Source organism: Bacillus thermotolerans (assembly GCF_000812025.2).
Classification (GTDB): Bacteria; Bacillota; Bacilli; order Bacillales; family Domibacillaceae; genus Quasibacillus; species Quasibacillus thermotolerans.
Window position 1 is genome coordinate 1 of record NZ_JWJE02000010.1, and the last position, 57,671, is coordinate 57,671.

46 protein-coding genes and 1 pseudogene (1 of these 47 running past the window's edge) are annotated in these 57,671 nt (G+C 43.8%); 18 read left to right on the plus strand and 29 right to left on the minus strand.

Annotation, left to right across the window (positions count from 1 at the left end; genetic code table 11):
• Positions 1 to 167 precede the first annotated feature (167 nt).
• Positions 168 to 470 (plus strand): metallophosphoesterase family protein, encoded by a 303-nt coding sequence (locus QY97_RS06060; protein WP_039238113.1) that lies wholly within the window; start codon positions 168 to 170, stop codon positions 468 to 470.
• Between the two features lie 160 nt (positions 471 to 630).
• Complete coding sequence (locus QY97_RS06065; protein ID WP_099098539.1) at positions 631 to 1,638, plus strand: LLM class flavin-dependent oxidoreductase; 1,008 nt, start codon at positions 631 to 633, stop codon at positions 1,636 to 1,638.
• A gap of 58 nt (positions 1,639 to 1,696) precedes the next feature.
• On the opposite strand, the gene QY97_RS06070 is transcribed toward QY97_RS06065, so the two are convergent.
• Positions 1,697 to 3,406 (minus strand): sigma-54 interaction domain-containing protein, encoded by a 1,710-nt coding sequence (locus tag QY97_RS06070; protein ID WP_157761884.1) that lies wholly within the window; start codon positions 3,404 to 3,406, stop codon positions 1,697 to 1,699.
• Positions 3,407 to 3,671: 265 nt separating this feature from the next.
• On the opposite strand from QY97_RS06070, the gene QY97_RS06075 reads away from it, so the two are divergent.
• Together QY97_RS06075 and QY97_RS06080 are read left to right on the plus strand one after the other, a co-directional pair.
• The gene (locus QY97_RS06075; RefSeq protein WP_039238117.1) at positions 3,672 to 4,868 is read left to right on the plus strand and encodes an iron-containing alcohol dehydrogenase; all 1,197 of its coding nucleotides are present in this window, start codon (positions 3,672 to 3,674) and stop codon (positions 4,866 to 4,868) included.
• 100 nt (positions 4,869 to 4,968) lie between these two features.
• Positions 4,969 to 6,351 carry a solute carrier family 23 protein gene (locus QY97_RS06080; RefSeq protein WP_039238120.1) on the plus strand — a complete coding sequence of 461 codons (1,383 nt, stop codon included), beginning with the start codon at positions 4,969 to 4,971 and terminating at the stop codon, positions 6,349 to 6,351.
• 78 nt (positions 6,352 to 6,429) lie between these two features.
• Here the strand turns inward: QY97_RS06080 and QY97_RS06085 are convergent, their stop codons facing one another.
• The 12 genes from QY97_RS06085 to QY97_RS06140 all read right to left on the minus strand — a co-directional run bounded on the left by QY97_RS06085 (position 6,430) and on the right by QY97_RS06140 (position 21,898).
• Positions 6,430 to 7,986, minus strand: a complete 1,557-nt coding sequence (locus QY97_RS06085) for a BCCT family transporter (protein WP_099098540.1) — start codon at positions 7,984 to 7,986, stop codon at positions 6,430 to 6,432.
• 312 nt (positions 7,987 to 8,298) lie between these two features.
• On the minus strand, positions 8,299 to 8,526 hold the full coding sequence (locus QY97_RS06090; protein ID WP_039238121.1) for a hypothetical protein: 228 nt from the start codon (positions 8,524 to 8,526) through the stop codon (positions 8,299 to 8,301).
• 153 nt (positions 8,527 to 8,679) lie between these two features.
• Positions 8,680 to 9,399, minus strand: a complete 720-nt coding sequence (locus tag QY97_RS06095; RefSeq protein ID WP_039238123.1) for a YebC/PmpR family DNA-binding transcriptional regulator — start codon at positions 9,397 to 9,399, stop codon at positions 8,680 to 8,682.
• Between the two features lie 189 nt (positions 9,400 to 9,588).
• Positions 9,589 to 10,092 carry a cupin domain-containing protein gene (locus tag QY97_RS06100; RefSeq protein ID WP_039238126.1) on the minus strand — a complete coding sequence of 168 codons (504 nt, stop codon included), beginning with the start codon at positions 10,090 to 10,092 and terminating at the stop codon, positions 9,589 to 9,591.
• A 24-nt stretch (positions 10,093 to 10,116) separates the two neighbouring features.
• On the minus strand, positions 10,117 to 10,962 hold the full coding sequence (gene ypfJ / locus QY97_RS06105; protein WP_039238129.1) for a KPN_02809 family neutral zinc metallopeptidase: 846 nt from the start codon (positions 10,960 to 10,962) through the stop codon (positions 10,117 to 10,119).
• 193 nt (positions 10,963 to 11,155) lie between these two features.
• Positions 11,156 to 13,117: a hydantoinase B/oxoprolinase family protein gene (locus tag QY97_RS06110; protein WP_039238573.1), complete on the minus strand. Its 1,962-nt coding sequence runs from the start codon at positions 13,115 to 13,117 to the stop codon at positions 11,156 to 11,158.
• Between the two features lie 14 nt (positions 13,118 to 13,131).
• The gene (locus QY97_RS06115; protein WP_046128682.1) at positions 13,132 to 15,222 is read right to left on the minus strand and encodes a hydantoinase/oxoprolinase family protein; all 2,091 of its coding nucleotides are present in this window, start codon (positions 15,220 to 15,222) and stop codon (positions 13,132 to 13,134) included.
• 146 nt (positions 15,223 to 15,368) lie between these two features.
• Positions 15,369 to 16,349, minus strand: a complete 981-nt coding sequence (locus QY97_RS06120; protein WP_039238575.1) for a 5-oxoprolinase subunit C family protein — start codon at positions 16,347 to 16,349, stop codon at positions 15,369 to 15,371.
• A gap of 2 nt (positions 16,350 to 16,351) precedes the next feature.
• Positions 16,352 to 17,236 carry a 5-oxoprolinase subunit B family protein gene (locus QY97_RS06125; RefSeq protein ID WP_039238577.1) on the minus strand — a complete coding sequence of 295 codons (885 nt, stop codon included), beginning with the start codon at positions 17,234 to 17,236 and terminating at the stop codon, positions 16,352 to 16,354.
• A gap of 13 nt (positions 17,237 to 17,249) precedes the next feature.
• Positions 17,250 to 19,280, minus strand: a complete 2,031-nt coding sequence (locus tag QY97_RS06130; RefSeq protein ID WP_083965801.1) for a sigma 54-interacting transcriptional regulator — start codon at positions 19,278 to 19,280, stop codon at positions 17,250 to 17,252.
• A 349-nt stretch (positions 19,281 to 19,629) separates the two neighbouring features.
• Positions 19,630 to 20,757 (minus strand): NAD(P)/FAD-dependent oxidoreductase, encoded by a 1,128-nt coding sequence (locus QY97_RS06135; protein WP_039238692.1) that lies wholly within the window; start codon positions 20,755 to 20,757, stop codon positions 19,630 to 19,632.
• Positions 20,758 to 20,836: 79 nt separating this feature from the next.
• Positions 20,837 to 21,898: an NAD(P)/FAD-dependent oxidoreductase gene (locus QY97_RS06140; RefSeq protein WP_039238579.1), complete on the minus strand. Its 1,062-nt coding sequence runs from the start codon at positions 21,896 to 21,898 to the stop codon at positions 20,837 to 20,839.
• Positions 21,899 to 22,087: 189 nt separating this feature from the next.
• On the opposite strand from QY97_RS06140, the gene QY97_RS06145 reads away from it, so the two are divergent.
• From QY97_RS06145 to QY97_RS06160, 4 genes are all read left to right on the plus strand, one after another.
• Positions 22,088 to 22,933 carry an ABC transporter ATP-binding protein gene (locus QY97_RS06145; RefSeq protein WP_039238581.1) on the plus strand — a complete coding sequence of 282 codons (846 nt, stop codon included), beginning with the start codon at positions 22,088 to 22,090 and terminating at the stop codon, positions 22,931 to 22,933.
• Complete coding sequence (locus QY97_RS06150) at positions 22,884 to 23,813, plus strand: iron-hydroxamate ABC transporter substrate-binding protein (protein WP_039238583.1); 930 nt, start codon at positions 22,884 to 22,886, stop codon at positions 23,811 to 23,813. The genes QY97_RS06145 and QY97_RS06150 overlap by 50 nt, the downstream gene beginning before the upstream one ends.
• Positions 23,814 to 23,886: 73 nt before the next feature.
• A complete protein-coding gene (locus QY97_RS06155; RefSeq protein WP_039238585.1) occupies positions 23,887 to 24,897 on the plus strand; it encodes a FecCD family ABC transporter permease in 1,011 nt (336 codons plus the stop codon).
• A complete protein-coding gene (locus QY97_RS06160) occupies positions 24,894 to 25,904 on the plus strand; it encodes a FecCD family ABC transporter permease (protein ID WP_039238587.1) in 1,011 nt (336 codons plus the stop codon). Before QY97_RS06155 ends, QY97_RS06160 begins: the two co-directional genes overlap by 4 nt.
• Before the next feature lie 49 nt (positions 25,905 to 25,953).
• Here the strand turns inward: QY97_RS06160 and QY97_RS06165 are convergent, their stop codons facing one another.
• From QY97_RS06165 to QY97_RS06180, 4 genes are all read right to left on the minus strand, one after another.
• Positions 25,954 to 26,562: a class I SAM-dependent methyltransferase gene (locus QY97_RS06165; RefSeq protein ID WP_039238588.1), complete on the minus strand. Its 609-nt coding sequence runs from the start codon at positions 26,560 to 26,562 to the stop codon at positions 25,954 to 25,956.
• A gap of 111 nt (positions 26,563 to 26,673) precedes the next feature.
• Entirely contained in the window at positions 26,674 to 27,639 is a 966-nt protein-coding gene (gene msrB, locus QY97_RS06170; RefSeq protein ID WP_039238589.1) for a peptide-methionine (R)-S-oxide reductase MsrB, read from the minus strand.
• 37 nt (positions 27,640 to 27,676) lie between these two features.
• Positions 27,677 to 29,203: an aldehyde dehydrogenase family protein gene (locus QY97_RS06175; protein WP_039238590.1), complete on the minus strand. Its 1,527-nt coding sequence runs from the start codon at positions 29,201 to 29,203 to the stop codon at positions 27,677 to 27,679.
• A gap of 228 nt (positions 29,204 to 29,431) precedes the next feature.
• Positions 29,432 to 29,737, minus strand: a complete 306-nt coding sequence (locus QY97_RS06180) for a VOC family protein (protein WP_046128428.1) — start codon at positions 29,735 to 29,737, stop codon at positions 29,432 to 29,434.
• 219 nt (positions 29,738 to 29,956) lie between these two features.
• On the opposite strand from QY97_RS06180, the gene QY97_RS06185 reads away from it, so the two are divergent.
• Together QY97_RS06185 and QY97_RS06190 are read left to right on the plus strand one after the other, a co-directional pair.
• The gene (locus QY97_RS06185) at positions 29,957 to 31,474 is read left to right on the plus strand and encodes a Ppx/GppA family phosphatase (protein ID WP_052728934.1); all 1,518 of its coding nucleotides are present in this window, start codon (positions 29,957 to 29,959) and stop codon (positions 31,472 to 31,474) included.
• A 146-nt stretch (positions 31,475 to 31,620) separates the two neighbouring features.
• Positions 31,621 to 33,846 carry an RNA degradosome polyphosphate kinase gene (locus tag QY97_RS06190; protein ID WP_083965803.1) on the plus strand — a complete coding sequence of 742 codons (2,226 nt, stop codon included), beginning with the start codon at positions 31,621 to 31,623 and terminating at the stop codon, positions 33,844 to 33,846.
• A 42-nt stretch (positions 33,847 to 33,888) separates the two neighbouring features.
• Here the strand turns inward: QY97_RS06190 and hprK are convergent, their stop codons facing one another.
• A complete protein-coding gene (gene hprK, locus QY97_RS06195) occupies positions 33,889 to 34,815 on the minus strand; it encodes an HPr(Ser) kinase/phosphatase (protein WP_039238592.1) in 927 nt (308 codons plus the stop codon).
• A gap of 436 nt (positions 34,816 to 35,251) precedes the next feature.
• Here hprK and QY97_RS06200 point away from each other — a divergent pair, with 436 nt between their 5' ends.
• Together QY97_RS06200 and QY97_RS06205 are read left to right on the plus strand one after the other, a co-directional pair.
• Positions 35,252 to 36,337 (plus strand): DUF1611 domain-containing protein, encoded by a 1,086-nt coding sequence (locus QY97_RS06200; protein WP_039238593.1) that lies wholly within the window; start codon positions 35,252 to 35,254, stop codon positions 36,335 to 36,337.
• Positions 36,334 to 37,446, plus strand: coding sequence for an alanine/ornithine racemase family PLP-dependent enzyme (locus QY97_RS06205; RefSeq protein ID WP_039238594.1), 1,113 nt, complete (start codon positions 36,334 to 36,336; stop codon positions 37,444 to 37,446). Before QY97_RS06200 ends, QY97_RS06205 begins: the two co-directional genes overlap by 4 nt.
• 121 nt (positions 37,447 to 37,567) lie before the next feature.
• On the opposite strand, the gene QY97_RS06210 is transcribed toward QY97_RS06205, so the two are convergent.
• Positions 37,568 to 38,164 carry a hypothetical protein gene (locus QY97_RS06210; RefSeq protein WP_039238596.1) on the minus strand — a complete coding sequence of 199 codons (597 nt, stop codon included), beginning with the start codon at positions 38,162 to 38,164 and terminating at the stop codon, positions 37,568 to 37,570.
• A gap of 237 nt (positions 38,165 to 38,401) precedes the next feature.
• Complete coding sequence (locus QY97_RS06215; RefSeq protein WP_039238599.1) at positions 38,402 to 38,899, minus strand: hypothetical protein; 498 nt, start codon at positions 38,897 to 38,899, stop codon at positions 38,402 to 38,404.
• A 231-nt stretch (positions 38,900 to 39,130) separates the two neighbouring features.
• Here QY97_RS06215 and QY97_RS06220 point away from each other — a divergent pair, with 231 nt between their 5' ends.
• On the plus strand, positions 39,131 to 40,639 hold the full coding sequence (locus QY97_RS06220; RefSeq protein ID WP_039238601.1) for a BCCT family transporter: 1,509 nt from the start codon (positions 39,131 to 39,133) through the stop codon (positions 40,637 to 40,639).
• 88 nt (positions 40,640 to 40,727) lie between these two features.
• Here QY97_RS06220 and QY97_RS06225 read toward each other — a convergent pair whose 3' ends face one another.
• Entirely contained in the window at positions 40,728 to 41,084 is a 357-nt protein-coding gene (locus QY97_RS06225) for a nucleotide excision repair endonuclease (protein ID WP_039238603.1), read from the minus strand.
• Positions 41,085 to 41,302: 218 nt separating this feature from the next.
• Here QY97_RS06225 and QY97_RS06230 point away from each other — a divergent pair.
• Positions 41,303 to 42,008 (plus strand): annotated as a pseudogene (locus QY97_RS06230) (DUF421 domain-containing protein).
• Between the two features lie 64 nt (positions 42,009 to 42,072).
• Here the strand turns inward: QY97_RS06230 and QY97_RS06235 are convergent.
• Positions 42,073 to 42,636, minus strand: coding sequence for a GNAT family N-acetyltransferase (locus tag QY97_RS06235; RefSeq protein ID WP_039238605.1), 564 nt, complete (start codon positions 42,634 to 42,636; stop codon positions 42,073 to 42,075).
• A 334-nt stretch (positions 42,637 to 42,970) separates the two neighbouring features.
• On the opposite strand from QY97_RS06235, the gene QY97_RS06240 reads away from it, so the two are divergent.
• The 3 genes from QY97_RS06240 (at position 42,971) to QY97_RS06250 (ending at position 48,501) form a co-directional block, all read left to right on the plus strand.
• Positions 42,971 to 44,191 (plus strand): ATP-grasp domain-containing protein, encoded by a 1,221-nt coding sequence (locus QY97_RS06240; protein ID WP_039238607.1) that lies wholly within the window; start codon positions 42,971 to 42,973, stop codon positions 44,189 to 44,191.
• A gap of 15 nt (positions 44,192 to 44,206) precedes the next feature.
• Complete coding sequence (locus tag QY97_RS06245) at positions 44,207 to 46,195, plus strand: hypothetical protein (RefSeq protein WP_232506251.1); 1,989 nt, start codon at positions 44,207 to 44,209, stop codon at positions 46,193 to 46,195.
• A gap of 485 nt (positions 46,196 to 46,680) precedes the next feature.
• A complete protein-coding gene (locus tag QY97_RS06250; protein WP_052728935.1) occupies positions 46,681 to 48,501 on the plus strand; it encodes a hypothetical protein in 1,821 nt (606 codons plus the stop codon).
• 90 nt (positions 48,502 to 48,591) lie between these two features.
• Here QY97_RS06250 and QY97_RS20610 read toward each other — a convergent pair whose 3' ends face one another.
• From QY97_RS20610 to QY97_RS06285, 7 genes are all read right to left on the minus strand, one after another.
• A complete protein-coding gene (locus QY97_RS20610; protein ID WP_166701677.1) occupies positions 48,592 to 48,744 on the minus strand; it encodes a hypothetical protein in 153 nt (50 codons plus the stop codon).
• Between the two features lie 75 nt (positions 48,745 to 48,819).
• Entirely contained in the window at positions 48,820 to 50,517 is a 1,698-nt protein-coding gene (locus QY97_RS06260; RefSeq protein ID WP_408606243.1) for an ABC transporter ATP-binding protein, read from the minus strand.
• A gap of 122 nt (positions 50,518 to 50,639) precedes the next feature.
• Positions 50,640 to 52,379 (minus strand): ABC transporter ATP-binding protein, encoded by a 1,740-nt coding sequence (locus tag QY97_RS06265; RefSeq protein ID WP_039238609.1) that lies wholly within the window; start codon positions 52,377 to 52,379, stop codon positions 50,640 to 50,642.
• Between the two features lie 11 nt (positions 52,380 to 52,390).
• Positions 52,391 to 52,855 (minus strand): PadR family transcriptional regulator, encoded by a 465-nt coding sequence (locus tag QY97_RS06270; protein ID WP_052728936.1) that lies wholly within the window; start codon positions 52,853 to 52,855, stop codon positions 52,391 to 52,393.
• Between the two features lie 143 nt (positions 52,856 to 52,998).
• Entirely contained in the window at positions 52,999 to 53,637 is a 639-nt protein-coding gene (locus QY97_RS06275; RefSeq protein ID WP_039238701.1) for a nitroreductase family protein, read from the minus strand.
• Between the two features lie 225 nt (positions 53,638 to 53,862).
• Positions 53,863 to 55,365 carry a malate:quinone oxidoreductase gene (locus QY97_RS06280; protein ID WP_039238703.1) on the minus strand — a complete coding sequence of 501 codons (1,503 nt, stop codon included), beginning with the start codon at positions 55,363 to 55,365 and terminating at the stop codon, positions 53,863 to 53,865.
• Between the two features lie 327 nt (positions 55,366 to 55,692).
• Positions 55,693 to 56,418, minus strand: coding sequence for a sulfite exporter TauE/SafE family protein (locus tag QY97_RS06285; RefSeq protein WP_039238611.1), 726 nt, complete (start codon positions 56,416 to 56,418; stop codon positions 55,693 to 55,695).
• A gap of 897 nt (positions 56,419 to 57,315) precedes the next feature.
• Between QY97_RS06285 and QY97_RS06290 the strand changes: the two genes are divergently transcribed.
• Positions 57,316 to 57,671 carry the 5' portion of a DUF485 domain-containing protein gene (locus tag QY97_RS06290; protein ID WP_052717096.1) on the plus strand. Its footprint extends 4 nt past the window's final position, so the window shows 356 of its 360 coding nt (coding positions 1–356); its start codon is at positions 57,316 to 57,318; its stop codon lies off the right edge, out of view.

Sequence of the window (57,671 nt, forward strand, 5' to 3'; positions counted from 1 at the left end):
AAAAAATGATGAATGGTACCATCCATCATTTTTTATAGAGGCCACCAAGCGTAGCGCGGTAGCCTAAAACCCCAACATTTGATTTAGAACCTAAAAAACATGCTATTACCGGAGAGAGAAATGAAGATGAATGTCCAGGACCCGTCAACAGCGGCTTGTTCTCTGCTATGCTTGAGCGCGGGGATGTGAAAGGCGTATTCTGCGGGCATGACCATATTAATACGTACTGCGGAAACTACTATGGCATTTTGCTTGGATACGGCGGCAGTGCAGGCTTTGGTACCTACGGCTTATCCGGCGATGAGAAAAACCGCCTGCGCGGCGCACGTGTATTCCATCTGGATGAGAAGGCAGAAAATGTGCTAGTGGATACACACATGGTATTTGCAAAGGATTATGGCATTGACTTAACGCCAAATGATCAAAGCATTGATCCGCTTCCATTAGAGAGAAAGCACCCCGTTAAATAATTAAACAAAGCAGGGGCGCGAGCTGACCAATGAGCTCGCGCCCCTGCTTTGTTTATCATTGTTCCAACCCTATGGGGACTCCTGGATAAGCAGTTTATTGGACGAAAAGTCCTAAACGCCTTATTCTTTTCTATACAGGATCCTAGAAGGAGTGAACACAATGAACACCAAACGATTTCAAGGTACTCCGTTATCTGTTTTGGATTTAGCACCCATTAATGAAGGAAGCACAGCTGCTGAATCCTTTAAAAATAGTGTCGATTTAGCCCAGCATGTAGAAAATTGGGGCTTTCATCGTTATTGGCTGGCCGAGCACCATAATATGCCGGGCATTGCCAGTTCAGCAACATCTGTCATCATCGGCCATATCGCCGGTGCAACAAATCACATACGTGTAGGCTCAGGCGGCATCATGCTGCCAAACCACGCAACACTTGTCATTGCCGAGCAATTTGGTACATTAGAATCACTGTACCCTGGACGCATTGACCTTGGTATTGGCCGCGCGCCAGGAAGTGACCAGGCGACGGCATTCGCTCTTCGCCGCACGCTCCATAGCCGTGTTGAAGACTTCCCTCTTCAGCTGGATGAGCTTCAGGCTTATTTTGAAGTAAACCCGTCAGCCCGTGTACGCTCTTTCCCAGGAGAAGGATTAAACATCCCTATTTGGCTCCTTGGTTCAAGCGATTACAGTGCTCGCCTCGCTGCCGCTAAAGGATTGCCATTCTCCTTTGCCAGCCACTTTGCGCCAGAGCACACACTGGCAGCCTTAAAGCTTTACCGCGATAACTTCCAGCCATCTGATGTACTGGACAAGCCGTACGCGATGGTCGGCGTGAATATTTTTGCTGCAGATACAGAAGAACGAGCCCAATGGCTGGCTACCTCCCAGCAGCAGCAATTCTTAAGCCTGCGCAGAGGCGAACCAACTCAGCTGAAGCCACCTATTGATAACATCGATGAAGTGTGGAGCCCTTTTGAAAAGGCAGCCATCGAAAGATCGCTTGATTCCCGTTCTACTATTATCGGCACGCCGGACATGGTGAAAGAGAAGCTGAAGAGCTTTATAGATGAAACACAAGCAGATGAAGTCATTGTTAATTCACAGGTTTTCCATCATGAAGACCGCCTGCGCTCCTATGAGATTGTAGCCGATATGATGGAATAAAAAGCATCTTTTTAATAAAGGGAACATATAAAAGCTAATCCTTGTATTCATACAGGGATTAGTCTTTATTTGTCTTTTTTAGAAGGATGCCTAATTTTTCAGCCTTTCGTAAAAGTGTCGTACGGTGAAGGCCAAGCTTCTCTGACACCTCGTATATATCTTGATGCTCCTCCCATAATTCTTCTATATATCTCTTCTCAAAATCATTCACCAATTCCTTTAGCGGTTTCCTCCCTTCATCATAGTATGCCGGCCGCGAAGACAACAGTTGTTGAAATGATTCCGGCAGGTCTGTCTCTTTCACGACCGGTCCGTCATTTAAAACAACTAGCTGTTCAACTATATGTTCTAATTCTCGGATGTTACCCGGCCATGAATAAAATTCAAAAGTAAAGTACACTTCTTTAGCAAGCTTCAGCTGCTTTTGATGCTTTCGGTTAAACTTATCAAGAAAGTGCTTAGTCAATAGATATATATCTTCCTTCCGATCCCTCAATGGGGGAAGATCAATCGTGACAACCGATAACCGATAATATAAATCTTCTCTTAGCTTTTGCTTCTCGATCAACACTTTAGGTTCTTTGTTTGTGGCTGCTATAATGCGAATATCTACATCACGATCTTTCACATCTCCCACTCTGCGAACCTTCTTATTTTGCAGCACCGTTAAAAGCTTTACTTGAAGAGCCAGCGGCATCTCACCAATCTCATCTAAAAATAAAGTCCCTCCTTCTGCCGACTCAATTATTCCTTGCTTTCCTTCATTTGCAGCTCCCGTAAAAGCACCTTTTCTATAGCCGAATAACTCTGATTCAAAGAGCGACTCGGGGATCGCACCACAGTTCACTTCGATAAATGGCCCATTCTTTCGGTCGCTGAGAGAATGGATTTTTTCAGCAATAACATTTTTTCCTGTCCCAGTTTCTCCTAGTATAAGCACAGAGGTGTCAACCTTTGATAATCGATTGATGCGGTCAACTGTTACATCCATCACTCGACTTTGAGCAATGAATCCTGGAATTTCACTTGCTTTTGATCTCAGTTTCTCTATTTCCCTCTCTTGTTCTTTAAGTGATAATGCCTGCTTTTTCAGCCTCTCCTGCAGTTCATTCAACTTCGTCATGTCATAAAGTGTATTGATCACTAAAATAAGATTATTATATTTATCGAAGACCGGTGTACCGCTGACAAGCCAGATATTCCTTTCATTATTGATCTTCTGCATAACGGATACTTTTTGTCTGTATTTAATTACTTTAGCAGTAACAGAACTATCAAAGTATCCGCGCATGATCAGTTCCGACACATGCTTCCCTTCCACATCCTGCTTCGCAATACCAGTAATCGTTGAATAGGTATCGTTAATCTTTAATGTGTAGCCTTCCCCATCGGTAATATAAATTCCTTCCTGGGCTGAATCCATGACGCAGCCAACAATATTGTTTAAAACAGGTACTTCTCTTTTCGTGTTTTCTTTTTCTATATAAACAAAATAAAATTGGTGTAATACTAAATCTATTTTCCTTGCTATACAAACAAAACACTTATTATCCTGAATAACTTTCTGCCGTAGCATTCCCTTCTCGCTCTTCCATTGTTGAAACGATAAGGCTTTAATAAATTCAGCAGTTAAAAGGGCGGCTGCTAGCTTATTTGCTTTTATAAGCTTTCCTTCTAAAGTGAAGACAGCAGAAGGTCTATCAATTGACTGAACAAACTCGTTTAACTGTGACTCTTGCAAACTATCTTCATAACGTTTTTTCCTCATGACAGATTCTCTTGGAGCTCCCAAGTATTTTTCCACTCCTTCACTCACCCTATGTTTTGTGTGCTTGTGCACTAGGTGTGCAAAAATGCTCAAGCGATATGTAACATTTAGTTAAAATATTAGCAATATTGCACCGATTCGGCAAATTATTCTTATTTTAGAGAGCAAATATTTCTTTTTCATGCGGTGTTTACCCCTCTTCGTGCAAATATGGTTGGCATGAACATTGCTATAGAAATAACAGAACTAAAAAGGAGGCAATTTTATGCATTCAATCACATCATTTCAATTTAACTTGAACCCTGATCTATTCTTTGGTGAGGGGGCCCTTTCCAACATTCCTGAGGTCATTACAAAGAATCATTTTAACCGGGTAATGATTATTTGCGATGAAGGAATTGAAAAAGCAAAGATTTTGGAGCTCGTTTTGCAGCAAGTAAAGAAAACGAATGTAGAGTGCAGTGTTTTCTCCAACGTCGAAGCAAACCCAACAACGGAAACAGTAGAGGCAGGCATGCACTTATTAGAAAGGTTTAAACCTGACCTTTTAATAGGTGTCGGTGGAGGAAGTCCCATTGATGTAGCAAAAGCAATCAGTATGCTGGCTACAAATGGAGGGGGTATTACAGATTATGAAGGTATCGATCAGTTCTCAAATACACCTCTTCCTCTTTTAGCGATTCCAACGACAGCTGGCACAGGAAGCGAGGTTACTGTGTTTACCGTTATTACTGATACAAGCACGGAATACAAACTGACAGTAGGCGGCAAAAGTCTTGCGCCAAATTGGGCGATCTTAGACCCTTCTCTTACTCTGACACTGCCGCCTGCATTAACAGCTGCTACCGGTGTAGATGCACTTGTACATGCTATTGAGTCTTACACATCGACAATGGCAAACGTCTTGACAGAAACACTGGCACTAGAAGCCATTCGCACGATTGCATCTAACCTGAGGCAAGCTGTCTTTAATGGAGAAAACAGCTCAGCCAGAGGGGCTATGCTTTACGGAAGCCTTTTAGCCGGCATCGCATTCAATAATACGCGTCTAGGCAACGTTCATGCTATGAGCCACCCTTTGAGTGCTATTTATAATGTTCCTCACGGCGTAGCCAATTCGGTATTGCTTCCGCATGTAATGAGGTTCAATTTACCGGCCGCTCCCGAAAAGTTTGCCAATATCGCCAGAGCAATGGGCGAATATATCGATCCCAATCAACCGATTATGGACAACGCTTATAAGGCCGTTATAGCTGTCGAACGCTTATCTCAAGACATTCACATTCCAAAAGATTTTGCAGAATACAACATTCGTGAATCTGATCTTGTATCAATGGCAGAAGATGCAATGAAAAGTGGAAACATCCTGGTCAATCCACGAAAAACTAAAATAGAAGACATCCTTTCTCTTTATAAGCAGGCGATTGGTCAAACGTTAGCCGACACTGCATCTATTCATTAAGCTAATGCGGCAAAGTGAAAGCGATTCCACCCAGCTACAGGCAAGTCAAAACCTTAGACTTGCCTTCTATTAAAAATCATTTATCAAAGGAGTGTGCGAGATGAGTTCTTTCTACAAAAGAAAAGAAGGCAAAGAACAGCCTTACTGGCCAGCAGGTCCTTTTAAAATTCGTCTTCCTTTTGTCCATTACAGATTTGAAACAGCAGAATGTATTCAAGCCATCGTCTTATCTGTTGTTACCATTAGTATGATTCCTCTCCTCCAACAGCATCTTGGGGTGCCTTATGATGTTGCTATGGCCTTTATTATTGTCTGTGGAATCGGCAATATGATGGGAGCCTTATTAGGTACTCCTTTCATACCTGGCTGGATCACCCCTGCCATTCCTTTAGTTGTTCTTTTCCTTGGGGATTTCGAGCCCGGACCTGAAGCCATTCAAGCCATGTTCGCTTTGCAATTCCTTGTCTTTCTGATTTTTTTCCTCTTGGGAATCACGGGACTCGGCAGTAAAATGGTTGATATTGTGCCAAACTCCTTAAAAGCCGGGATTGTCATCGGCGCTGGGTTAGCTGCTTTAATCGGAGAAATTCAACCGGGCGGCCGTCTGATGGAAACGCCTGTGTCTATTATTATTGGTACACTCGTTGCTTTTTACGTTATGTTCTCTGACCCTTTCAAAAAAATTCGCCAGAATAATAGAGTGGCAAGAGTAATTTCCAATTATGGAATGGTACCCGGTATTCTTATAGCTATATTTATCGGATTAGCTGTCTCCGAATATCCAATGCCAAATATCGAATGGGGAATTATCTCACCAGCTTTCGGTGAAATGTGGGCTTACTTGCCATTTAGCGTAGGGATGCCGGGCTTCGATGTGTTTGTACTAGCTATTCCTACTGCATTGATTGCTTATATTATCGCTTACGGAGACATCATTGTTGGCGACACATTAATTGAAAGAACGGATCAAATGCGGAAAGATGAAACCATTGATAACAACTTGAATCGTGTCCATTTGATTACAGGGCTTCGCAATTTGCTTCATGCTCTTTTCGCGCCATATCCAGGTTTGGCTGGCCCGATTTGGACAGCGGCAACTGCCACAGTCATTGAAAGATATACATTTGGACGCAAAGCAATGGATTCTATTTTTAGCGGGACAGGAACTTTCCATATCGCAAATTTCCTTGCACTCTTTCTCTTGCCGCTTGCATCCTTTTTTCAGCCCGTTCTTCCAATTGCGTTGTCACTCTCCCTGCTTGTCACAGGGTATGTTTGTGTACAAGTCGGAATGGAGCAAATCCGCACACCCGCAGAGCAAGGTGTAGCAGGCGTAACCGCTGTTGTCCTAGCCATCCACGGGGCAGCATACGGATTAGTTGCAGGAATTGTTATGTATCTCCTAATTGAAAAAGTATTTACACGCAAACAACAAAGAAAAAATACACCTTATAAAGAAGAGTCTCATCAAAAAGCACTCTAAGATTTATATTAGGCAAACTAAAAAACCGAGCATCGGAGTTACACTTCCCCGTGCTCGGCTTTTTGGTTTCAGAAAAGATTATTTTTTCTTTTGATCCTCATTTGCTGCTTTCTCTAAACGACGGAAGCGTCTAAGGTCCGCTTTGCGAATTGGCAGCGGCTCTTTTCTCACCAGCTTGGCAATAGCTATCATCAGCAGCAGGAGCAAAACGGTGAATGGCAGGGCTGATATGAGGGAGGCTGTTTGAAGCGCCTCTAATCCGCCTGCATAAAGCAGTACAGCTGCAATAGCGGCCATCAGCACGCCCCATACTACCTTCGCCACTAACGGAGGCTCCAGGCTTCCATTGGACGTCATGCTTGCCAAAATATAAGTGGCGGAGTCAGCTGATGTCACAAGGAATGTAATAATGAGCAAGATTGCCAGAACAGACATTATGCCAGACATCGGCAATTGGTCAAATGTTAAGAAAAGAGCAGATGTCAAGTCAGCATTTACTGCGGCAGCGATTCCTGCTCCTTCATTTAAATCGTGCCAAAGGGCGGTTCCACCAAAAGCAGCAATCCATAGACAAGCAATCGCTGGCGGGATCACCATCACTCCTAGAATAAACTCACGGATCGTTCGCCCTCTTGATACACGGGCTACGAACGCTCCAACAAACGGTGACCAGGCAATCGCCCATGCCCAATAAAAGATGGTCCAGTCACGGACCCACGTTCCTCCTACATACGGCTGCATGCGCAGGCTGTATTGAATAAAATTCGTAAAATAGTCACCAATGGCCAGTGTGAACGTTTCCATGATGAAAACCGTTGGCCCGGTAAATAGAACAAATACGAGCAGTACTAAAGCAAGTCCCAGGTTCAAGTTACTTAAGTAACGAATCCCTTTATTAAGGCCTGTAGTAGATGACAGCATATAAGCAACGAACATAACCAGGATAATCAACAGCTGAAGGCCGATCGAGTTTTCTGTACCCATAACAGCATTAAGACCGCCGTTAATTTGCAGAACGCCTAAGCCAACAGAAGTCGCAATTCCCATCACCGTAGCGATGACCGCCAGTGAATCAATGGTATGCTTGACACCTGGTTTTCTGCCGGTAACCGGCTCTAATGCGGTAGACACGAGACCGTCTTTCTTCTTGCGGAATTGGAGAAACCCAATCACAAGACCAACAATTGCAAACACAGACCATTGGCTGATTCCCCAGTGGAAAAAAGAATAGCCCATCGCGATTCTTGCCGCCTCTTCTGTTTGCGCCTCGGTTCCCTCAAATGGCGAAGTGAAAAAGTGGCTCATCGGCTCGGCTACACCCCAGAATACAAGACCTGCTCCAAAGCCTGCGGAGAACAACATGCCAATCCACGTGAAGAACGGAAACTCTGGTCGTTCCTCCTCTCCTCCTAATCGAATCGCTCCATATTTACTAACCGCTAGAACAATCAAGAACAGTATGATAACAAATACTGCAAGCAAATAAAACCAACCAAAATTCATCGTCGTAAAATTAAACAATCGGCCAGATACATCACCAAACGCTGTTGGTGCCATCGCCCCTAATAGTACTAGAAGCATGATCACGGCAGCTGACACAATAAATACTGGATTCTTCCAACTCTCCCTATCCATGTAGGCCCCCTTAATTGCTTTTTTCTTATTTATTAGTATTCCACTATATAAATGGAAAATCAACGGATGGTAAGGAATCACTTTCTATATTTACCTTACTGCTCCTAAAAGCCTTCCTTTGAATGATTTTTTCCTGAAGCCCTTTAAAAACTGTAAAGAAATATGTAGAATGCCTGGGTGTACGATAGCTGTGCCATCTCTCCTAAGACCATTTACCCTTGTCTTAGACCAATCCTATTTTACCCTGATGTTTTCCACCTCAAACCTTCTAACAATGAGATTAAAAATAAAAGCTGATGGTTTGCTTTGTCGTCATCCCATCAGCTTTTTTAATTTTTCATTTCGGTCTTTCTGCTCCTCCAAAGAAGCAAGGTCATACTTCTTCAGCAAGTGAAACAGTTCATTCAGAGTTTCTTGTGTTTGTGGTGCTTCCGTAAAACGCTTCGCTTCTTCATACAAGCTCGAAGGAAGAAACGTCCTTTGGCTCTCCAGCTTTTGAATCACATCTTGCTGTGAGTGGTCGATCGTGCAGTGCCCCATGTTCGTCCCTCCTTTCCATTCAATGACGAGAATTTTCGTCGGATTTGATTCTTCTTAAGTATAACGAAACCTGCAATAAATGACAAATCAGCCCGCAGCACAAACAAAAAGCGGCTGTTCCACATTGGGGACCAGCCGCTTTTTTTGCGTCCATTATTCACCTAAGTCGACATTATGATACACTTGCTGAACATCTTCTAAGTCTTCGAGCGCATCAATCATTTTCTCAAATTGCTCTTGATCCTCTGAAGATAAAGTCACGTCGCTCTGTGCAAGCATGGTTAATTCCGCAACTGTAAAATCGGTCACTCCTGCATTTCTGAATGCTTCCTGCACCGCGTGGAATTGATCAGGCTCCGCGTATACAATCACCGCCTCATCCTCTGCTATCACATCACGAGCATCTACATCTGCTTCCATCAAAATTTCCAATGCTTCTTCTTCTGTTTTTCCTTCTACACCAATAACAGCAGTCGCATCAAACATATAAGCAACAGAGCCGCTTACCCCCATGTTGCCGCCATTTTTGCCAAAAGCAGCCCGCACTTCCGAAGCGGTACGGTTTACATTGTTTGTTAAAGCGTCTACGATCACCATAGAACCGCTTGGCCCGAAACCCTCGTACCGAAGCTCATCATAGTTCTCTTCAGAGCCGCCCTTCGCTTTTTCAATCGCACGGTCAATAATATGCTTTGGTACATTGTAGGTTTTTGCCCGTTCTAATACAAACTTCAGCGCCTGATTCGAGTCTGGATCCGGCTCCCCTTGCTTTGCCGCTACATAAATTTCTCTTCCGAACTTCGCATAAATGCGGCTCGTGTTCTTGTCTTTCGCCGCTTTCTTTTCTTTAATGTTGTTCCATTTCCGTCCCATTTTGCACACTCTCTTTCTATAGTTAACTCTTTCTATAACTTGTATCTATGAAAACTTTCTCGTGCTACCGGTTGATATGCCATGTATATTATAACTCAATTCTGGCGTAATTTAAAAGATTGCTTCCTGAAAAAGCCATTTAATGGATAAAAAAAGCAGAAGCAAACTATCATTCATTTGCTGCTCTTCTTATGAGTACCATACTTCTAAAAGAGGTCCGCTGTCTCCATAGACAGGGTCCGTTCCTGGAAGAGGAACAGCTGGAATCTCCTGCTCCGCTTGCTTATAGTCCTCCGGGCTGCTCTTCCTCATATTAAAAGAGCTTCCATTTGGGTATGCACCGATCACTTGAAAGTCCTCACTCGCCGCTTCGTTCTTATGGCCTGTGCCTGCTGGAAGCACGAGCACATCTCCTGCGCGGATGCTCAGCTTCTGCCCTTCTTCTCCTCCAATCAAGATATCAGCTTTTCCACTCTTAACTCCAAGCACCTCATGAGTATTGCTGTGATAATGATGATAGCTGAGTACCCCGCCTGTCCAGCTATTCGACCATTGATGGCGCTGAAATGTTCTTTCTATTTCTTCTGTCTGACCAGCAAATACTCCGTCATAGACAAGAACAGGGAGCACTTCATTATTAGGAATGAGGCCGCTTCTCTTCAATTGGAGCGTTTGAGCTTTTAATTTCGCCATGTAACCCCCTCCCTTTTTCACTGTTTACAAATCGGCAGCGTTAAAGGTGTCGCCTCCCTCTATCGTACCGTTTTCAAACCCTTTATAGAACCAGCGTTTCCGCTGCTCGGACGTTCCGTGTGTAAAACTTTCAGGGACTACATATCCTCTCGCCTGTTTTTGCAGCGTATCATCACCAATTGCATTGGCCGCATTTAGTGCTTCCTCAATATCGCCTTCCTCTAGATACCCCATGCCCTGTGCATGATGAGCCCATACGCCTGCGTAATAATCCGCTTGAAGTTCAAAGCGGACAAGGTACTTATTGAACTGCGCTTCACTCATTTGCTGGCGGAGCGGCATGACCTGCTGGGTAGTCCCTAGCAAGGTCTGCACGTGATGGCCGACCTCATGGGCTACAACGTAGGCCATCGCAAAGTCACCGGGAGCCTGGAAACGCTGCTGTAATTCATTATAAAAGCTTAAATCAATATACAGCTTCTGATCACCCGGGCAATAAAAGGGACCGACAGACGCGCTCGACACCCCGCAGGCCGACTGTACGCTCCCCGTGAATAGCACAAGTGTAGGCTCTTCATAGGTCATGCCTCGTTGGCGAAAGATTTCTGACCACACCTCTTCCGTATCAGCAAGCACAACAGAGACAAAATCAGCCAGTTCCTCTTCCTGCTCTGATCCCTGATAGGAGACAGACGAATTGTCGTTCACAGGCTGAGAAGTTTCATTCATGAGAATGGATGGATCGCCTCCGAGGAAGGTAAAAAGCAGTATGAGAATCAAGCCGCCAATTCCCCCGCCAACAACCGTCTTCCCTCCCATTCCCCGCCGGTCTTCTACGTTCGAACTCCTTCTTCTACCTTGCCATTTCATTGCCACGCCTCCTCTGAACTACATTCCGAAAAAAATTCATTATTACTGTTATACCCAAGAAACCAACCGACAATCAGCCCGGCGGGTTGCTTTCGTGCTTTAAAGGGGCGGGGGTCTGACCCCCGCCCCTTTAAAGCACGAAAGCCGCTTCAAGCCAGGAATAACTGGCTTTGAAGCGGCTTTCGGTCAATTGTTACGTCCAGTAAGCAAGGGATCGTTTCTTCATCATTTCACGGTTCTGTTCTGTTGTCTTTGGCAAGCCAGTGTTCGTAACCTGATCGATAATAACGCCGTATCGGCGGATCAGGTCGAGCTGGTCAATTTCACCGTTCCGGTATCTTTCAACCACATTGTGAATATCCTCTTCCAGCCAGCCGATGCGCGCCTGGCGAATGAATTGCCGCTCGGCCTTTGTTGCTTCTTCATCGATTTCAAACAAATCAATTTCTCTATCAATCTCGCGAATCACCACGCCGTAGTCCTTCTTTGCTCGCTCAATGGAGACATACTCATCAATGACATCCTCAAGCACAGCCTGCGGGTCACGATCCAAAGGATCACCCAGCCCGCCGCCGCCTGCCGACGGCCGTGTAAAGGTGTCGCCTTTCTTTACCTTTACATTAGAGAAAATCGTACCTAAAAATTGTCCGTCTTCTTTATCTTTATTGAGCCAAGCCCCGTGCGGCGTAGATGGAAGCCCGCCGAAAATGCCCCAGGTTACCGAGCGGGAACGGTCGCAGCAATAAGACATCACCGTATCATTGGAATCTGTTAATATACCGCCCTTTTCTACCCCGCAACCGCCGCGGAATTGTCCCGGACCTGCAGAGTCTGTTACAATTTCATGCTTCGTTGTAATAACCGGAGATAACCTCTCCTGGCCCTCACAAGGCTGAATGCTGAGGCCTACGCCAAATACTGGAGATAAAGCATTCGCACCGTCACGCTCATGACGCCCGCCATGCCCGCCAGCCATCCAATCGTACCACATAAAGTAATTATTGTAGCCGGAACGCTGATCCCAGCCGCCAATCAACAAATACTCCAGGTTAAAGGAACAAGCTAACGCACGTTCAGGCATAATGTGTGACCATAATTCAAAGCAAGCATTCATGATTTTTTCATAAGCCCCCGAACAGAATCCAGTGACGGCTACAGGCCAAGGGGCATTAACGACTGAATCCTCAGGCAGCTCGACATGCACAGCTCGATAGAAGCCCGAATTCAATGGAATATCCGGGAAAAAAGTCTTTGTTCCTGCGTATGCAGCAGACATGGAAGAGCCAAAGGCTGAGTTTAAGAAACATCCGATGTACTTGTGCGAGCCTGACAAATCATAAAAGATTTCCTCTCCCTTGATCGTCATTTTCACCTTAATCGGAATCAGGCCATCGCCTTCCTCCGGATCCATATCAATATAATCCGTTGTTTCCCACTCTCCATCCGGAAGAGCCGCTACCTTTGCTCTTGTCAGCCTCTCTACATAATCCTGTACTTCTGCGAAGGCAGTTAAAATCGTATCAAGACCATACTTTTCGATTAACGCAATCAGCTGTGTCTCCCCTGTTTTCGTTGCTTCTGCCTGAGATCGCAGGTCACCAAGCCGCTCTTCCGGTACACGCATATTAGCGACAAGAACATTAGCGACATCCTTCAAGTACTCCCCTTTGCTCCAAATCCGCACCGGAGGGATTCTCATTCCCTCACCATAATGATCTTTAGAATTAACATCAAATGATCCCGGTACCGATCCACCCATATCTGCCCAGTGGCCATTCACCTGCATGAAGGCAATTAACTGACCATCGTAAAACACAGGACGGATAATCCGTGTATCGTTAAAATGCGTTCCCCCCCGGTAAGGGTCGTTAATGATAAAAACATCTCCAGGATGAATATCATCGCCAAAATCCTCAATAACAGCCTTCGCTGTTAAATGAAGGGTGCCAACGTGAACGGAAATATCCTGCGTGCCTTGCATAACCGTATTTCCGTTAGCATCACATAAGGCGGAGCTAAAATCCCGATTATAAATAACGAAAGAATAACATGTTCGAAGCACTTGCTCAGACATTTGGTCTACTAAGTTAACAAACCCGTTTTTCAACACTTCAAATGTAACTGGATCTAATTGGCTTTCAAATACCTTACTCATTTCCCCACCCCTTCTTAATTCATTAAAGTTGAAATGGTGCTAGCTGCTTCTCGCTCGTCTTCTCCCTTTCCTTTTACAAACGACATAATAATATTTCTATATTCATCTACTTTAGCTGTACAGCCAGGAGGCACGACGATAGTAGAATCCAATTGATCAATAATTGCCGGACCAGCAAACTCAGATAGCACAGGAATTTTTGTCCGGTCGTATACAGCTGTTTCAACGAAGCCGCCCGACTCCTCAAAATAAACGTCACGAGTTTCCTTTAACGCTTCTTCTAATGTGCCTGAAGGCTCTTCTTTATTAAATTCCGGCTTTCTCACCGTTCCAACCGCCTCAACGCGAAGGCCATAAATCTCAATGCCTTTTTCATTGTCTCTAAAGGCAAACTCTCTCTCATGCTCTTGATGGAAACGCTCCACTGCATTTTCGAGTGAATGAAGCGGACGGTCCACCGTTACAGAAAGCGTTCGCCATTGACCCACATAGCGCATATCAACATAACGAATTAAATTCATGTTCTCTGGAGCAATGCCTTCTTCTTCAAGCAGGCTGATCGCTTCTTTCTCCATCTCAACGAATTCCTGCTCCAGCTCTTCTTTCTTAATGCTGCCTGCGTCGGCCAAGAAGGTCTTCGTTACATCGTGGCGTACATCAACAAGCAAGCACCCCATCGCTGCTGCTACCCCTGGGTGAGCCGGGATAATCACATTTGGGATTTCCATCTCTTTAGCCAGCTCGGCTCCATGGAGTGCACCGGCACCTCCGAAGGCAACAAGAGCAAAGTCACGCGGGTCGTATCCTCTACGAACAGAGATTAACCGCAGAGCATCGCACATATTGGCGTTCGCTACTTTAATGATGGCGTCGGCTGCTTCATGCACGTTGTAATTCAGCTTAGAAGCCACCGTATTTTCAATCGCTTTCATAGATGCCTCTTTATCAAGGGTCATTTGGCCATCTAGAAGGCTTGTCCCTAGCCGGCCAAGCACGAGGTTAGCATCCGTATTCGTCGGCTCAGTACCACCTAGCTTATAACATGCAGGCCCAGGCACAGCTCCTGCACTCTGCGGTCCATTTCTGAGGGACCCTCCCTCATCAATCCAAGACAAACTTCCGCCGCCTGCTCCAATCGTCAAAATTTCGATGCTCGGAAAACCAATTGGATAGCCGTATTCAATGTACCAATCTTTCGTAATACGCAAATCGTTATCATACATGAGCGAAATATCAGTGCTAGTTCCGCCCATATCAAGGCCAATCGCATTCTTAAATCCACACATATTCGCAATATATTTACTTGCTATAGCTCCCGCAGCGATTCCGGAGCTAGCGAGACGGGCTGCATAGCGCGGAACGGTTTCAGAGGTCATCACCCCTCCACCTGAATGAAGAACAAGGATATCGCCTTGATAGCCAATCTCCTTCATTTCTCCTTCAAGCACCTGAATATATTTGCTTACAATCGGTCCAAGCACAGCATTCACGATCGTAGTGCTCATTCGCTCATGTTCAAAAATCTCCGGCAGCGTTTCAGAGGAGGTACATATGTACACATCCGGCATTTCTTCTTTTAAAATTTCCTTTACTCGTCTTTCATTCTTGCCATTTACATAAGCGTTCATAAAGCAGATCGCAATAGACTCTACCTGGCGTCTTTTTAAAACTCTCGCCAGCTCCCGTACTTCCGCTTCATTTACCTCTTCTAGAATTTCTCCTGAATAATCAACTCGCTCTGTCACTTCGAAGCGGTCGCGGCGCTTAATATAAGGCTCTGCTACATCATTGTAGGCATCCCACAAGTCCAGCTTTGTTCCTCGTCGGATTTCTGTTACATCACGGAATCCCTTTGTTGTAACAAGCGCGGCTTTTGGCAGCTTTCGTTCAATCAATGCATTCGTTCCCACCGTTGTTCCATGTGAAAACATTGTAATTTGATCGCCTGTCAGCTTGGCCTTAGCGATGCCATCTAGCATCCCTTTCTCTGGATTGGATGGTGTAGAAGATGTTTTTGTTACATAGATACTTCCTGTTTCCTCATCAAATACAAACACATCTGTAAATGTTCCCCCAACGTCGACAGCTACACGGTATTTACTCACTTGATCCCCTCCGTTTTTATATAAATGAATTTCATCACTTCGCCAAACGCTTGTTATGTTAACCCTTATATTTGTCCAAGCCTCACCCCCTTCAACTAGATGGAATATTCTTAATTTTTATCCAACAGCAAGCCTGCTATAGGTGATCAAGCTTGCTGCATAGCTGCTTTTACCTTCTCGATCAACTGTTCCTTCTCTCTTCTCAGCTGAAAAGCTTTTTCTACCGTTACTGCATGAAAACGAACGGTCGTCTGCGGTCTTGCCTGAGCTAACAAGCTAATATCCGAGCTGACCATAGCGCCTGTCGTGACAAATCCCCCGCCTCCGGTTCCATCATTCAGCAAAACAATCAATTCCTCTTCATTCGGTACAATCACCCCACCGATGGGGTAAGGAATATCAACAATGTTGCCTGGATTGCTCCCTGATCCAAAAGGAGCTGCCTCTGTCTTATAACGAACTTTGCCTCCGCGAAGCCGATAAGCTACCCGGTTGGATTGTGTATGAACCGTCCACTCTTCATTGAGCATGCCGATTAACCCTTCATCGCTGATGCTTTCACTAGAAATGCCTAATACAATATGAAGGTCTAATTCCTTCCGAAAAACAGGCTTTACTTCTTCTAATATACTGTTGCTGATTTGTCTGAGAGCACCTGGCAGCGGTTCCTTCACTGGAATACAATCGCCCTCTAGCAATGCTCTGCCGAGTACACCTGGAAAGCCGCTAGCGACACACATGGAACGGCTGCCTAGAATTTCAGGTGTATCAAGACCTCCCGATATGGTCAAATAAGCAAAAACACCATTCTTTATTTCTCCTATTTCAAGTACGTCTCCTAGGGAAACAGCAACGGGTTCATAAAACGGCAAGTCCTCTCCATTTAACAATGCTTTTGCGGGTGCTCCTGTTAAAGCAATCACAGTCGCTTTTTGAAATTCTATAACAGGCCCCTGAAGCATGATTTCCAATCCAGCGTAATGAGACGGATTTCCAAGCAATGCATTTCCCAATAAAAAGGAGTACCTATCTGCTGCACCTGATGGGGGAACTCCCATATGATAGTGACCAAAGCGGCCGGTGTCCTGGATCGTTGTCCTTAATCCTGGCTGGTGTATGTATAGCACGATTAAAACCCCTCCATCAGCTGTTGAATATACTTGCTGCCTTCTTCTTCATACCGTTCTGCGGAAAACTGGATTGGCTTGACTTTATAGGTATACGTGCGTTTGCTCACTTCTTCTCGAATATTGTGATACTCTGCCTCTGTAACGGGTCGATACTTCCACAAGTCTCCAGGCTTGGCTAGAAAGAACGTATCTCGGAAAATAGATAAGCTTTGATTCGGGTCATACACCGGAACAGCTGATAGGCCAATTAACTGATAGCTTCCGGTTGACTCTGTCGGATACACCACTGTAAAAGCTCCGCCTACGCCAACCGCTTCACTTGGTGTATAGGCGCGAGGACTTTTATATTTCGGGGCTTGAATAATTCGATGATCAGGAATACCAATGGGGAATCCCCATGCATTGCCCGGCTTAAATCCAAGCGATGTAATAAAATAAGGGACAGATGAATGAGCCTGAATGAATGCATCGCTGCTTTCGAAACCATTTAACTGCATCACATAGCTGAAGTCATGCCCCTTTGCCTCTGGCTGCAGGTGTTCATACCTCTCGGCCGTTTTTCTAGTCACCGCATCATCGTACCAAACCGGGATTTCAATCATCCGGCTGCTGAAGGTTAATTCCGAGCGGTCATTTTTTTGCCGGTCGACTTCCTGCAAGTATTCCAGTAAATGATGCGGGGAGATCACATTTGGGTCATAACGAATCAAATAAGAGGTATTGCTCGGGTAAATCTCTATTAATCCTGGAATATCCCGTTTTCTGAGCTCATTTGTAACCGTTATGACCTTAAACGTACTCTCTATTCTCATTTCTTTCGATAGCTCTGCATAAATGTATTCATCACCGCAAAAATCAAATCTTGTCTCTGAAAAAACTAACATGGTGCTCTCTCCCTTAATCGGCTGACTTCCTCATTCTTCGGCTAATTGTCGAGACACTGACTTCAAGTGCTTCTGCCGCTTTGGTGGCTGTTTTGTATTTACCTATGGCAAGTCGAATCAGCTGATCTTCTACTTCTTGTATAGCCTGCTTCAGCGGCAAAAGCCCCCGTACTGTTAAAGGCTCTGTTCCTTCTGCTTCCGTATCCCAGATGGCCCGAAACACATCATCCTCTGAAATGATCTCACGGCGGCCGATCACGACGAGACGCTCCATGACATTTTGAAGCTCACGAATGTTTCCCGGCCATTGATAGGTTTCAAGAAGCTCCAATCCTTCCCTCGACAGCTTTTTACTCCTGTTATACATTTGATTCAGCTCCTCTAAAAAGCTGAGAGCAAGCGGCATAATGTCGCTTTTTCGCTTTCTGAGCGGCTGCACACGCAACGGAATAACATGCAATCGATAAAACAGGTCATCTCGGAAGGTCTGTTCTGCGACCATTTTTCTTAGATTTTTATTGGTGGCCGCCAATACACGTACATCCACCTTGATTGGGCGAAAGCTGCCGATGCGAACGATCTCCTTTTCCTGCAGCACCCTCAGCAGCTTCACTTGCATATGAAGGGGAAGCTCTGCTATTTCATCGAGAAAAATCGTTCCCCCGTCTGCAGCTTCAAACAATCCTATTTTTCGGGTGTCTGCTCCTGTAAAGGCCCCTTTTTCATGTCCAAACAATTCACTCTCCAATAGGTTTTCAGGAATCGCTCCGCAGTTAACAGTGATAAATGGCCCCTTTGCCCGGCGGCTAAACTCATGAATGTGACTTGCAACCACTTCTTTTCCGACGCCCGATTCCCCGCTAATTAATACAGTTGACTCTGTTTCCGCCACCTCTTTTAACTGTTCAACCAGTTCTTTCATTTCTTCTGAACGGTACACGAGCTTTTTGACGCCATCTGGTGTGAGACGGCCTTCACTTTCATGGGTCTTTTGCTGTTCAGCTTTTTCCAGGCTGATATCACGCGAAAGAACGATGACTTTCTCTAATTTTCCTTCCTTTAAAACAGGTACAGCTGTAGACAAGATGCTCGTCTGCTGCCTGTTCCTTTGAGGAAGACTGACTCGTTCTCTTTCTCTTAAGCAATGGTCCACAACATTAGGCTCAACTAACCCTTTCTCCTGCAAATCATAGACGTTTTGTCCGATTAGCTCCTCTTTCGAATAAGGTCGCCAAAAGCTATCTAAGAAAGTACCTGTGATGCTCGTTATTTCTCCAGAAGGCTGTACAACCATAATTTGTTCATTAGAAGCCGTGTAAATTGCCTGCAGCTCTTCACTAATCCCGCGAACAAACTCCAGCTCACCAACTGTTCTTTTCAAGTGTTCCTGAAGGTAAAATAGGTGGACCACTCCTCGAACGCGTCCATTGTGATAAATAGGAGAAAAGTGACCTGTGATCTTCTTAAAGTTAAACATGCTATCTACCCCGAATAAGACGTCACCAGCAAGAATACTCTCCCAGTTCACACTAGTCGATAGAATATTTCGATAATTCCTTCCGTTAAGAATGGAAGAAGATAGACCAAGAATTTGACTCGCTGTTTCATTCATGAAGTTCACTTCAAATGCTTCATTTGTGGTGATAATACCAATTTGAGCACTGTCCAAGCTATGATTAAGAAAATCCAGCTGCCGCCGAGCGAGTTGGCTTTTTGCTTCTTGCACCGTTATATAACCAACTGCCTTATTTTGTTCATTGACCCCGACGATGATTTCACAGTTATAGCACACCTCTACCCATCCCGCTTCTTTCACAAATAGAATGTCTGTTTCATAATTGGCTGCTCTATCTAGTGAGGAACCATTCTTTATTTGCTTCATTAGTGAAGTCAAGGTAATGTAGCCGACAATGACCTCTTTTTCATAAATGAAAAGAACGGAAGATTCCTGCTCGGCGAACAAATTTGCTGCTTCCTGAATGGCGGCTCCTACTAATAGCTTAGACGGCAACGTTTGTAAAACCTCTTGCCACTTCCACCTCATCTTCCCATCTCCCTTCTGACCAGTCCGAGACTCTAGCGAAGGGACAAGCTTTCTATCTAGTAAGTGCTATATTTATGTATTAAATAAGCAAGTCCCATGCCAAGTAAAAAAAGACGACAACAACAACCAATAATCTGCGCAAAAAGCGCTTTTCTACAGGCATTCAACAATTCTTTCTAGGCTCTTCTAGTTACCTACATTTGACAGCGCCCTGTAAAACACCTGCCTATTTTTTGCTAAAATGCAAAGCTAATTGCAAAACTGCAAAATATTTGCTCATATTATAAGAGCGAGGGGGGCATCCCCTCGCTCCTTCAAACAACAGAGTACACCTATTCATCATGGGCCCCTACTCTTCTTCCTTTATCATCGCCTTTGCTACTTTATATAAATCAAGATCAATATCAAGCGGTTCAGCGAGCACCATTTTTGCGAGCTGGGCACCGAGAAACGGGCCGACCGTTAAGCCGGAAGCTCCAAGTCCGTTAGCAAGGAGAAGGCTGTCATATCCAGGCACCTGTCCGATGACTGGCAGAAAGCCCGGTGTGAATGGACGAAAACCGACGCGCGCTTCGACGAATGTACCATCAGCAAGATCCGGTGCTACAGCTAAAGCTTTATCGAACACCTCATGCATGCCGCCTGCTGTTACGCGTGTGTTAAAATCCATATTGTCTTCATGAGTGGCTCCAATGACGACACGCCCCTGATCAAAAGCCAAAATGTACTGATCGGTCGGCGGCATGACAACCGGCCAATGGTCGGTCTCTTCTTTCTCCAGCTGCAGGTGGGCAATTTGCGCTTTTTGGGAAGTCACCTGAAAAGCAACGCCTAGCGGGGACAGCAGCTCACCTGCCCACGCACCTGCCGTGAGAAGAATATAATCAGCTTCATATCGATCCTCTCCGACCCGAACACCGGTTGCTTCCCCGTTGCTTCGCTCTAATTCGGCAGACCCATGAATGAACCTAGCACCATGCCTTTTTGCCGCACAAAGCAACGCCTGCCGCAGCGCTCGCCCATTGACACGCGCTGCTCCGCTCACATAAACAGAAGCGTATTCTTTGGATAAAGGAGGAAACATCGCAGACGTTTCCTCTTCTGTCAGCTGGCGTATCTCGCCTATTTCCGGAGCATCCTCCCGGCGCTTGATAGCCCGCTCTTCCATCTTTTCAAGCTTTCCTGTCTCCGTATGCAGGCTAACCGCACCTACTCGTTCATAGCCTGTTTCCGTCTCTCCATCTCTTTTCAACTCTTCAATTAGCGAGGGATAGTAGGCGGCTCCTCCCTTCGCTAACGCATACCATGCTTTATTGCGGCGCTGCGAGAGCCATGGGCAAATAATGCCTGCCGCGGCATCCGTTGCCTGTCCTGGATCCTTTCGGTCAATCAGTGTTACCTTCTGTCCGGCTTTTGCCAAATGATAAGCAGCAGATGCGCCTAAGATTCCGCCGCCGATAATTATGCTTCCCTTCATGTAAACACCTTTTTCCAATAGATTTCATCCCTCTATTTTACAAGAGTTATGAAAGAGACTCAAAAGGAGAGACACCTCCTCACAAACAAGCTGATTCGATCATTTGTTTTACTAATTGTTTGTTTTTTTCCTTGAAAACATCGTTGTGGGAAGAAACCATTCCGCTTCCGTTCGCTTCGGGATCAATATATTGCTTAGCTTTATTAACGGCATTGGCCGCATCCTGGAAAGCACCCGCAATTAAATGCAGCTTCCCTTCATGATGCAGAACATCCCCAGCTGCATATAGGCCCGCTACTGACGTTTCACTATTGGCGCTGCCTTGAATATAGCACTGGTTCACTGTCTTAATGTTTAAAGGGCTATTCTCAAGCAATGTCATATCCCGCTCATATCCGTGATTAACCACTACTTCATCTACCGGGAGATAGAAGGTCTTCCCTGTATCGTGGTTGATTACCTCAACTTGCTCAATAACTTCATGTGTGCTATTAGCAATAAGTCTCGTAATAGAGGTATGAAAGAGGCAGGTGGCTGAGCTTCCTAACAGCTGCTGCACTTGTGCTTCGTGTCCTTTTAAAGCTCCTTTTCTGTAAACAACATATACCTTCTTAGCAATCGGCTCGAGTTCATTTGCCCAGTCGATGGCCGAATTTCCGCCGCCTGAAATGACCACTGTCTTATCTTTAAACTGGTTCAATGATTTCACTGTATAATTAAGGTTGGTTACTTCAAACCGCTCTGCTCCCTCAATCTCCAGTTTTTGGGGGTTCAAAACGCCGCCTCCTACCGCCGCGATCACTGTTTTAGATAAATGTTTTCGTCCCGAAGCTCCTTCAATCACAAATATCCCTTCTTCATTACGTGTGAGTCTTGTCACTTTTTCATTCAGCACTACTTCTGGATCGAACGTTAACGCTTGTTCAACAAGCTGCTGCATCAGTTCCGCTCCTATAATCGGACGGTGCCCGCCTACATCCCAAATCATTTTTTCCGGATAAACATGCAGCTTTCCGCCCAAGTGTGGCTGGCATTCAATTAGCTTTGTTTTCATCTGCCTTAATCCGCTGTAAAATGCAGAATAAAGCCCCGCCGGTCCGCCTCCGATAATGGTGATATCAAATAGTTCCTCTCCCGCCATGCTTCACCACTCCTTGATAAAAAATTGTTATTGATTATCATTATCAATAAGATAACCCCTTTTTCATTCAATAGCAACTAAAAATAAGTTATTGACAATAAAAAACAAGCGAATTATAGTGGAGACATAAGCGAAACTGATAATCATTATCAATAATATTTTTAAATCTTCAAAAAGAGAGGTGACAGCATGGCTCGCTTGTATACAGATCATTTGCACGTAGGATATGGTGACCACTTAATCGTAAAGGATCTAACGACGAGTATTCCAGATAAGAAAATCACGACAATTATCGGCTCAAACGGCTGTGGCAAGTCCACTTTATTAAAAGCTATGACCCGTATTATCCCCCACCAATCAGGAACGGTGATTCTTGATGGAGAACATATTCAAAAAGAGAAAACGAAAAGAATCGCTCAGAAGCTTGCGATTCTCCCGCAAACACCTGAAAGTGCCAGCGGTCTGACCGTAGGGGAACTTGTTTCTTACGGACGCTTCCCCTATCAAAACGGCTTTGGGCGCCTATCAAAAAAAGATCACGAAGTCATTCATTGGGCGCTGGAGGTAACAGGAACAGCTGCCTTTAAGCACCGGCCCGTTGATGCGTTATCAGGCGGCCAGCGGCAACGAGTCTGGATTGCGATGGCCTTGGCCCAGGAGACAGAGATTATCTTCCTTGATGAACCAACGACCTACCTCGATATGGCTCACCAACTGGAGGTACTGGAGCTATTGCAGAAATTAAACCGAGAGCAGGAGCGCACGATTGTCATGGTGCTTCATGACTTGAATCAGGCCGCCCGTTTTGCGGATTATATCCTTGCACTGAAGGACGGGGAAATCGTGAAAGCCGGCTCTAGCGAGGAAGTAATGACTCGCGATGTGCTTAGAGAAGTATTCCAAATTGATGCCGAAATTGGGCGGGATCCTCGAACAAATAAACCAATATGCATCACTTACAATCTACTAAAAGGAGAAAACAAACATGAAGAAAGCATTTATTCCATTCCTGTTGCTGTTCGTGCTCATTCTTAGTGCCTGCAGCAGCAATGGTACAGCATCAACTAGCGAGAAAGAGGCAACAAATGCGAAGGAAAAACCCGAAACCATTACATACCAATCCGAAAATGGACCAGTCGAGGTGCCTGCTGATCCTCAGCGCGTAGTTGTGTTGCAATCCTTTACCGGTAATGTGATGGCATTAGATGTGAACCTTGTTGGAGTTGATTCGTGGTCAAAAGCGAATCCTAATTTTGCTGAAGAGTTAGAAGGTGTAGAAGAAGTAGCCGAGGATGACTTAGAGAAGATTATTGAGCTCGATCCTGATTTAATCATCGGTTTATCTACAACGAAAAACGTAGATAAATTAAATGAAATTGCCCCAACTGTTACTTACACTTATGGAAAAGTCGATTACCTAACGCAGCACATTGAAATCGGGAAGCTATTAAATAAAGAAAAAGAAGCACGCGCATGGGTTGAGGACTTCAAACAGCGTGCAGAGCAAGCAGGCAAGGAAATTAAAGCGAAAATTGGTGAAGATGCAACGGTATCCGTTATCGAAAGCTGGGATAAGCAGCTGTATGTGTACGGTGATAACTGGGGGCGCGGCACAGAAATTCTTTACCAGGCTATGGACTTAAATATGCCTGAAAAAGTAAAAGAGACAGCTTTAAAGGACGGATATTACGCTCTATCTTTAGAAGTTCTTCCTGAATTCGCCGGAGATTACGTGATTTTAAGCAAAAACAAAGAAACGGACCACTCTTTCCAGGAAACAGAAACCTACAAGAACATTCCTGCTGTTAAAAACAATCAAGTGTTTGAAGTGGCTGCAGAGGAATTCTACTTTAATGACCCATTAACATTAGAACTTCAATTAGATTACTTTATTGAAAAATTTCTTGGGAAATAATTTTTTGAAAAGGAATTCTCATTAGCAGAATTCCTTTTCCTTTATCAATTTACGAAAGAAAGATGAGTGACTCATGATGAAAGAAAAGCAACTGTCTCTTCCATTTATTTATCAGCTAGCTATCGGCCTCATTCTTTTTATAATCGCTTTTCTAGCGGCTATGGTATTTGGAGCAGCCGATGCTACCGTAAAGGATGCATGGCTGGCCCTCACTTCCAACACAGCAAACGATACGGTCACCCTTCTCCGGGAAATACGTCTGCCTCGTGAACTGGCCGCTATATTCGTCGGAGCTGCTCTTGGCGTTGCAGGCGCGATGATGCAAGGCATGACACGCAATCCGCTGGCCGACCCCGGGCTGCTTGGGTTAACCGCGGGGGCCAATGCAGCTCTCGCGATTGCCATTGTCTTTCTTCCTTCGGCCAATTACTTGGCAATTATGCTTGCTTGCATGGCGGGGGCTGCTGGAGGGGCTGCCCTAGTGCTCGGGCTCGGATCCATGAAGAAAGGCAGTCTCTCTCCTTTTCGGATTGTTCTCGCTGGAGCGGTTGTTTCTGCTTTTCTTCAGGCTGTTTCAGAAGGGATCGGTCTGTATTTTCATATCTCTAAGGATGTATCTATGTGGACGGCAGGAGGACTGATCGGTACTTCCTGGGAGCAGTTGCAGATCATTGCTCCGTTTATTGCAGGCGGCCTTTTCGCAGCCCTTCTGCTTTCAAGACAGCTGACGATTCTTAGCTTAAGTGAAGAAGCGGCTGCAGGTTTAGGACAGAAAACGATGCAAGTAAAGGTGATGTTGTTTTGCCTTATCGTGCTGCTTGCCGGAGCATCGGTTGCTCTCGTTGGCAACATGACATTCATCGGCTTAATGGTACCTCATATCGTACGGGCGGTCACAGGAAGCGACTACCGCTTCATCATCCCAATGTCTGCTCTTGTGGGTGCCTCATTCATGCTATTCGCCGATATGCTTGGCCGCACCATTAATGCTCCTTATGAGACCCCGGTAGCTGCTATCGTTGCCATCATGGGCTTGCCCTTCTTTTTGCTTATCGTCCGGAAAGGAGGACGCACCTTCTCATGATACAGTCCGCTTTGTTAAAAAAACAGCGAGCCTTCTTTATCGGTCTAATGGCGCTTATTGTTTTGACAGCCATTATAGGAATGGGCACAGGCTATGCCTCTTTATCCTTTGATCGGTTAATACCTACGTTTCTCGGCGAAGGTTCTTTTAAAGAAGAATTTATCTTGTTCTCCGTCCGGCTGCCCCGACTGGCGATCACACTGCTTGCCGGTATGGCCCTGGCACTGTCCGGCGCTATTTTGCAAGGCATTACCCGGAACGACTTAGCAGATCCCGGAATTATCGGTATTAATTCAGGAGCGGGTGTTGGTGTCGCTGTCTTCTTCTTGTTCTTTCCTGTTGAAGCTGGCTCTTTTATTTACTTCTTGCCGCTGGCTGCTTTCGCTGGCGCCTTATTGACGGCTCTTACTATTTATTTATTTTCCTACAGCAGAAGCGGCGGAGTGCAGCCAGTAAAGCTTGTCTTAACAGGAGTCGGGTTCTCCATGGCGCTGTCCGGTGTGATGATTGTTCTGATTTCTTCTGCTGAACGCACGAAGGTGGATTTTATTGCCAAATGGCTGGCGGGAAATATATGGGGCACGGACTGGCCGTTTGTATGGGCTTTGCTCCCTTGGCTGATCCTGTTTATTCCGTTTACCTTTTACCGGGCTAACCGGCTGAACCTTCTTTCGCTAAATCAGCCTGTAGCAATCGGGGTCGGGGTCGCTGTAGAGAAAGAGCGTCTCCTGCTTCTGTTAGCAGCTGCAGCTTTGGCGGCGTCTGCTGTTTCTGTAACAGGCGGCATCGCCTTTGTCGGGTTGATGGCCCCTCATATAGCAAAAGCCTTAGTCGGTCCGCGGCATCAGCTGTTTCTCCCGCTCGCTCTCTTGATCGGCGGATGGCTGCTGCTGCTGGCTGATACACTAGGCAGGAATGCAGGAGGTGCAGATGGCCTTCCTGCCGGCATCGTTGTCTCATTAATCGGTGCTCCTTACTTTATGTACCTGCTGCTAAAAAAAGCCTAGCAGCTGCTCTTTGGCTCTTCTTCGATTCTTGCTTCGAAGGAGAGCCATTTTAATGCTCGTAACGAAAAATTAAAAACCGCTCGTTATCATCTCTCTCATACCATCCCGGCACTGTCACTTCTTTAAACAGTTCAAACGGCGTCTGCCTCTCTAAGAACTGAATGTATTCTACTGTTGGATAATACAGAATGAGATCAACTGACCTTCTCTCCTCTTCTACAGAGCGCAGGATGTTGTCTACCACTTTCATAAAAATATGAATGGAAAAAGGATTAAAGAAATAAAACCGGTTATCTTCCTTCTTCACTTCATACTGCTCTGCCGGACAGCACTCAAAGCGCATCACTCCGTCTGTTCGCTTCTTCTTCCTCATGTAAGCTTCTCGATTATTCATTGCCTCCTCATACAGCTGCCTGTTTACTTCTACGCCGGTCACCCTTATTTGAAAACGGTGGTGAATGTAAAACAGCAGCCGGCCTTTCCCGCAGCCGAAATCCACCACGCCATCTGTCTTGGCTACCTCGTACTCTTCGAAAAGCTCGTTCAATGCCGCGTAAGGTGTAGCTTCATATGGATTGTAATGGATGGATTGATACAAAACATTCCAATGATCACTTGTATGAATGTGAAGCACACGATCATACTCTTTCTCGCTCATATATATCCCTCAATCGTTTTTCCTCATTATAATCCCCTGACAACCGGGCGTAAATCAGCAAAAATCAAAGCAGCAGTGCTGATGGACCCGCTCTATCGCTCACACTGCCCGTCATATGCTTCTTTGGAACAGGCTTTTAAATTCACCGTATCCTTCCTCCTCGAGTTTATCTTTTGGCACAAACCGGAGAGAGGCTGAGTTAATGCAGTAGCGAGCACGGTCAGGTCCCGGCCCATCATCAAAGACGTGCCCTAGATGAGAGTCAGACGTTTTTGTCCGAACTTCAATTCGACGTAAGCCATGGGAAGTATCGAATCTCTCTTCAAGCTCCATGCGGTTTAGCGGCTTCGTAAAGCTTGGCCACCCGCAGCCGGCATCGTATTTGTCTGTCGAGCTGAACAGCGGTTCTCCTGAGATGATGTCTACATAGATGCCTTCTTCTTCGCAGTCCCAGTACTCATTCTCGAATGCCGGCTCCGTTGCATTCTCTTTTGTAACGGCGTATTGAAGAGGAGTAAGCTCCTCCTTCAGCTGCTCCCGGCTCTTTTGCTTCTTCCAATTTTCACGTATAAACTTCGCTCGTCCTGAGCTCTCTTTGTACAGATTGTAATGGAAAGGATTCTTTTTGTAATAGCCTTGATGCTTCTCCTCCGCGGGATAGAAGGGAGATGCAGGAAGAACACGCGTAGCAACCGGCTGATGAAACCTTCCGCTTGCTTCTATTTCGGCCTTTGAAGCCTCTGCTGCTTTCCGCTGCTTCTCTGTGTGATAAAAGATAGCAGTCCGGTAAGGAAGCCCCCGATCGCTAAACTGCCCTCCTTCATCTGTCGGATCAATTTGCTGCCAAAAGCGGCTGAGCAGGCTTTCATAAGATATAACAGTGGGGTCAAAGGTGATTTGTACAGCTTCATAATGGCCTGTCTCGCCGCTATGCACCTCTTCATATGTTGGGTGCTCTGTCGCTCCCCCTGTGTAACCGGATAGAACCTTCTTGATGCCTGGCTGTTCATCGAAGGGGGATACCATACACCAAAAGCAGCCGCCAGCAAAGGTTGCTCGCTCCAATGATTGTGTCATGTCTATTCACTCCTTTTTATCTACTAAACGCAAGGCCTCACTTCTTCGCTGTTATCCTCCGATACGCCCGGAGAAACGAGCGCCAGCTCCGCTTTCTGCCCCAAAATGAGCGGATCAACTCGGCAAATGCCTCATATTTTCCTTCATACGGGAACCAGTTCACCTCACTCAGCTTCGTTCCCTTGTCCACCATGACGGAAGTTTGTATACAGAAGCTCTGCATGCCAACATCTCCATGGTAAGCACCGATGCCACCTTCTTTCACTCCTCCATATGGAAGATAGGGGTTCGCTACAGTAATGATGACATCGTTGATCACCGCATTGCCTGTGACCAGCCTGGATACAGCCTGCTTGCCTCGTTCGATATCAGATGTCCAGACACTGGCATTCAATCCAAAACGAGAATCATTGGCTAAAGCAAGAGCCTCCTCTTCCGTTTCGAACGCCATAATGGGCAGCACGGGTCCAAATGTTTCCTCCCGCATGATCTTCATACGGTGATCTACATTCGTTATGATCAGGGGCTGAATGAACATGTGCCCCTCCTCCCATTTATCCGGGTGCTTGCCTGCTGCTAAAACCGCCCCTTTGTTTAAAGCGTCTTCTACTTGTTCCTTCACAACCCTTACTTGCTTAGAAAATGTCATTGAACCAATATCATCCTCAAAGCTCGTCCCTTGCTTTAAACGGCCTGCCTCTTGTACTAAACGATCCATGAACTCTGCATAGATACTTTTTTCCACATATAACCGCTCAACGGACATGCACACCTGGCCGCTGTTATTAAAAGCTCCCCAAAGCGCCCCCTGAACGGCACGCTCAATATTAGCATCAGCAAAGACAATCATCGGATCCTTCCCGCCCAGTTCAAGAGTGGTTGGAATCAACCGCTTGGCTGCCTCTGTCTGAATGATTTTCCCCGTCGGTACGGATCCGGTAAAGTGAATATAATCCGGCTGACCTTCAATCAGGGCTGCCCCCGTATCTTTTCCGCCATGAGCCACCTGCACGACTCCTTCAGGAAAGCCCGCTTGCTCAAATAGCTGCTCAATAAGGACCCCGATCATTGGTGTGACTTCAGACGGCTTTAATATGACCGTATTTCCGCCGACAAGTGCTTCCACGACGGGAATCATAGAGAGCTGGAATGGAAAATTCCACGGTGAAATGATCAATACCGTTCCTCTCGGCTTGTACTCAATATAGGAGGACTTTCCCATTAGCGTAATAGGCGTCTTCACCTTTTTTGTCCGCAAAGCAAGAGGAGCTCTTTGTTCAATGTGGGAAATAGAATCGATGACAGTCATCACTTCAGTTGTTAAAGCTTCTACCGCTGTTTTTCCAGTCGATACTTTAATCACTTCCACTATCTTGTTCATTTCCTCTACCAGCGTTAACCGCAGTTTACGTAAATAGCGAATCCGTTCGGAAAGGGGTAATCCGGCCCACACCCCAAACGACCGCCTAGCCACTGTATACATACCCTCAACTGCTTCCGGCAATGTTTCTTCCGCCTCACCAATTACTGTATTTGTTGCTGGATTAGTCGCTGTCCATCTCATTCCATTCTCTCCTTCATTTGGCCAGTCCTTAATTTTTCTGATCATAACATACTAAGGGTGCTCTAACATAACCTTTACCTGCCTACATCAGAACAAACACTAAAAAACCTTATTTTGCTTTAGAAACAAAATAAGGTTTTTCCGGTCAGCTGTGTTTAGGTCCATTTGTTTATAACCTTTTAATAAAAATTCATTTCCGTCCTCATCATAAAATGTCACGAACGTGCCTCATTGCATCTGCTGTGGTTCCTCTTTAAACTGGACACCCTTTGCCTTCATTTCTTCATATGTCCGTAAGATATCGTCACACTCAAAAACAATAGAAGCTTTCATATTTTCTGCGTTTGGCATCATCGCCTTTGGATAAAGGACTAGACGTGTTTGGGCATCCTTAGGGGCTACTTCCAGCCAAAAGGTATTGGGTTCCATCGGACGTTCAGCTGCTACTTCAAAACCGGCTTTATCTGTCCAGAATTCCTTTGCTTTTTGCTGATCTTCTACATATACGGCTACTGTACCTGCATTTGTAATCATTTGCCGACCTCCAAAGATAAATGAATGTTCTGCTGCTAGTAATTTATTATTTCACTTCCTGTTAAACCACACAAGTGTTCGGTTTAAAGGGCGTTAAGAAAGTATGCAACATGCGGATTGAGGGGAAGCTTATTTTCCCTTTTTCTCTTCATGCTATATACTGATGAATGACCGTTTTTCGTAAACCAAGAAAAATAAACAGAAAGGATGAGTAAGTCATTGAAACAGCAAACCGGAGTGATAGATATAGGTTCCAACACGATCCGGCTCGTCATCTATGAGCATTCCGAGAGCCGCTATGAAGAAGTAGAAAACATCAAAATACCGGCACGTTTACGAGAGTATTTTGACGACAGTCAATCATTAAATAAAGAAGGAATAGAAACAATCATCCGGGCTCTTCAGCTGTTCCAAACAGTTATTCAGCAATACAGAGTCCCAGAGGTGATTTGTACCGCTACGGCGGCGATCCGGCAAGCAGCTAATAAAAAGGACATTCTGCAAATCATAAAAGAGAAGACCGGTTTCATCACTCAGCTATTATCTGATCGTGAGGAAGCCTATTATGGATTTTTAGGAAGCGTCCACTCTACCTATATTAATGAAGGGGTCACAATTGATATGGGCGGCGGCAGTACGGAAGTGACCTACTTTCGCAATCAAGAACTAATACATTATCATAGCTTTTCGTTTGGGTCTTTGTCTCTGAAGCTCAACTTTGTGAAAGGCTGCCTTCCTACTGAGCAGGAAAAGGAGAACATTCGCAGCTTTATACGGTCACAGCTGACCTCCCTGTCCTGGATTACTGATAAAGAGCTGCCTATCGTTGCTTTGGGAGGAAGTGCGCGGAATATCGCTCAAATTCATCACAACCTCATAGACTACCCGCTTGCAGGCATCCACCAATATGAAATGAGCGCTGCAGATGTCCAAGCCGTTAAAAAGAGCTTACAGCCTCTGTCTTACGATGACCTCCAAAAAGTCGAAGGACTGTCAAAAGACCGGACGGATACCATTCTGCCTGCCTTAGAAGTATTTAGTGTTTTATTTGAAGTCGTCTCGGCCACGAAGCTCGTTTTCAGCAGCCAAGGTCTGAGAGACGGCATCATTTATGAAAGCTTGAACCGACCGGATCAGAAAACAGACGATTCGGCAGATGATGGCATTCAAGAACTGTTAAAAGAGCTCCACTTGCCGATGCATGCAAAGACTCAGGAAATTAAACTGGCCGTTTCTCTCTTTAAGCAAGTAAGGGAGCATGCAGAAGAAGTGAATAAACGTGAAAATGACTTGAGATTACTAACACATGGAACAGAAACTTTCTTCCTAGGCAAAAGAATAAATGAAGAATCAAGCCGAACTGCTTTTTATTTACTGTCTAACCGGAATATTGCCAGGCTCTCCCACCGGGACCGTATTCAATTAGCATTAATTGCTTCCTACAAGGGAAAGAGCGCTTTTCGTCAATATATCCTTCCTTTTAAAAACTGGTTCTCCAAGGCAGAACAAAAAACGCTCTGCATCATGGGAGCTGTCATTAAGCTCGCATACAAGCTGAATGTATCTGGGAAAAACGGTGTATTAGACATTCATGTGTCTCCAAATAAAGACGATTGGATCGTATATATTACTTGTAAACACCCATGTCCAGCGGAAGAGTATCATTTTCTTAAGGAAAAAAAGCACTTAGAGAAGCTGTTAAAAGTAAACATTGTCCCTAAGTTCAAATTAGTATAACTAAAACATATACCCATATTTCGACAGAGAATGCCTAAAATTGTCGAAATTTACAATATATTAATCAGGTCTTTACATTGACTTAACATTAAATTGATACCTTTGAAGTAATCAAAAAGTAAGACATGTAAAGGAGATGCAGGTATATGGAACCAACTTTAGACCCCGCACCCGATTTGGAAAATCCCTGCTTTTATAATAACCGGGAATTAAGCTGGTTAGATTTTAATAAAAGGGTACTGGAAGAAGCTCGGGATGATAGAAACTCCCTTCTGGAAAAATATAAATTTTTAGCGATCTTCAGCTCGAATTTGGACGAGTTTTTTATGGTGCGTGTAGCCGGTTTAATCGAACAAGTAAGAGCTGGTCTTAAGCGGCCTGATACAAAAACACAATTAATGCCGTCTGAGCAGCTGGCCCTTATTTCTGAACGTACGCATAAGCTGGTAGAAGAGCAGCAGCAGATCTTTTTACATGAGCTGGCTCCTCTTCTGAAAAAAGAAGGAATTCATATGATTCCTGTATCAGAAGTAGAGCCAGCTCATGTATCTTTTCTAGAGGAATACTTTAAGGAAAAAATCTTCCCTGTTCTTACTCCAATGGCCATTGATGCATATAGGCCGTTTCCTATGCTTTTAAATAAATCATTAAACTTAGCAGTGATTATTAAAAACCAACTAGACAACAACCAAGAGAATGAATCACAAAACAAACTAGCGATCGTGCAAGTCCCATCTGTGCTAGACAGGCTTATTGAACTCCCGTCAAAAGACGGAAAAAGAACGTTTGTATTATTAGAGCAAGTGATCGCCCACTTCATTCATACCTTATTCAAAGGGTTTAGTATTCAATCAATTACTCCTTTTCGAATTACGCGTAATGCCGACCTAACGATCCATGAAGATGAAGCAGAAGACCTATTAGAGGAAATTGAGGAAGAATTAAAGAAGCGCAAGTGGGGAGCGGCCGTTCGCTTGGAAGTTCAGTGCGGATCCTTTGAGATGGGTGTTGTTAATCATTTGATCGAAGAGCTGGAAATCCATGAAAAAGACGTCTATTTCACAGAAATGCCTCTCGATTTAACATTTTTATTTTCTTTTTACGGCATTGTTCAGTCGACTCATGATCATCTAGCCGGGAAGAGCTTTATTCCCCAGCCGCCTCAAGATTTAGGAGGAGAAAAAGATGTGTTTGCTGCCGCGAGAAAGCAAGACATTTTATTTCATCATCCTTATGAGTCCTTTGAGCCAGTTGTGGAGTTTATCTCACAAGCAGCAGATGATCCAGACGTATTAGCGATTAAACAAACGCTGTACAGGGTGAGCGGAAATTCTCCTATTATTAAAAGTCTCCAGCGGGCGGCTGAAAATGGAAAACAAGTAACCGTTCTTGTTGAATTGAAAGCCCGCTTTGACGAGCAGAATAACGTGCATTGGGCGAAAGAGCTTGAAAAAGCCGGCTGCCACGTTATTTACGGAATGACCTACTTAAAAACCCATAGCAAGATTACACTCGTTGTGCGACGCACGAAAAATGGAATCGAAAGGTTTGTCCACTTAGGGACAGGCAACTACAATGATTCCACTGCCCGCATCTATACAGATATGGGCTTGATTACAACAGATGAGGAAATTGGAATCGACGCAACCAATTTCTTTAATTATTTGAGCGGGTACACCGCGAGGCCGCAATATCACCACCTGATCGTCTCCCCTTTTGGCATTCGAGACAAGTTCATTGAATTAATTGACCAGGAAATCAAATTTCACAAACAGCATGGCAATGGCTATATTGCAGCAAAGATGAACTCTCTTTCCGATAAGAATCTGATTAAGAAGCTGTATGAAGCATCCATCGCGGGCGTAAAGGTAGATTTAGTTGTACGCGGCACCTGCTGTCTGCGGCCAGGCGTCGAAGGAATCAGCGAAAACATAAGAGTCCGGAGCATCGTCGGCACCTTCCTGGAGCATACACGAATCTTCTTTTTTAATCATAATGGAGAAGAAAAACTGTACTTGTCTTCTGCAGATATGATGACGAGAAACATGGAGAACCGCGTAGAAATCCTGTTCCCTATTTTGAAGCCTCACTTAAAGGAACGAATTCATGAGTGGATGGAGATTATATTAGCGGATAATACAAAGGCGCGCGAGCAGGATTCGTCCGGAACGTATCACTATGTTCAAAGAGCAGATGGCGAGAAAGAAGTTAACAGCCAAATGGTCATGTGTGAGATGGCTTATCGAAGAAAAGATTTAAAAAAGCCTGAATCTAAACCGATCCTTTCTATAAAAGAAACCTTCCCAAAAATAGGTGATTACACTACCACTCGTTTAAGAAAGCTCGGCGGACTGATTAAAATGCTTTTCTGAACTATAGATAAGGAAAGAAGCAGCCGGTTTGTCGGCTGCTTCTTATTCATTATGGCTGGATAAATCGGACTTCACGCGCTTCATAAATTCTTCCGCTGCATTGTAGCCTTGCTGTTGAAGATACCAGTTATTCGCAGCAGCTTCAATTAGCCCCGCTACATCACGGCCCGGCTGAAGCTGAATTTGCATGTGCGGAATCCGAACACCCATATACTCCTTGTGCTTCGTTTCTATCTCCAGCTCATTATTTAACATATTGTCCTTCCATTTTGTAAGCTCGATATCCAATGTAATGCGGGTTTCCTCCTGAAATGCCTTCCTGCCGTATAAACGCACAACATTTAAAAGACCTACACTGCGCAAAGCAAGAAATTCCTTGTTCGTCTCATTATGCGTGCCGAGAAGCGTTTGAGGACTGAGCTTTTTCAAAACAACGATGTCATCAGCAATCAGGCGATGTCCGCGTCCAAGGAGCGTATGAGCCGTCTCGCTCTTTCCGACGCCGGATTTTCCTCGCAGCAAAATGCCGATCCCCGATACGTTGACACAAACACCATGAACGGCCATCTCCGGAGCCAGCTGCTTTACCAAATAAGCATCTAGTTTTCCCATGAGCTCATAGGTAGACTTAGATGTACGAAGCAGCGGGATGCCCTTTGTCTCACAAATTTCTGTAAGGTACACCAGCCCTTCCTGATTATCAGTCACAATCACACAAGGCGGGTTGTATGTCAACACATTCTCAATTCTTAGCCTGCGTTCTTCTCCATCCAGCCTTTGCAAATACGCTCCTTCATTCTTTCCAAGCACTTGTATATGCCCTGCTGGGAGAAAATCAAAATGATTGATAAACTCCAGCCCCGGATGGTGTAAACCGGCCTTCTCCACTGTCCGGCGCAGATGTTCCTTCCCGGCTAATATTTCTAGTGAAAATCGACGGACTATATCCTCCACCGTAATTGTTTCCATTTTTCTTACACACCCTATCTATATGACAATATGAGTTTTTTATATGTACCGTCTGTTTTAATAGTTCTTTCCATTTTTTTAAGCTATTATAATAAATCAAAGATAGGTTAACACAATGGTTCTATAATGTATATCAAAATAAGAATTTGGCTGCAATAAAGTTTTGACTGTTGATACGGCCGGTTATCTTCCTATTAAATAGATCTTCCTCCATACAAAATGTGATGTGAGCAAAAGACTTCCTTTTTAATTGTAAAAATCTTATAATTATTATTGACGTAAGGTTTCCTTACATAAAGATTGAAAAAGACCACACACGCTGTTTGACCGAACATCTTTTTCTTCAGTTGGGGATTGCAACATTCCTTTCAGAAGTGCTTAAGGTGTTCTTTTTTGTAGTTCAATTGAATTCACAGAAAATGGAGGAGAAACAATCGTGAAGAAGCAAGCGATCATTTATTGTGAACATCAATTTGGATCTATGGATGGGAAAACCGCTAATGGTTTAGTGCGCGAACCGGGGAACTATGTGATCACTGCTGTTATCGACAGTACAAAGAGCGGACAGGATGCGGGAGAACATCTCGACAACAGAAAAAACGGCATCCCCATCTGCGGAACACTCGCCGAAGCCATCAGCTGCTCTGATCAACGCCCAGAAGATTTTATCCTCGGCATCGCTCCAGCTGATGCTTTTTTAAAAGAAAGCGAAAGACAAGTCATTATTGAAGCGATGAAGGCGGGGATGAACATCATCAACCCGCTTCAGGAATTCCTCACTGATGACAAAGAGATGGTAACGATAGCTGGCCGTTACGGTGTCTACATCCGGGACATCCGCAAGCCAAAGCCGAAAAAAGAGTGGAAGCTGTTCTCAGGGAAAATATTAGACTTGGCTACCCCGGTTATTACCGTACTTGGCACGGATGGAGCTTGCGGCAAGCGGACGACAGCAGTAGAGGTAGAAAAAGCATTGAAGAAGCGAGGATACAAAACCGCTTTTATTGCAACCGGCCAAACCGGCCTTCTTCAAGGCGCTGCCTATGGGTTCGCCATGGACGCTTTTCCTCTTCAATACTTAATTGGTGAATTAGAAAGTGAAATCTTGCGGGCTAACGAAATCGAACAGCCCGATATTATTATCGTAGAAGGGCAAGGAGCATTAAGCCACCCGGCTTATGCCAGCTCATGTGGCATTCTCAAAGGCGCGAAGCCGCAAGCAGTTATCCTGCAGCATCCGCCAAAACGAAAAGTACTAGGCGATTTTCCATTCGCTGATATGCCAGATATCCAAAGCGAAATCAACCTTATTGAACACTATGGTCAAACAGAAGTAATTGCTATTACCCTGAACCATGAAAATATGACGGATGAGGAAATCTTCAGCACCATTGCTGAGTATGAACAGATATATCAGCTGCCCGTTACCGACGTGCTGAAACTAGGCTGTGATAAAGTCGTCGATGCCATCATTGACTTCTTCCCTTCCTTAAAAGGCAAGCAAGAGGCGGTCTTGTCATGAGAACTGTCACGCCAAGGATTGAAATTAATCTTGATAAAATCAGACACAATGCTAAAACGCTGAAGGACCTGTATGGGAAGAAGGGTATTCAAATCACCGGAGTAGTAAAAGGTGTCGGGGCTAGTCTTAAGATCGCTGAAGCACTGGTCGAAAGCGGGATTAAAAGCCTGGCTGACTCAAAGATAGCCAATATTAAAAAACTGAAGCAATCAAATCTGAACGCCATCCTTATGCTGCTGCGTACACCGGCACTCAGTGAAATCGAAGAGGTCGTACGTTTTGCAGATATTAGCATGAACACAGAGCTGGACGTTGTGCGAGCACTATCCGCAGAAGCTGTTAAACAACGAAAGACACATCAGATTATTTTAATGGCAGAAATGGGTGATTTAAGAGAAGGCATTCTATTGAAGGATATGCCTGCATTTATCGAAGAGACAGCTAAGCTGCCTAATATCCGTATCGCCGGGATCGGTACGAACTTCGCCTGCTTCGGCGGAGTCATCCCGACCGAGCAGAAGATGCGCACTTTTTCCTCCTTTGTCAAAAGCATACAAAGCCAATTCTCTCTGCTTCTGCCTTACGTATCGGGCGGCAATTCCGCAAATTACAACTGGATGATGCATACGCAAGACACAGGCCTCGTCAACAACATCCGGCTTGGAGAGTCCATTTTCTTAGGCAGAGAAACGGTTGGAGGGACACTTATTCCAAATTTATATCCTGACGCTTTTTGCTTTGTGGCCGAAGTAGTTGAGTCAAAAGTAAAACCTTCCGTCCCGGCCGGAAGCCGGGGCAGAAATGCCTTTGGCGAAACACTATCCTTTAAAGACCGGGGAGAGATACGAAGAGCTATCCTCGGGGTAGGCCGGCAGGATGTATTAGTTTCAGGTTTGACACCGCCTAAACCCTTTGAAATTCTTGGCTCAAGCAGCGACCATATTATTCTGGATACAAAGAAAGTACCTTTAAGGCCAGGCGATGAAGTGAAATTCTCCGTTGATTACGGAGCGATGCTTTCTGCCATGACCTCTCCATATGTCTACAAAAAGTATGTATATACAAGTGCTAAAGCACAAAAAGCCTCACTGAGTATAACAACCGCCTAGCAGATTTTTCTCTTTTCTTCATGAGGAGTCTTCTCGATTGACTCCTCGTTAATATGCTTATTACCTGAGATAAGACTTTTGGCTGCCTGTCAATGAAAGCGCCCGACAATGAAACATTCAATTATTTTAAAACTCCATACAGCGGAAATCCGGTAGCTGCCATAGCAAGAGCAATCAGGAATACTATCTCTACTATTTCCCCGTTTAGATACCTTTTTTCACACATTCTTGCCACATCTTCGTCACATGTAATCGTTGGATTTCTTTTCAATATAAATGCTAAAAACCTTATTCTTTCCTTCCCCCTTGGCAAGTCATCTACGTAAAGCCTTTTAGACCAGCCTCTTTTACTATTTTCAAAAGACAAATAAGCTTTCGAATGAGAACCGCCTTCCAGCGTTCTCCATCTATCAATACCATAAGAGATCAAATCGATCTCTTCATAATAGACAGCCCCCGTCTCTTTGCCTATTTTAAAGATCATGCCTTTTTCATACATGTCTATAAACAAGCGGTTTAAGAAGATTTTCCGGGCAAAGATAACACCCGCTCCAATAAATATGTAATTAAAGAGATCGAAGGGATTGAAAATTTCCCACACGTTGTCTTCGAAGAAATACAAAAAAAGCGCAGCATACGGAAGCAGGAAGCCGATGATCTTGGGAAATATCTTTTTTTGAACCCTAAATTGAAAGTCGCCGTAATTTTTTCTTCTCATTATCTCTGCCTTCCTTTTTATCTAGCACATGGGCAGACTAGAATGTTATCAAGTGTATCTTATCATTAAATTTCCTGTTGTTGTTTAGTAAACCAAAATCATCATAAAAGTCTTGAAGCATCAAATGCATACCCATGCACCCTGAGCCCATATAAATCTGCATAAAAAAGAAGTAATGTCAAAGAAGACTTCTTTTCTATCAAGCGGTCTCTTTCTGGCTTCAGTCATTGATTGCAGTTAATCAGCTTGGATTTTAGGCGGACTAGCTCTTCTTGCCAGCTTTCCTCCATCATAGAATTTGCCGTGTGCTTTTAAAATATCTCTAGCCTCCAGAAGAGAGGGAATGCTTCCATCAGCTGAATAAGTAAGATAATAAGTTTTCGTATTCTTTCGATGAATAACCCATGTAAAAAACTTCATGGCAAACCCATGAGAATGATGATTTCGAAATTGCCCCATCCTCTTTCCGTCCCACACGGTCATCGTCTGTCCATTTCCCCTTCTATCCTTTAATTCCCCATGCAATTCAGCGTAAAGAAGGCCCGTGCTCTTTTTCATTTGCTGCATCACTAGCAGAGTTAATGCCTGATTGACAACCAGCTGAAAAATATTTAAACCTTCTCCTCTCGTAAGAGAAATAAATGCCTTGTCTGGAAGCTGTTCGGACTTTTCTCCCAGCTTTAACACGCCAAAGCCCCCTCCATCTTTCTCTGCTCGCCATTTCTTCTTTTTCATCTCTTCCTCCTGCTTCATAAGTTGGTTTAAAACATAATTATTCGTTAAACAAACAATACAGACCTTGAATCTTTGTTTATCTGAGACGGAAAAGGAGAAGCTGCTTTTCCTTCATAAGAGGAAAACAGCCATATTCTTTGTTTTTACTGACTATAGAAGCAAAAAAACGAAATGTATGTTACTATGGCAAATGTTTGATACTATTACTGCCATAATTTAAAGAGGTGAATTATGAAAAAAGCAACACAAGTATTTTGGTACGCTATTGCTATTTCCTTAATAGTTGTCATATGGGGAGCAGTCGCCCCGGAAAACTTAAATTCCTTTACGTCTGCTATCACGAGTGAGATTTTAATGGATTTTGGATGGTTTTATTTATTGCTCGTTCTTCTCATTCTTCTTTTCTGTGTATATTTGATGTTTTCCCGGTTTGGCCGCATGAAGTTAGGAAAAGAAGGAGACGAACCTGAATTCAGCCGTTCTTCCTGGTTTGCCATGCTGTTTAGCGCAGGAATGGGAATGGGCCTTGTCTTTTGGACAACCGCTGAGCCAATCTCACATGCTTTTATCAATAGCCCTCTCGTTAAAGAAGGGACAGATGAGGCCGTCAAGGAAGCCTTAAAGTATTCCTTCTTCCACTGGGGTATACATGCCTGGGCCGTTTATGGCATTGTAGCGCTGGTGCTTGCCTACTTTAAGTTCAACCGCGGAGCTCCTGGCCTGATTAGCGCGACACTCACGCCATTATTTGGTGAAAAACTTATGAGAGGAGCACTTGGCAAGTTATTTGATGTACTGGCTGTTTTTGCCACCATCGTAGGGGTAGCTGCTACGCTTGGCTTTGGATCCGCACAAATAACAGGCGGATTATCCTTTTTATTCGACACGCCCAATAGCTTTTTGATCCAGCTAATTGTTTTAGTTGTGGCAACCGTCTTGTTCATTCTATCAGCCTGGTCCGGCATCGGCCGAGGGATTAAGTATTTAAGCAATATTAACATGGGACTGGCCGCACTTCTGCTTATTCTTTTGTTCATTGTGGGTCCTACCATGTACATTCTTAACATGTTCACACATACTCTTGGTACGTATATCACAGATTTCTTCCACATGAGCCTGAGACTGGCGCCATTAGATGAAGAAGACCGAAGCTGGATCAACAGCTGGACAATCTTCTACTGGGCCTGGTGGATCTCCTGGGCTCCGTTTGTCGGGATTTTCATCGCTAGAATTTCAAAGGGACGAACCATAAAGGAATTCCTGTTTGGTGTACTTTTGCTGCCGTCACTTGTATGCTTTATCTTTTTCGCTGTTTTCGGCGTTTCAGCCTTGCGACTTGAACAGCTTGGTATTTCAGCTATTTCCGAGTTCTCACTGGAAACCTCTACATTTGGCGTGCTGGCTGAATATCCGCTAGGCACATTCCTGTCTATATTAACCATTGTGGTCATTGCCATTTTCTTTATCACATCTGCGGACTCAGCCACCTTTGTTCTTGGCATGCTGAGCACAAACGGCAGCTTAAACCCAGCTAATTCTGTAAAGGTTACCTGGGGACTGGTTCAATCAGCAATGGCGGCCGTGGTCGTTTTCTTCGGAGGGACTCAAGGTCTGCAAAACATGCTCATCATTGCAGCCCTGCCTTTTGCCATTGTTATCATTCTGATGAGCATATCGTTTTTAAAAGATATCCGGTCAGTTGCCCCTTCTCAGAAGAGAAGAAGAGACAAACGAAATTAAGTGAACAGAAAAGAGCATGGCTTTCCGAATAAAGAAGCCATGCTTTTTTCTGTTGTGATAAAAGGCAAACTAAGCCTTCCTGCTGCTTCTACCTGAAGAAGGCTTTATCTATGTTATACTTGGCCTTTTGTTCATTAATGATGTAAGTCTCATAAATCTCTCTGTGCACAGGGTCATCAACGACACAAACCTGAATTTTCGTCACTTCGTCCCGATGTGTTTTGATCGGAGAAACATTATCTTCGAAATGCTTTTTAATTCTCTGGCGCAGCTTTCTTGCTTTCCCTACGAACAATAACTCCTTCTTATTATTGTAAAACATAAAGATGCCGCCCTTGTCTCTAGGGATTTGATGAAAATCTGTAAACCCGTAAATGTTGCTTAGCTCTGGGTTGTTTTGCTTGGTAATCGTTACGTCGGGCGTTGGTATGGTGATCTTTATCATTTATACCCACTTCCTTCTCTGTATTCTTTGTCTGTGGTCATATAGCTGCACGTACGGCTACCTTTACTATTTCCCTCTATTTCTTATTTCACACGCTTCCCTTATTAAACACGGCATGCTTTCTCAGTTCGTTAAATTTATTATTGAATCACCGGTTAGTAAAGCCGCCTCGGTGTTACACTAATTGGTAGCTTACCAGGTGAAAGGATGTGTATAATGTGGATTTTTTTCAAGGCCAGGAAACACTTACGGCTATGGAATGGACTCTTCGAGCAGTAATCGCTTATCTCTTTCTAGTCATCGTAGCTAAAACGATAGGACCGCGTGCCATCTCCCAATTAAGGCTTCTCGACTTCGTTATTGCTTTGGTCATCGGCAACATTATCGCCCACCCGTTATCTGATGAAGAGCTCGGGCTGAAAGGATCAGTGATCACAACCGTTGTACTGGTAACCCTGTATCTGGGAAATCTTTTTTTGATCCTTCGCTGGCCAGCGTTCAGAAGAATTATTAACCACCCGCCAATCACGGTTGTTCAAGATGGAGAGATTCTTTATAAAGGGCTGAAAAAAGCAAGGATATCAATTGATGTTTTGTTAGAGGAATTGCGAAAAGAGAAAGCAGAGGATATTAAAAAAGTAGCCTTAGCCATTTGGGAAGCAGAAGGGAAACTTTCGGTTTTTTTTGGATCCCAAATACGAACCGCTTACACCTGAATCACTCCAAATAAAAACGGAGTCTTTCGATTTTCCAAAGACTATCATTAAAGAAGGCAGGATCAACGGCCAAGAACTAAAAAAAGCTCAAAAGGAAGAAAGCTGGGTCATTTCCCGCTTAGAAAGCTTGTACCAGACAGAGGTGAAAAACGTCCTGCTCGCTACCCTGGACCAGAAAGACAATTTGAAGGTCTTTTTATACAAATAAGAAGGCTTACCGTCCGACGATAAGCCTTTAGACTACTACGCTTGAAAAAGCGCTGTGATTTTGATTATACTCGGCTGTACGTTAACTCTCCAAGTCTTAAAACCTCTGAAACCGGCTGAGGCTGACAACCGTACATTTCTTCATATTTATACGTATGTACCTGCTTGTACACATCCTTCATTTGGTCACACACCCACTCTTCTGACACAGGGACCGGCGTCCAGGCAAAGACGTCCATTTTGTTTAGCTCGCTCGTCACCGCATGAATTCTCTCATAACGAATAGATTCCATTTTTGTGAAGTCGTTCTTTTCATAGAATCTTACCCTTTTTTCTGAGTCGGGATCCATTAGATTTACCGGCTCCACTTCCAGTATAATCGCTTTCCCCTTTTCTTTCAGCTGATCAAGAACAATACTGCCTATCCCTTTGCCACGTCTCTTGCCGAACACCAAAATATAATCAATGAATACATAATTTGAGTTTTCAGAATATAAGAGAACATGATCCCGGCTTTCCTCTAGTTGATAGGTTCCTTTCTTCTCTTGTAAAAGGATGTCAAAATGCTCTTTAGATTTCATTTCCTTCTCTGGAAAGTAATCCATTAACCTGGTATACCAATCGCTCATCAGTTTTGCTCCCCTTTGTTTATATTTTAAATAACAAGCCCATTGAGTTTGGATCGGCATTAGGTATGCTGATCACTTTTTATTATTCATGAAGCAAACAGTAGCTATTGCACCATCTATTCTATCCCTTAACTCATCCCTTTGAAACCGGGTTTTTTTGTCGAAATCAAACCAAATTACTGCCAAAGTCGCCTTTTTATTTAGTATTTCAAAATAAAAACAATAATTTTGTCGAAATAGTGAGAAAAGTTTATATTTTAATGGAAAATATTTTTGATAGAATGAAAGTGGCTAAGACAAAGTACATACTTCACAAAGAGGGAGAGTTAGTAAAATGGTAGAGAATATGGAGAATACAACCGCATTATTAGGCTGGAGCTTACCAGCAATAGAAGCCGTTGACAAAATGGATCGTCCGTACGTTGTTGTGGGACCGCCAGAATTCCAGGAGTTCGCCAAAGCAAATGATATTCCGTTTATCCCGTGGGAATTTGATGAGCGTCTATTAACCCGATCCGATGAGCTCTATGAACAGCTGAAAGCACTTCATACAAAGATTACGGTTCCAATCTATGAAGAAACAGTCGAGTGGGCTGGTATCCTAAATGCCAAGCTTAAAGACGACCCGCGTATTTTTCATAAATCTCTTCTGTTAAGAGATAAAGGCTTAATGAAGCGTAAAGCACAATTAGCCGGCATCCGAGTGGGAATTTTTGAGGAAGCAGAGAACAAAGGGGACATTTACCGCTTCTTTAAACGGGTAAATGAAGCATTGATTAAAGTAGATGGAGATATGGAGCCTATCCATGTAAAGCCATTGAATAAAGCCGGTACAGTCGGGCACCGGATGATTCGAAAAGAGCAAGATATTGAACAAGTAACGAATGAAGAGTTTCCGCTTCTGATGGAAAGCCATCTAGAAGGCCAGGAATTCTCCTGTGAAGCCTTTATCCATAACGGCAAGGTGCGCTTCTTAAATATCACTGAATACGTGAAGCTTGGACATTCCAACTTCGTACCAGCTTCTCCTTCTCTTGAGAAATGGAGACCGCAGATCAAGGCAGCTATCGAACAATTAGTGGATGCCTTTGAAATTAAATACGGAATGATCCACCCAGAGTACTTCATTACACCTGACGGTACACTGTATTTCGGCGAAGTAGCTGGACGCGTTCCAGGCGGACATATCTTTGAATTGATTGAAAAGGCATACGGCTTCAGCCCATTCCAAGCTCAAGTACTATGCAGCGACCCTGATACTACTGAAGAAGAGATCGCTTCCTTCTTCCCTGAAGAAATCGTATCGGCAAAAGGCCATGCTGCCAGCTTGATGGTTTATCCAAACACTAGAGTTATCGAGGGGCTGGATATACCGGAGGAACTTAAAAACCACCCTTATTTTGATAAACATGACCTGTTCATTCCTGTCACATCTAAAGTAGCGGAACGAGTAGGCTTTGGAAATCACTACGGGACCATCTTCCTCTTCGGGGAAGACAGCGAGGTCGTGAGAGACCTTTTACTACAATATGAGAACTATAACTTTTATCTGTAAGGAGCGAATACAGGGGTGAGTAATCTGATAGTGGAGAAAACAATTGATAAGCAGACAGCTATCTTAAAAGACAAATTCGAAATTGCTTTAGAAAAACTTGAGCAGGCTAAGCCATTTGCCAAAAGCATGTATCAGACAGAGGTCTTTCAGCTAGCGACTGAGCTTGCCGGCTCATTTGACGGGTTGTCTGTCATTTACAGCCATGCGCACCGTTTCGATGAAACAGGGGTCTTTTATGCAGGTTTGTGGGAAGATATTACAAAAATGGAGCCTTCGCTCGTTGGGGGTTCATTAAGAGACAAAGGCATCAATTCTATTGTTGAATTATTGAGCGAAATGAGAATGCTTTCGATTGCAAAGGGAGATTATGTACATCCTGTAGTGAGCAAGGAAGAAGCAGGAGCTTTTCTAAATGAAGTGCTCGCTCTTAACCTTGACCTTCTGTTCCCTTCAAAAACAGAAACGTACCGCACAAAGCTGGATGATCATGTATTCCGGGCCCAGCGCTTGTTCTACTACCTTGGACAGGAGCTTTCTTTGAATGCGATTGCTGCTAAAATTGTTCTGGAAATCGAGCGTCTGACTGTCCAGCGCCCAATTACAACGGGTCGTATTTTAAAAATGATTAATATGTCCAGGCAGTTAATTGACAGCGGTATCGATGAACAGACAGCAGAAGCACTTGAGAAGTATGCATGCGCCGTGAATGGACCTACACCATTAAGCCAGGATGTATCAAACCAAAGAGAATACAGACTGCGGTTAGAGAAGGCCCACGAGGATGAGATTGAGATTGAAGCAAGATCGTTTGCAGAAGCCATAAACGACACGGGTCTAGTCTCTCCTTACCATGCTGTGCTGATTCGATTCCTTAATCGGAAAGACAGTGACAATATCCCGAAATCTCTTGATCTTTCAGAAGCTGGTACAGAGAGCTTCAAAGCTAACAGACAGCTCATTCATGATGTGATCCAGATTTCGATTTATCCAGAAACATGCCAGGCGATCTATGGACTCAAAAGACTCCTTGAACGAGAAGTGCTGGCACAGGAACAGGTAGTCCCTGCTATCCGTCGATTGTTTGAGCTCCCTATTCATGCTCAAGCACGCCAGGTTCTCTTCCGGCCTGAACATAAACAGAGCGGAATTAGCCTTAATGGGCTGCTGGTTGCGGGCGTGATTAGCGTTCTTGGCCAGCCGCTTGGTGTAGGACAAGGTCTCCAAGCTACCTGCCAATCTGCCAGAGCCATCTCTCTTTGGTCCCAGTATGGCATCGTCCAGCTGCTGGATTACATTGCCAGTGCCGCTCGCGACAACAATATCAGCATGATTTTTGAAGGCGAAGCCATTCAGTCAAGCTTGCTTGAAGGCGGAGTCTCTACGGACTTTCAGCAGGACGTTGATCCTGTATCCAGCCTTCTTGTTCCTCATCTTGATAAGATCTATAACGAGATGATGAAGAGGACACTCCTTCGGGGAGAGGATGGACATAAGTGGGTCAACCCCGAATTTTACGGCGGCTGGATTCCTACCGGCTTTATTAATGTGATTAATCAAGCCACTTTAAAGGTGACAGACTATCCCGCTTTCGTTAAACTGTTCTATGCCACTCACCACCCTGATTACAATGAAGGCCGTGAATTGGTGTACCCAAACCCGGTTGGAATCTTTATCACCAACGTACACGGAGAACTGCTTGGTCTTCATGCAGTGACTATCCAGAGAATTAATCAGGATCAAAATGGGGGTTATCGGGTTTACTTCTATAATCCTAATAATGACAGCGGACAGAATTGGGGACAGGACATCAAAGCGACTGTAACAGGCTTTGGTGAACTTGAGGGAGAATCCTCCCTTCCATTCCATGAATTTGTTTCCAGAATGTACGCTTTCCACTACAACCTGTTCCAGCAAGGCGATATTTACATGGTTGAGGACAGCCTTGTTGCACAAGTAGAAGCACTTGCCAAAGAGAGCTGGGGTAAGAACTACGTATGGGCATGATAAAAAAATTTAAGCCTATCAGTAAATGAAACAATAACAAGAAGTTTAAGAGGACCCGAAAGGTGATTTCGTGGTCCTCCACTCTTTTTTCAGCTTTACATGCATGCTTCGAAGGTTGTCGTCTAGCAGGCAGTGATTTACAGCTAGGCTCTTCACATAAATACTCCCACGCCCTAATAAAATAACCTACTCCCTTTATTAAGCCGCTTCATATAATAAAGATAGCTTCGAAACGAGTTTGCCAGCTACACCCTTTTCCCTAATCACTTTACTTTCTTCTACCCAATCAGACATAGAAACCTTAATATAATGGGTAAATTGGCAATATACTATAATAAATAACGTTGTCAATCGCTTTGAGTTGGAAAGTACTGTCTTCCTTCAAGGCGCTCGGAAGGAGCTCGATTACCGATTGTCATCAGACAGCCTCGCCAAATTCGGTCACATTGTCACAGAAGACAATATGCTGGAAAGGGATTGGATATATGGGACTTTTTCTATTTGCGTCAGAAGATTCATTCGAAAGAGCCTTGAATCAGTTGCGCCGGACTCCTGTGTTTACGAAAAGCTTGTTTCAGCAAGCTGTTTTTGAGGAAGCTGCCAATCTGCTTGAGGAAAGGGATGGTCTTCAAAAGCTTTACCAATATGCACATCTCTTCGATGAAGCCGGAGTTTTCATAGGAAAGCCATGGGAAAATGTTCGGAAGCTTAACCCCGTTCTCGTGAGAGGCACTTTACATGCCGGTGGTGCCATGGCAGCAGCTGAAGCCATGAGTAACCTTAGAATGCTTGCTATCGCTAAAGGCGAGTATATACACCCTGAAATAACTGCAAATGAAGCGGTTGAATTTCTGGCAAAAATTTTAGCCTTGAACCTGGACCTGTTGCTGATGAAAGAAACCGAAGAAAACCGGGTGAAACAGTTATATAAGGATAAACAGGCATCAGAAATTTTAGGATTCATCTCTGAACACTGCTTTTCTCCCCTTGTTTTTCAAAGCCTGTATCAGGAAGTAAATAATCTAGCGGTTCAGCGGCCGATTGTCACGGATAAAATCTTGAAATTGATTGCTAGTGCAAAGAGGCTGGCCGATGGTCGGGAAGAACCTTCAAGTTTAATGCATTATGAGCAGGCCGTTTATTCTCCATCCGACATGTCTGCTGCCGGTGATCAATATGTAACAATGCTTAAAGCCAGCGACGATTTGCTGCTAATACGAGAAGCCGAGCAGCTGCGTACTTCCATGGAGGAGACAGGACTCGTTTCTTCGTTTCATCCAGTGTTCTTGAATTATATTAATGAAGAAAAGCCAAATCTTCTGCCGCATCTGCTGGCTGCAGATGAAACGGCCAAGGAGCATTTGCATTTGCATCTTTCGCTTATTTCATCTCTCATCTCTTCCATCACCATTCAAACAGGAAGAAGTATATACGGGCTTATGCGCCTCCTGCAGCGAAAAATATTTACGGATGAATTCGTTAAAGAAATGCAGAGGCTCGTGAACATCTCTCTTCATCGAAAAGTGAAAAATAGTCTGAAGAGAGTGTATGAAAGATCCGAGCCGGAGGTACTTCGCTCTCACGTTATTTCAGGCATGATCAGCGTATTAGGTCAGCCTTTAGGCATTGGCCAAGGATTTAACCCAACCTGTCAATCCACAAGGGCACTCAGTTACTGGTCACAGACAGAACCGGCCCTGCTGCTAAAAATGTATAATCATTTTCTTGAAAACAATGAGATCATTCTTGATTTTGAAGGGAAAGCTCTTTCCTCTGCTGCACTTCCACATGTCCCACTCGACGATAAGGCCAATATTGATACAGTGTCACTGCTGTTAGTTCCACACTTGAACTCCGTTTATTTAGAAATGCTAAGATTAGCCAACAAACGCGAGCAGGACCCTCATAAGTGGGTGAATCCCGCTTTTCAAATCAAAGGAATATGGACAGGGTTTTCAGATATTTACAACGATCCTATCTTTGCCGCTCGATTCTACCGGCATTATCATCCCTCACACAACCCGAAGGTGAATGAGGGGCTTCCACAGCCGGCAGGCATTACAATCTACAATCAGTCGGGCCAGATTCTGGGTGCTCATGCTGTACTGATTCAACGAGTAGACCACGACTCCGAAGGACTGACTCGTGTCTATTTTTACAACCCGAATAATGACAGTCTCCAAATATGGGGAGGCTCGATCAAAACCAGTGTAGCTGGAAATGGCGAACAAGAGGGCGAAGCCTCCCTTCTGTTTGAAGACTTCCTAAAATTCTTATATGCCTTTCATTACCCGGCGGATGAGTAAAGCCCAAGCAAAACAGGGTATGGAATCGGAATATGGCCCATACCCTGTTCTTCAATTACCAAGTGCTTTTTACGAAAAGCTCCCCATTGCCTAAGTGTTATCAGTCACATACGATTGCACCGATTCAGGTAAGAGCTGAAAGAATAACCCTTTATATCGAATATCGAGCCAACCGGCAATAAGCAAAATGATAATAAACGCTAATAGTACAGCTGTCTTATTTCTTTTAAATAGCTGTTTCACACACTCGCCCTCCACTAACAATTTACTAGCCAGCACAGCCTTTCCTTGCGCTGTCTTCTCCTTCGAACTTTCCGATTAAACGGATAAGCTCATCTGACTTTTATACATATTGAAATAAAATCCTTTTTTCTGTAGGAGTTCCTGGTGTGTTCCTGACTCAATGATTTCTCCTTGATGAATAACCAGAATACGATCTGCATGCTCAATTGTTTTTAGACGGTGGGCAATAACGAAGCTTGTGCGCCCTTCCATCAGTCGGTGAATGCCTTTTTGAATTTCTACTTCAGTCTTTGTATCAATGCTTGATGTGGCTTCATCTAAAATTAAAATCTCTGAATCAGCTAAAATAGCTCTAGCAATGGCTAACAGTTGACGTTGCCCCTGGCTTAAGTTAGACCCGCCAGAAGTAAGACGCGTTTGATAACCTTCAGGCAGGTGTTTAATATACCTGTGGGCTGAAGCCATTTTTGCCGCTGCGATAACTTCCTCATCGGTTGCTTGCAGACGTCCATAACGAATATTTTCCATGATAGTTCCCGAGAATAGAAAGGTGTCTTGAAGAACAACTCCGATTTTTCCGCGAAAACTGCTAATTTCATAATCGCGAATATCCCGGCCGTCCACTCTTATTTCACCACCTGTCACATCATAAAACCTCATCAACAAATTAATAATAGTGGTCTTTCCTGAGCCCGTTGGACCGACGAGTGCGACCTTCTCGCCCGGCTTCACTTGAAAATCAATGTTCTTCAATACAGGTTTGCCTTCTCCATAATCAAAATCGACATGAGAAAATTCTACATGTCCCTTCAATGAATCAACGGCGACGGCATTCTTATGATTCGATATGTCCGGCGTTTCATCCATAATTTCAAATACACGCTCCGCACCAGCTATAGCCGATTGGAACAGGTTTAATAAATTAGAAAGCTGACCGATTGGGCGAAAGAATTGTCTTGAATAGGTGACAAAGGCAGCAATAATTCCAACCGTGGCTTGTCCTTGAACGGTCATTACTGCCCCAACAGCAATAATCACACCTATTCCCATGTTATTAATAAAGTTATTCACTGGTCCGAGAAATCCTGAAACCGTATCTGCCGACATCGCTGATTGACGCAGCCGCTCATTGAAAGCTGAAAACTGCTGATTCATTTTTTCTTCTTTTCCAAAAAGCGATGTTACTTCACTTCCTGAAATGGATTCCTCAATAAACCCGTTTAATTCCCCTAAATCACGCTGTCTTTTAATAAAATAGCTGCTGCTGTAAGCAATGATCTTCTTCGTGGTAAATATCATCACCGGAATCACAAGAAGCGTGACAATGGCGAGTAGCCAATTGAGTGAAAACATGGCGATCGCTACTCCTGCAACCATTAAAACAGATGAAAAAATCTGAACAACACTTTGACTTAAGGCATTATTTAAGTTCTCAATATCATTCGTTATCCGGCTCATCAAATCACCATGAGTACGCTTATCGAAAAAGCGCAGCGACAAGGTTTGAAGCTTATCAAATAAATCTTGTCTCAATGTTCGAATCGTTCGGAGGGATACCCGAACCATCATAAAGGTTTGCAGCCAAGTAAATACAGCTGCTGCTAAATAGACGGCGGCAAGCACTATCAAAAACTTAAATGTCCCCGATATATCCTTTGGAAGAATGTGCTCATCAATGATGACTCCAATCATATAAGGTCCGAGAAGTCCCAGCAAGGTGGAGATCACGACAAAGGTGATCGAAGCAATCAATGCGGCCCTTTGTTTCTCCATATAGGTCCAAATCCGTTTGATGGTCCCCTTCCAGTCCTTTGCCCTTTCAACCGGTCCGCTGATCCCTCTCGGACCTCGTGCCCGATTAATGATGTTAGGATTTGGCGGTGAAGCAGGCTTACTCATACATACTTAACCTCCCTTCCACTTTGGGAAGAATAAATATCACGGTAGACTTCACTGTTAACCAGCAACTCACTATGTGACCCGAGGGCTTCTATTCTTCCATCTTCCATTACTAAAATTTGATCCGCATCCATCACGGAGGATATTTTCGACGAAATAATAAATACGGTTGTCTCAGGATGGGCTTTTCTTAAGGCTTGCTGCACAGCCATCTCTGACAATGCATCAATCGCTGAGGTCGAATCATCCAGAATTAATATACGAGGTTGACGGATAAACGCACGCGCCATGGATAGGCGCTGCTTTTGTCCCCCGGATAAATTGGTTGCTCCTTGCATAAGCTGGTGTTCAAATCTGGCATCAAACCGGTCAATAAACTCAGAGGCAGCTGCTGATTGCACGGCCTGCTCCATCTCATTCATGGTGGCCTTCTCTTTTCCAAAACGCAAATTGTCCTCGATAGTTCCAGAAAACAGCATAGATTTCTGAGGTGCGAACCCAATGGCTTCACGGAGTGTGCCAAGAGGCAGCTCCTTTATATCTGTGCCATCTATGAAAATATTTCCTAAATCAGGATCATACAAGCGGGGAATCAACTTGACAAGTGTCGATTTTCCACTTCCGGTTGAACCGATAATTCCGATGGTTTGCCCCGCCTTTGCTTTAAATGAAATATCTTTCAGTACATACTCTCCATTCCTGCTATAGCTGAAGCTCACTCGTCTAAACTCTACTTCACCGCGCAGCTCCTCCGCTATGTCCGGTTGGTTCTGTTCCGTTATATCCACTTTCGTATCCAGCACTTGCACAATTCGTTTAGCTGAAGGAACAGCACGGGCAATTTGCATAAGTACATTGCTGCTGCTCATCAATCCATTCATCATGATGTTTAAGTAATTAATGAAAGCCAAAATAACCCCGACTTGCAGTGTGCCTTCATTTACCTTTATCGCACCCATCCATACCCCGGCAACGACACCGGCGTTCACAATAAACATCATAATCGGCATTAAGGTTAAGATAAGCTGCTCAGCTGTCATATTCCGTTTCATTAGATGGTCATTGACACTCTTAAACTGGCTTTTCTCATGTTCCTGCCGATCGAATGCTTTAATTACCCGAATGCCTGCCAGTATTTCCTGAAGCTTTGTATTAACCTGGTCCATCGCTTGCTGCACTTTAGAGAAAAGCTTCCCCGACCGTACGGAAAAGTAATAAATAAAAACAATAAGCAGAGGGATGACTGCCAGCAGTACAGGAAACAATTCTCGTGCCGTAAACCAAACAATCACAACAGATCCTATAAAAAGCAGAGGCCCCCGCACAAAGACACGCAAGGTCATAATGACTGCCTGTTTCAGTGTTTCAATGTCATTTGTCGCAATAGTAATTAATTTGCCGATACCGAATGAATCTGTATTCCGACTGGAAAATTGCCCTGTCTTCTTAAATACATCACGGCGAATATCTGCAGCGAAATGGACCGCAGCCTTCGAAGCATAAATAGAGCTTCCCATTCCCCCAATCAATCCAATAAAAGCACTCAGCAGCATCATAAGTCCTAATGTTACTACATAACCATTATCTTGATTGGCGATGCCTGTATCAATCATCCTCTGCATAATGGTTGGCTGTAAAAGATCCATGGCCACTTCAATACACATGAGGATCGGCCCTAAGACAGCAAACAAGGTATATGGCTTCATATAATGAAGCATTTTTTTGATAGCCTCCATGGTCTGTCTCCTTACTTCACGCTATTCTTTTTTAGACGGTCTGTCATTTCTTCAATAAAGGCAGTTAATTCAAGCGCGCTCTCTGGATTTCCTCGTGCTTGCTTGACAGCCTTCCAAAGTTCTTTTTCCCATCGATCCATCGCAGCTCTTAATTGTACTGCCTGCTCGGAGTTCTTCCATGTCATTCTTTCTTTCCATTCAATCCAAAAATCGCCTTCTCTCTGTTTGGCTGCTTCCTCTAACCGTTTCTGGCCATTCTCATTGATTGAATAGACCTTCTTGCCTGATGCGGCATCGAGTTCGATTAAATTTCGTTCCAATAACTCTTGAAGAGCGGGGTACACCGTGCCAGCACTTGCTGAATATGCGCCCTCTGACCGCTCCTCCAAGTCTTTCATGATTTGATAACCGTGCATAGCTTCTTCTTTTAATAGATGCAGAATGGCCATCTGAACAAATCCTCTTCGCTTTCTCATTTCGTCCCTCCTTATTTATATCGATAATTTTAATCGTTATATCGATGAATATCAATCGCAATATAAAAATAATTCATATCATGTAAAAAAGGATCTGCCTCGTTTGAGACAAATCCCGCAATCTACTCAATCATATCCATTTTTTACTTCCACTGAGCAACCTGGTTAATAGGAAGACGCACAGATGGATATCCATCATCGGCTGCTTTCCCCATAGAAATCAGCATAACTGGAACGTAGCGCTCTTTATCTAACCCAAACGCCTCGGCAATCTTGTCTTTCTCATATCCGCCAATCGGATTCGTGTCATATCCGTACGCACGGGCAGCAAGCATTAGCTGCATAGACACAAGGCCTGCATCTATCAAGACCGCGTCTTTCATTTCCTCTCGTGAAATGTTCTCAAAATAGCCCGAGAAGGACGCTTGAATTTGTTCTTTTACCTCTTTCGGCATATATCCTTTTTCTACAGCTGCCCCATAGATGTCCTCGAATTTTTCAAAGTTATTCAAGTCACCGAAAACGGCAATAACAGCTGATGATGTCTCTACTTGTGTTTGATTGAAACTTGCCAACGGAGCAAGCACAGCCTTTGCCTCGGGACTTTCAATAATGAGAAAGCGCCATGGCTGCATATTCACTGAAGATGGAGCACGTGTAGCTAATGTAAGGATATCCTCCATCTCTTCACGGCTAATTTTCACTGATGGATCGTAGCGCTTAATGGAACGTCGTTCTGCCACGATTTTTTTGAAATCATTCGTTACTTGTGTGGTAGACATAGTTGTCATTTCCCTATACTCTCCTTTTCATGCTAGCTATTTATTTTAGACAAACATACAAATAAGTGTCTAACGTATAGATCGCTTTTTACCATACTCCACTTTTCTTTCACTGTAAACTGAGAAGCATTAGTATCAACGCATCCTAAGGAATTCAAAAAAAACCTTCAACCCGTAAGCGGGTCAAAGGTTCACTATTTTATGTCTCTATCTAAATCTAAGAAATTAGTTATGAACAGGTTGTTTCTTGTTTAGCTCAAGCGCTTCTGCTGTTGAAGTACGAACTTCCTCCAGGAGCTCTGGGTGATCCATTAGACGCACACCATAAGAAGGGATCATTTCTTTAATCTTAGACTCCCATTCTTCTATGCGCTGCGGGAAGCATTTCTTAATAACTTCAAGCATGACATGAACGGCAGTAGAAGCACCTGGAGAAGCGCCAAGCAATGCAGCAATCGAGCCGTCAGCGGCATTTACAACCTCTGTACCGAATTGAAGAGTTCCTTTGCCGCCAGCTTCTGTGTCTTTGATGACCTGAACGCGCTGGCCAGCTACGATTAAATCCCAATCCTCGCTCTTCGCGTCCGGGATAAATTCACGCAATTCTTCCATACGCTGCTCTTTTGACAACATTACCTGCTGAACCAGGTATTTTGTTAATGACATTTCTTTTGCGCCCGCCGCCAGCATAGTTAACACATTATTCGGCTTAACGGAAGTAACCAAATCGAGCATTGAACCATTTTTCAAGAACTTCGGCGAAAAGCCGGCAAATGGTCCAAACAATAATGATTTTTTGCCTTCGATATATCGTGTATCAAGATGCGGAACAGACATTGGCGGTGCGCCCACCTTTGCTTTTCCGTATACTTTTGCATGATGCTGCTCAATTACCTCTGGATTATTACATACCATGAAAATGCCGCTTACCGGGAATCCGCCAATGTGTTTTCCTTCAGGAATGCCAGACTTCTGCAGTAAGTGCAGACTTCCGCCTCCAGCGCCGATAAAGACGAATTTTGCATTATGGTATTCTATTTTATCGCCAGCAATGTCATGGACCTTTACTTCCCATGAGCCATCGCTAGCACGCTTAAGATCTTGTATGCTGTGCTTGTAATTGACCTCAACACCTTGTCTTTCTAAGTGGTCAAATAACATGCGCGTCAAAGCACCAAAGTTGACATCTGTTCCAGAGTCGATTTTGGTTGCTGCAATTGGTTCATTCTCTGTACGGTTTTGCATAATAAGCGGGATCCATTCCGCCAACTTGGACGGATCCTCTGAAAATTCCATTCCTTTAAATAAAGGATTCTTGGAAAGCGCTTCAAAACGTTTCTTTAAAAACGCTACATTGCTTTCTCCTTGTACCATACTCATATGAGGTAATGGCATGATAAACTCCTGCGGGTTACGGATCAAATTACTTTTTACAAGATGAGACCAGAATTGCATGGAAACTTGGAACTGTTCGTTGATGTTTATAGCTTTAGTAATATCTATTGATCCATCTGGTTTTTCACTTGTGTAGTTAAGCTCACACAATGCTGCATGCCCTGTTCCCGCATTATTCAATTCGTGAGAGCTTTCCTCTCCTGCTCTCTCAAGCTTCTCAAATACTTTAATGTTCCAGTCAGGTGCTAATTCTTTTAACATTGTTCCCAATGTCGCACTCATGATGCCAGCACCTATTAAGATCACGTCTGTTCTAGTATGTTGGTTACTCATTTTTTCCATCCTTATCTCCTAAGATTTGCAGAAAGGATGTAAGCACTCTAGCATTGCGTCACAGCAAGCCAGGGCGCAAACTAGTCACACATCTTTTCTGGCTCAATTTTATCATACTAATAGTATATCACTATTATCAATAGTGTGTCACTATGATCTGTCGATTACATGTCGATTAAAATGGTTCTTTACTATTATACAATAATTATAGTTTTTTTAAAAGATATCGACAGGATTCTGCCTGTTCTTTCAATTTCCGCGGACTTGTATCGACTAACTTTGCATGATTCAGCACTTTATTTATAAAAGGTTAGATACTCCCGCTTTTTACTTATCAAACCCCAAACTTTCTATCAGCAAGTATATTCCAGTAAACAATAGGATCAAATATGTAAATAGGCGAAACATATGCTGATTGACCCACTTAAATAATAGTTGTCCTAAATACAAGCCTATTAATACGAAAGGAAGAGCCCATACACTCGATATCCAAATTGTCTTGTTTGTTCCAGCGAAAAACATTTGGATGATTAAACTAGTGAAATATATAAACAAGTAAAAGGCTAGCGTGGTACCTCTCAGCTTTTCTTTTCGAGTATCTGTTCCTGAAAAATACAATAATAATGGCGGACCCGGCATACCTATGCTCGTTGTAAGTGATCCTGACAGTCCCCCTGCAAGCAAATCCCTCTTCTCATTTTGAGCCATTCGGAATTTAAGTATTAACATAATTGTGAGGACTAAAATAATGAGGCTTACTCCTAACTTTAATTTATGAATATCTATTAATACAAAAGCAACGATGCCTATCGGCAGACCTGGGATGCTGCCTGCTATGAGTCTTTTCAAGATGCTATAATCAATATCCTTTTTAATCTTTCTCATCAATGCGCCAGATATAAATAGAGACAGTAATAAATTGATCTGAATAGCCTCCGTTGGTTTGAATAGTAAAAGAAGAAAAGGAGTAGCCAAAATCGAAAAGCCAAACCCTGTACTTGTTTGAAGTATAGAAGCGATTAAAATGATGATAATAAAGGCTACTGCCTCCATAAGACACCTGCTTTCTATGCAGCATACGTTCATGTGCTGCCTTGATTATCCCGATAAACACCGATACACGCTTTTAAGCCTCCTGACCAGGCGGCTTTTTCTAGGAAAACAAACCAATGTAAGAATCTTCATTTACTTATGGTACAGGGCACCTGGCTGCATCACAAGTCAATGCGGCTTTTTTTAATGCTCGAAATGTAAAGACGCTAGTATAGCTCCATTCACCCAGGGAACCGTCTTTCTTTTTATATTATGGCTATTTACTTCATCATTCTCTTCACAATACGTTTCGTTGTAACGCATCTAAATAAGGCTTTTACTATCCTTTAAAAAGGAATGCGCATAGCTGCTCATTTTCCATTTCCTTCATTACTAAAATTCTTCCTGCGTATTTTATGGATTATACAAACATGATAATAAACCATTAATGTGAGACGATTTCTGGATGGATAAAGAACACTTTAACCTAACCATCGGAAAAACGCTCAAAATACGGTCGTCACGGTAACAATTATTTCTTTATGAGGATTTGCCGATGTCCCACTCTCGATATGTTTATATAACTTTTAAGAAACACTGTTCTTCAGGACAGTGCTTTTTTGCATGAAGTATATCGTCGCATTTATCACCCAGCCTGGCGGTGATCGGAGTCTATTGAAGATTAATAATCTTATTTTATAAAAATTTAAAATATTGTTTACTTTAGATTATAGGCATGCTATATTCATAACAACATAACAGTTTTATTTCACCCGTGTTAAAACTGAGGTATAGGTTTTTATAGAAAGGAGGCCTATTCAAATTTAAATTTTTTAATTTGTAAGGGTTTACATGTTAAAATATGTAACTTGAAATCATCAAACTAAAATATACTGTTATAAAGTGAGGAGATGTTTTATGTCACAACCACAAATGAAATTTGACGACATATCTGCACAAAAAGCAGAGAAGAAGATTCCTTACGAAAGACTGGTCCAGACGGAAGAATTTAAGGATTTACTGCAAAAGAAAAAATCATTTATCATTCCGACTACTGTCTTCTTTCTCATCTTTTATTTTACATTGCCTTTATTAGCCGCTTATACAAAGATACTGCACGTAGAAATCTTGGGCCCAATTACAGGTGCATGGATATTTGCCGGCTTGCAATTCTTGCTTGTTTGGATATGCGGCTTTATTTATGTAAAGAAATCCGAAAATTACGACAGAATGGCAAAAGGTGTTTTACAAAAGTATAGAAAGGAGCTAAGTAA

Excerpts from the sequence above, each read along its gene's own strand:
- QY97_RS06275 (WP_039238701.1), bottom strand. The coding sequence starts at position 53,637 with ATGTCTACCACACAAGTAACGAATGATTTCAAAAAAATCGTGGCAGAA.
- ypfJ (WP_039238129.1), bottom strand. The coding sequence starts at position 10,962 with ATGAAATGGCAAGGTAGAAGAAGGAGTTCGAACGTAGAAGACCGGCGG.
- QY97_RS06215 (WP_039238599.1), bottom strand. The coding sequence starts at position 38,899 with ATGAAAAAGAAGAAATGGCGAGCAGAGAAAGATGGAGGGGGCTTTGGC.
- QY97_RS06190 (WP_083965803.1), top strand. The coding sequence starts at position 31,621 with ATGGAACCAACTTTAGACCCCGCACCCGATTTGGAAAATCCCTGCTTT.
- QY97_RS06155 (WP_039238585.1), top strand. The coding sequence starts at position 23,887 with ATGATGAAAGAAAAGCAACTGTCTCTTCCATTTATTTATCAGCTAGCT.
- hprK (WP_039238592.1), bottom strand. The coding sequence starts at position 34,815 with ATGGAAACAATTACGGTGGAGGATATAGTCCGTCGATTTTCACTAGAA.
- QY97_RS06165 (WP_039238588.1), bottom strand. The coding sequence starts at position 26,562 with ATGAGCGAGAAAGAGTATGATCGTGTGCTTCACATTCATACAAGTGAT.
- QY97_RS06265 (WP_039238609.1), bottom strand. The coding sequence starts at position 52,379 with ATGGAGGCTATCAAAAAAATGCTTCATTATATGAAGCCATATACCTTG.
- QY97_RS06235 (WP_039238605.1), bottom strand. The coding sequence starts at position 42,636 with ATGAGCGATTGGTATACCAGGTTAATGGATTACTTTCCAGAGAAGGAA.
- QY97_RS06065 (WP_099098539.1), top strand. The coding sequence starts at position 631 with ATGAACACCAAACGATTTCAAGGTACTCCGTTATCTGTTTTGGATTTA.
- QY97_RS06070 (WP_157761884.1), bottom strand. The coding sequence starts at position 3,406 with ATGAGGAAAAAACGTTATGAAGATAGTTTGCAAGAGTCACAGTTAAAC.
- QY97_RS06150 (WP_039238583.1), top strand. The coding sequence starts at position 22,884 with ATGAAGAAAGCATTTATTCCATTCCTGTTGCTGTTCGTGCTCATTCTT.
- QY97_RS06130 (WP_083965801.1), bottom strand. The coding sequence starts at position 19,280 with ATGAGGTGGAAGTGGCAAGAGGTTTTACAAACGTTGCCGTCTAAGCTA.
- QY97_RS06085 (WP_099098540.1), bottom strand. The coding sequence starts at position 7,986 with ATGGATAGGGAGAGTTGGAAGAATCCAGTATTTATTGTGTCAGCTGCC.
- QY97_RS06285 (WP_039238611.1), bottom strand. The coding sequence starts at position 56,418 with ATGGAGGCAGTAGCCTTTATTATCATCATTTTAATCGCTTCTATACTT.
- QY97_RS06240 (WP_039238607.1), top strand. The coding sequence starts at position 42,971 with ATGGTAGAGAATATGGAGAATACAACCGCATTATTAGGCTGGAGCTTA.
- QY97_RS06095 (WP_039238123.1), bottom strand. The coding sequence starts at position 9,399 with ATGGGACGGAAATGGAACAACATTAAAGAAAAGAAAGCGGCGAAAGAC.
- QY97_RS06280 (WP_039238703.1), bottom strand. The coding sequence starts at position 55,365 with ATGAGTAACCAACATACTAGAACAGACGTGATCTTAATAGGTGCTGGC.
- QY97_RS06270 (WP_052728936.1), bottom strand. The coding sequence starts at position 52,855 with ATGAGAAAGCGAAGAGGATTTGTTCAGATGGCCATTCTGCATCTATTA.
- QY97_RS06080 (WP_039238120.1), top strand. The coding sequence starts at position 4,969 with ATGAGTTCTTTCTACAAAAGAAAAGAAGGCAAAGAACAGCCTTACTGG.
- QY97_RS06260 (WP_408606243.1), bottom strand. The coding sequence starts at position 50,517 with ATGGAGAAACAAAGGGCCGCATTGATTGCTTCGATCACCTTTGTCGTG.
- QY97_RS06220 (WP_039238601.1), top strand. The coding sequence starts at position 39,131 with ATGAAAAAAGCAACACAAGTATTTTGGTACGCTATTGCTATTTCCTTA.
- QY97_RS06160 (WP_039238587.1), top strand. The coding sequence starts at position 24,894 with ATGATACAGTCCGCTTTGTTAAAAAAACAGCGAGCCTTCTTTATCGGT.
- QY97_RS06210 (WP_039238596.1), bottom strand. The coding sequence starts at position 38,164 with ATGAGAAGAAAAAATTACGGCGACTTTCAATTTAGGGTTCAAAAAAAG.
- QY97_RS06090 (WP_039238121.1), bottom strand. The coding sequence starts at position 8,526 with ATGGGGCACTGCACGATCGACCACTCACAGCAAGATGTGATTCAAAAG.
- QY97_RS06175 (WP_039238590.1), bottom strand. The coding sequence starts at position 29,203 with ATGAGATGGACAGCGACTAATCCAGCAACAAATACAGTAATTGGTGAG.
- QY97_RS06225 (WP_039238603.1), bottom strand. The coding sequence starts at position 41,084 with ATGATAAAGATCACCATACCAACGCCCGACGTAACGATTACCAAGCAA.
- QY97_RS06205 (WP_039238594.1), top strand. The coding sequence starts at position 36,334 with ATGAGAACTGTCACGCCAAGGATTGAAATTAATCTTGATAAAATCAGA.
- QY97_RS06060 (WP_039238113.1), top strand. The coding sequence starts at position 168 with ATGCTTGAGCGCGGGGATGTGAAAGGCGTATTCTGCGGGCATGACCAT.
- QY97_RS06100 (WP_039238126.1), bottom strand. The coding sequence starts at position 10,092 with ATGGCGAAATTAAAAGCTCAAACGCTCCAATTGAAGAGAAGCGGCCTC.
- QY97_RS06135 (WP_039238692.1), bottom strand. The coding sequence starts at position 20,757 with ATGAAGGGAAGCATAATTATCGGCGGCGGAATCTTAGGCGCATCTGCT.
- QY97_RS06180 (WP_046128428.1), bottom strand. The coding sequence starts at position 29,737 with ATGATTACAAATGCAGGTACAGTAGCCGTATATGTAGAAGATCAGCAA.
- QY97_RS06140 (WP_039238579.1), bottom strand. The coding sequence starts at position 21,898 with ATGGCGGGAGAGGAACTATTTGATATCACCATTATCGGAGGCGGACCG.
- QY97_RS06145 (WP_039238581.1), top strand. The coding sequence starts at position 22,088 with ATGGCTCGCTTGTATACAGATCATTTGCACGTAGGATATGGTGACCAC.
- QY97_RS06075 (WP_039238117.1), top strand. The coding sequence starts at position 3,672 with ATGCATTCAATCACATCATTTCAATTTAACTTGAACCCTGATCTATTC.
- QY97_RS06125 (WP_039238577.1), bottom strand. The coding sequence starts at position 17,236 with ATGTTAGTTTTTTCAGAGACAAGATTTGATTTTTGCGGTGATGAATAC.
- QY97_RS06110 (WP_039238573.1), bottom strand. The coding sequence starts at position 13,117 with ATGAGTAAGGTATTTGAAAGCCAATTAGATCCAGTTACATTTGAAGTG.
- QY97_RS06250 (WP_052728935.1), top strand. The coding sequence starts at position 46,681 with ATGGGACTTTTTCTATTTGCGTCAGAAGATTCATTCGAAAGAGCCTTG.
- msrB (WP_039238589.1), bottom strand. The coding sequence starts at position 27,639 with ATGACACAATCATTGGAGCGAGCAACCTTTGCTGGCGGCTGCTTTTGG.